The 56,078-nt window shown below is 70.3% G+C and carries 53 protein-coding genes, 2 tRNA genes and 1 pseudogene (2 of these 56 only partly in view); 22 read left to right on the top strand and 34 right to left on the bottom strand.

Annotated features, from left to right (window positions below):
- The 9 genes in view from ACH01S_RS17120 to ACH01S_RS17080 are tightly spaced (at most 56 nt apart) and all read right to left on the bottom strand, a layout consistent with a single transcriptional unit that may run on beyond the window.
- Nucleotides 1-857 carry the 5' portion of a tryptophan 2,3-dioxygenase family protein gene (locus ACH01S_RS17120; protein WP_218010287.1) on the bottom strand. It extends 355 nt beyond the left edge of the window, so the window shows 857 of its 1,212 coding nt (coding positions 1-857); the start codon lies at nucleotides 855-857; the stop codon falls past the left edge of the window.
- 36 nt (nucleotides 858-893) lie between these two features.
- Nucleotides 894-2,117 carry a beta-ketoacyl-[acyl-carrier-protein] synthase family protein gene (locus ACH01S_RS17115; RefSeq protein WP_067892285.1) on the bottom strand — a complete coding sequence of 408 codons (1,224 nt, stop codon included), beginning with the start codon at nucleotides 2,115-2,117 and terminating at the stop codon, nucleotides 894-896.
- A complete protein-coding gene (locus ACH01S_RS17110) occupies nucleotides 2,114-2,365 on the bottom strand; it encodes an acyl carrier protein (protein ID WP_067892283.1) in 252 nt (83 codons plus the stop codon). Before ACH01S_RS17110 ends, ACH01S_RS17115 begins: the two co-directional genes overlap by 4 nt.
- Before the next feature lie 56 nt (nucleotides 2,366-2,421).
- A complete protein-coding gene (locus tag ACH01S_RS17105) occupies nucleotides 2,422-3,438 on the bottom strand; it encodes a beta-ketoacyl-ACP synthase III (protein WP_067892280.1) in 1,017 nt (338 codons plus the stop codon).
- Complete coding sequence (locus ACH01S_RS17100) at nucleotides 3,438-4,754, bottom strand: preATP grasp domain-containing protein (protein ID WP_067892278.1); 1,317 nt, start codon at nucleotides 4,752-4,754, stop codon at nucleotides 3,438-3,440. The genes ACH01S_RS17105 and ACH01S_RS17100 overlap by 1 nt, the downstream gene beginning before the upstream one ends.
- Nucleotides 4,751-6,079, bottom strand: coding sequence for an aminotransferase family protein (locus ACH01S_RS17095; RefSeq protein WP_083980782.1), 1,329 nt, complete (start codon nucleotides 6,077-6,079; stop codon nucleotides 4,751-4,753). Before ACH01S_RS17095 ends, ACH01S_RS17100 begins: the two co-directional genes overlap by 4 nt.
- Nucleotides 6,076-6,504 (bottom strand): thioesterase family protein, encoded by a 429-nt coding sequence (locus ACH01S_RS17090; protein WP_067892276.1) that lies wholly within the window; start codon nucleotides 6,502-6,504, stop codon nucleotides 6,076-6,078. The genes ACH01S_RS17095 and ACH01S_RS17090 overlap by 4 nt, the downstream gene beginning before the upstream one ends.
- Nucleotides 6,501-7,673, bottom strand: a complete 1,173-nt coding sequence (locus ACH01S_RS17085) for an acyl-CoA dehydrogenase family protein (RefSeq protein WP_067892274.1) — start codon at nucleotides 7,671-7,673, stop codon at nucleotides 6,501-6,503. The genes ACH01S_RS17090 and ACH01S_RS17085 overlap by 4 nt, the downstream gene beginning before the upstream one ends.
- 27 nt (nucleotides 7,674-7,700) lie before the next feature.
- Complete coding sequence (locus ACH01S_RS17080; protein WP_169809284.1) at nucleotides 7,701-8,900, bottom strand: 3-oxoacyl-ACP synthase III family protein; 1,200 nt, start codon at nucleotides 8,898-8,900, stop codon at nucleotides 7,701-7,703.
- 128 nt (nucleotides 8,901-9,028) lie between these two features.
- Between ACH01S_RS17080 and ACH01S_RS17075 the strand changes: the two genes are divergently transcribed.
- The gene (locus ACH01S_RS17075) at nucleotides 9,029-10,249 is read left to right on the top strand and encodes a cytochrome P450 (RefSeq protein WP_067892270.1); all 1,221 of its coding nucleotides are present in this window, start codon (nucleotides 9,029-9,031) and stop codon (nucleotides 10,247-10,249) included.
- Between the two features lie 188 nt (nucleotides 10,250-10,437).
- Nucleotides 10,438-11,070, top strand: coding sequence for a TetR/AcrR family transcriptional regulator (locus tag ACH01S_RS17070; protein ID WP_067892268.1), 633 nt, complete (start codon nucleotides 10,438-10,440; stop codon nucleotides 11,068-11,070).
- Nucleotides 11,071-11,083: 13 nt separating this feature from the next.
- Here ACH01S_RS17070 and ACH01S_RS17065 read toward each other — a convergent pair whose 3' ends face one another.
- Nucleotides 11,084-15,046, bottom strand: coding sequence for a type I polyketide synthase (locus tag ACH01S_RS17065; RefSeq protein WP_067892266.1), 3,963 nt, complete (start codon nucleotides 15,044-15,046; stop codon nucleotides 11,084-11,086).
- Between the two features lie 295 nt (nucleotides 15,047-15,341).
- Between ACH01S_RS17065 and ACH01S_RS17060 the strand changes: the two genes are divergently transcribed.
- Nucleotides 15,342-15,986 (top strand): LmbU family transcriptional regulator, encoded by a 645-nt coding sequence (locus tag ACH01S_RS17060; protein WP_083980780.1) that lies wholly within the window; start codon nucleotides 15,342-15,344, stop codon nucleotides 15,984-15,986.
- A gap of 130 nt (nucleotides 15,987-16,116) precedes the next feature.
- Here the strand turns inward: ACH01S_RS17060 and ACH01S_RS17055 are convergent, their stop codons facing one another.
- From ACH01S_RS17055 to ACH01S_RS17040, 4 genes are read right to left on the bottom strand one after another with little or no spacing between them, the layout of a single operon-like run.
- Complete coding sequence (locus tag ACH01S_RS17055) at nucleotides 16,117-16,962, bottom strand: tryptophan 2,3-dioxygenase (protein ID WP_083980779.1); 846 nt, start codon at nucleotides 16,960-16,962, stop codon at nucleotides 16,117-16,119.
- A gap of 46 nt (nucleotides 16,963-17,008) precedes the next feature.
- Nucleotides 17,009-17,803, bottom strand: a complete 795-nt coding sequence (locus tag ACH01S_RS17050; RefSeq protein WP_067892261.1) for an ABC transporter permease — start codon at nucleotides 17,801-17,803, stop codon at nucleotides 17,009-17,011.
- 29 nt (nucleotides 17,804-17,832) lie between these two features.
- A complete protein-coding gene (locus ACH01S_RS17045; RefSeq protein WP_067892259.1) occupies nucleotides 17,833-18,600 on the bottom strand; it encodes an ABC transporter permease in 768 nt (255 codons plus the stop codon).
- A complete protein-coding gene (locus ACH01S_RS17040) occupies nucleotides 18,597-19,508 on the bottom strand; it encodes an ABC transporter ATP-binding protein (RefSeq protein ID WP_246236605.1) in 912 nt (303 codons plus the stop codon). The genes ACH01S_RS17045 and ACH01S_RS17040 overlap by 4 nt, the downstream gene beginning before the upstream one ends.
- Nucleotides 19,509-19,772: 264 nt before the next feature.
- Here ACH01S_RS17040 and ACH01S_RS17035 point away from each other — a divergent pair, with 264 nt between their 5' ends.
- On the top strand, nucleotides 19,773-20,702 hold the full coding sequence (locus ACH01S_RS17035; RefSeq protein WP_067892255.1) for an ATP-grasp domain-containing protein: 930 nt from the start codon (nucleotides 19,773-19,775) through the stop codon (nucleotides 20,700-20,702).
- 214 nt (nucleotides 20,703-20,916) lie between these two features.
- On the opposite strand, the gene ACH01S_RS17030 is transcribed toward ACH01S_RS17035, so the two are convergent.
- Complete coding sequence (locus tag ACH01S_RS17030; protein ID WP_067892253.1) at nucleotides 20,917-21,918, bottom strand: hypothetical protein; 1,002 nt, start codon at nucleotides 21,916-21,918, stop codon at nucleotides 20,917-20,919.
- Nucleotides 21,919-22,104: 186 nt separating this feature from the next.
- Between ACH01S_RS17030 and ACH01S_RS17025 the strand changes: the two genes are divergently transcribed.
- Complete coding sequence (locus tag ACH01S_RS17025; protein WP_067892251.1) at nucleotides 22,105-23,064, top strand: winged helix-turn-helix domain-containing protein; 960 nt, start codon at nucleotides 22,105-22,107, stop codon at nucleotides 23,062-23,064.
- A 275-nt stretch (nucleotides 23,065-23,339) separates the two neighbouring features.
- Nucleotides 23,340-25,688, top strand: coding sequence for a hypothetical protein (locus tag ACH01S_RS17020; protein WP_067892249.1), 2,349 nt, complete (start codon nucleotides 23,340-23,342; stop codon nucleotides 25,686-25,688).
- Nucleotides 25,689-26,009: 321 nt separating this feature from the next.
- Here the strand turns inward: ACH01S_RS17020 and ACH01S_RS17015 are convergent.
- The 4 genes from ACH01S_RS17015 to nagA form a co-directional block, all read right to left on the bottom strand.
- Nucleotides 26,010-26,083, bottom strand: a tRNA-Ala gene (locus tag ACH01S_RS17015).
- Between the two features lie 47 nt (nucleotides 26,084-26,130).
- Nucleotides 26,131-26,706 carry a divisome protein SepX/GlpR gene (gene sepX / locus ACH01S_RS17010; protein WP_067892247.1) on the bottom strand — a complete coding sequence of 192 codons (576 nt, stop codon included), beginning with the start codon at nucleotides 26,704-26,706 and terminating at the stop codon, nucleotides 26,131-26,133.
- 215 nt (nucleotides 26,707-26,921) lie between these two features.
- Nucleotides 26,922-27,542, bottom strand: a complete 621-nt coding sequence (locus tag ACH01S_RS17005; RefSeq protein WP_067892245.1) for a GNAT family N-acetyltransferase — start codon at nucleotides 27,540-27,542, stop codon at nucleotides 26,922-26,924.
- 52 nt (nucleotides 27,543-27,594) lie between these two features.
- On the bottom strand, nucleotides 27,595-28,734 hold the full coding sequence (nagA, locus tag ACH01S_RS17000; RefSeq protein WP_067892243.1) for an N-acetylglucosamine-6-phosphate deacetylase: 1,140 nt from the start codon (nucleotides 28,732-28,734) through the stop codon (nucleotides 27,595-27,597).
- A gap of 222 nt (nucleotides 28,735-28,956) precedes the next feature.
- On the opposite strand from nagA, the gene ACH01S_RS16995 reads away from it, so the two are divergent.
- The gene (locus ACH01S_RS16995) at nucleotides 28,957-29,742 is read left to right on the top strand and encodes a DeoR/GlpR family DNA-binding transcription regulator (RefSeq protein ID WP_067892241.1); all 786 of its coding nucleotides are present in this window, start codon (nucleotides 28,957-28,959) and stop codon (nucleotides 29,740-29,742) included.
- Nucleotides 29,743-30,075: 333 nt separating this feature from the next.
- On the opposite strand, the gene ACH01S_RS16990 is transcribed toward ACH01S_RS16995, so the two are convergent.
- The 4 genes from ACH01S_RS16990 to galU are packed head-to-tail and all read right to left on the bottom strand — an operon-like array spanning nucleotide 30,076 to nucleotide 33,263.
- A complete protein-coding gene (locus tag ACH01S_RS16990; protein WP_067892239.1) occupies nucleotides 30,076-30,576 on the bottom strand; it encodes a MogA/MoaB family molybdenum cofactor biosynthesis protein in 501 nt (166 codons plus the stop codon).
- Between the two features lie 31 nt (nucleotides 30,577-30,607).
- Nucleotides 30,608-31,090, bottom strand: coding sequence for a cyclic pyranopterin monophosphate synthase MoaC (gene moaC / locus ACH01S_RS16985; RefSeq protein WP_067892237.1), 483 nt, complete (start codon nucleotides 31,088-31,090; stop codon nucleotides 30,608-30,610).
- A complete protein-coding gene (gene glp / locus ACH01S_RS16980; RefSeq protein ID WP_067892235.1) occupies nucleotides 31,087-32,295 on the bottom strand; it encodes a molybdotransferase-like divisome protein Glp in 1,209 nt (402 codons plus the stop codon). The genes moaC and glp overlap by 4 nt, the downstream gene beginning before the upstream one ends.
- 50 nt (nucleotides 32,296-32,345) lie before the next feature.
- On the bottom strand, nucleotides 32,346-33,263 hold the full coding sequence (gene galU / locus ACH01S_RS16975; RefSeq protein ID WP_174564886.1) for a UTP--glucose-1-phosphate uridylyltransferase GalU: 918 nt from the start codon (nucleotides 33,261-33,263) through the stop codon (nucleotides 32,346-32,348).
- Nucleotides 33,264-33,296: 33 nt separating this feature from the next.
- Here galU and ACH01S_RS16970 point away from each other — a divergent pair, with 33 nt between their 5' ends.
- The 4 genes and pseudogenes from ACH01S_RS16970 to ACH01S_RS46650 form a co-directional block, all read left to right on the top strand.
- The gene (locus tag ACH01S_RS16970; protein WP_083980778.1) at nucleotides 33,297-33,878 is read left to right on the top strand and encodes a 5-formyltetrahydrofolate cyclo-ligase; all 582 of its coding nucleotides are present in this window, start codon (nucleotides 33,297-33,299) and stop codon (nucleotides 33,876-33,878) included.
- A gap of 182 nt (nucleotides 33,879-34,060) precedes the next feature.
- Complete coding sequence (locus ACH01S_RS16965; protein ID WP_067892231.1) at nucleotides 34,061-35,050, top strand: NAD(P)-dependent oxidoreductase; 990 nt, start codon at nucleotides 34,061-34,063, stop codon at nucleotides 35,048-35,050.
- Between the two features lie 103 nt (nucleotides 35,051-35,153).
- Complete coding sequence (locus tag ACH01S_RS16960) at nucleotides 35,154-36,638, top strand: potassium/proton antiporter (RefSeq protein ID WP_067892229.1); 1,485 nt, start codon at nucleotides 35,154-35,156, stop codon at nucleotides 36,636-36,638.
- Between the two features lie 106 nt (nucleotides 36,639-36,744).
- A pseudogene (locus tag ACH01S_RS46650) lies at nucleotides 36,745-36,930 on the top strand (FmdB family zinc ribbon protein); the annotation flags it as partial.
- A gap of 14 nt (nucleotides 36,931-36,944) precedes the next feature.
- Here ACH01S_RS46650 and ACH01S_RS46645 read toward each other — a convergent pair.
- Complete coding sequence (locus ACH01S_RS46645; protein ID WP_067892227.1) at nucleotides 36,945-37,145, bottom strand: hypothetical protein; 201 nt, start codon at nucleotides 37,143-37,145, stop codon at nucleotides 36,945-36,947.
- 505 nt (nucleotides 37,146-37,650) lie between these two features.
- Here ACH01S_RS46645 and ACH01S_RS16950 point away from each other — a divergent pair.
- The 4 genes from ACH01S_RS16950 (at nucleotide 37,651) to ACH01S_RS16935 (ending at nucleotide 41,940) form a co-directional block, all read left to right on the top strand.
- Nucleotides 37,651-39,813, top strand: coding sequence for an MMPL family transporter (locus ACH01S_RS16950; protein WP_083980776.1), 2,163 nt, complete (start codon nucleotides 37,651-37,653; stop codon nucleotides 39,811-39,813).
- Between the two features lie 155 nt (nucleotides 39,814-39,968).
- Nucleotides 39,969-40,796, top strand: a complete 828-nt coding sequence (locus ACH01S_RS16945) for an S-methyl-5'-thioadenosine phosphorylase (protein ID WP_067892225.1) — start codon at nucleotides 39,969-39,971, stop codon at nucleotides 40,794-40,796.
- A complete protein-coding gene (locus ACH01S_RS16940; RefSeq protein ID WP_246236603.1) occupies nucleotides 40,793-41,410 on the top strand; it encodes an SAF domain-containing protein in 618 nt (205 codons plus the stop codon). The genes ACH01S_RS16945 and ACH01S_RS16940 overlap by 4 nt, the downstream gene beginning before the upstream one ends.
- Before the next feature lie 116 nt (nucleotides 41,411-41,526).
- Complete coding sequence (locus tag ACH01S_RS16935) at nucleotides 41,527-41,940, top strand: MscL family protein (RefSeq protein ID WP_067892223.1); 414 nt, start codon at nucleotides 41,527-41,529, stop codon at nucleotides 41,938-41,940.
- Between the two features lie 298 nt (nucleotides 41,941-42,238).
- Here ACH01S_RS16935 and ACH01S_RS46785 read toward each other — a convergent pair whose 3' ends face one another.
- On the bottom strand, nucleotides 42,239-42,451 hold the full coding sequence (locus tag ACH01S_RS46785) for a hypothetical protein (protein WP_218010286.1): 213 nt from the start codon (nucleotides 42,449-42,451) through the stop codon (nucleotides 42,239-42,241).
- A gap of 254 nt (nucleotides 42,452-42,705) precedes the next feature.
- A complete protein-coding gene (locus tag ACH01S_RS16925; RefSeq protein ID WP_067892222.1) occupies nucleotides 42,706-43,272 on the bottom strand; it encodes a TetR/AcrR family transcriptional regulator in 567 nt (188 codons plus the stop codon).
- A gap of 115 nt (nucleotides 43,273-43,387) precedes the next feature.
- Here ACH01S_RS16925 and ACH01S_RS16920 point away from each other — a divergent pair, with 115 nt between their 5' ends.
- Nucleotides 43,388-44,296 carry an NmrA family NAD(P)-binding protein gene (locus ACH01S_RS16920; protein ID WP_246236602.1) on the top strand — a complete coding sequence of 303 codons (909 nt, stop codon included), beginning with the start codon at nucleotides 43,388-43,390 and terminating at the stop codon, nucleotides 44,294-44,296.
- Between the two features lie 594 nt (nucleotides 44,297-44,890).
- Here the strand turns inward: ACH01S_RS16920 and ACH01S_RS16915 are convergent.
- Nucleotides 44,891-45,916, bottom strand: a complete 1,026-nt coding sequence (locus tag ACH01S_RS16915) for a D-alanyl-D-alanine carboxypeptidase family protein (RefSeq protein WP_083980775.1) — start codon at nucleotides 45,914-45,916, stop codon at nucleotides 44,891-44,893.
- 82 nt (nucleotides 45,917-45,998) lie between these two features.
- Nucleotides 45,999-46,448 carry a hypothetical protein gene (locus tag ACH01S_RS16910; protein ID WP_067892218.1) on the bottom strand — a complete coding sequence of 150 codons (450 nt, stop codon included), beginning with the start codon at nucleotides 46,446-46,448 and terminating at the stop codon, nucleotides 45,999-46,001.
- Nucleotides 46,449-46,581: 133 nt separating this feature from the next.
- On the opposite strand from ACH01S_RS16910, the gene ACH01S_RS16905 reads away from it, so the two are divergent.
- Together ACH01S_RS16905 and ACH01S_RS43580 are read left to right on the top strand one after the other, a co-directional pair.
- A tRNA-Arg gene (locus ACH01S_RS16905) sits at nucleotides 46,582-46,654 on the top strand.
- Nucleotides 46,625-46,795: a hypothetical protein gene (locus ACH01S_RS43580; protein ID WP_157406290.1), complete on the top strand. Its 171-nt coding sequence runs from the start codon at nucleotides 46,625-46,627 to the stop codon at nucleotides 46,793-46,795. Before ACH01S_RS16905 ends, ACH01S_RS43580 begins: the two co-directional genes overlap by 30 nt.
- A 609-nt stretch (nucleotides 46,796-47,404) precedes the next feature.
- On the opposite strand, the gene ACH01S_RS16900 is transcribed toward ACH01S_RS43580, so the two are convergent.
- On the bottom strand, nucleotides 47,405-48,985 hold the full coding sequence (locus ACH01S_RS16900; protein WP_169809283.1) for a sulfatase family protein: 1,581 nt from the start codon (nucleotides 48,983-48,985) through the stop codon (nucleotides 47,405-47,407).
- A gap of 726 nt (nucleotides 48,986-49,711) precedes the next feature.
- Here ACH01S_RS16900 and ACH01S_RS46780 point away from each other — a divergent pair.
- The 3 genes from ACH01S_RS46780 to ACH01S_RS45370 all read left to right on the top strand — a co-directional run bounded on the left by ACH01S_RS46780 (nucleotide 49,712) and on the right by ACH01S_RS45370 (nucleotide 51,019).
- Nucleotides 49,712-50,266, top strand: coding sequence for an NAD(P)-binding domain-containing protein (locus ACH01S_RS46780; RefSeq protein WP_083980773.1), 555 nt, complete (start codon nucleotides 49,712-49,714; stop codon nucleotides 50,264-50,266).
- Nucleotides 50,267-50,364: 98 nt separating this feature from the next.
- Nucleotides 50,365-50,631 (top strand): hypothetical protein, encoded by a 267-nt coding sequence (locus ACH01S_RS16895; RefSeq protein WP_067892214.1) that lies wholly within the window; start codon nucleotides 50,365-50,367, stop codon nucleotides 50,629-50,631.
- Nucleotides 50,609-51,019 (top strand): hypothetical protein, encoded by a 411-nt coding sequence (locus tag ACH01S_RS45370; RefSeq protein WP_218010285.1) that lies wholly within the window; start codon nucleotides 50,609-50,611, stop codon nucleotides 51,017-51,019. Before ACH01S_RS16895 ends, ACH01S_RS45370 begins: the two co-directional genes overlap by 23 nt.
- Before the next feature lie 251 nt (nucleotides 51,020-51,270).
- Here ACH01S_RS45370 and ACH01S_RS16885 read toward each other — a convergent pair whose 3' ends face one another.
- From ACH01S_RS16885 to ACH01S_RS42275, 5 genes are all read right to left on the bottom strand, one after another.
- Nucleotides 51,271-51,561 (bottom strand): hypothetical protein, encoded by a 291-nt coding sequence (locus ACH01S_RS16885; protein WP_067892207.1) that lies wholly within the window; start codon nucleotides 51,559-51,561, stop codon nucleotides 51,271-51,273.
- Nucleotides 51,558-52,139: an RNA polymerase sigma factor gene (locus ACH01S_RS16880; protein ID WP_067892205.1), complete on the bottom strand. Its 582-nt coding sequence runs from the start codon at nucleotides 52,137-52,139 to the stop codon at nucleotides 51,558-51,560. The genes ACH01S_RS16885 and ACH01S_RS16880 overlap by 4 nt, the downstream gene beginning before the upstream one ends.
- 207 nt (nucleotides 52,140-52,346) lie before the next feature.
- Entirely contained in the window at nucleotides 52,347-52,544 is a 198-nt protein-coding gene (locus ACH01S_RS43570) for a hypothetical protein (RefSeq protein WP_148344302.1), read from the bottom strand.
- An 851-nt stretch (nucleotides 52,545-53,395) separates the two neighbouring features.
- Nucleotides 53,396-53,701, bottom strand: coding sequence for a hypothetical protein (locus tag ACH01S_RS16870; protein WP_067892201.1), 306 nt, complete (start codon nucleotides 53,699-53,701; stop codon nucleotides 53,396-53,398).
- Nucleotides 53,702-54,013: 312 nt separating this feature from the next.
- The gene (locus ACH01S_RS42275; RefSeq protein ID WP_169809282.1) at nucleotides 54,014-54,427 is read right to left on the bottom strand and encodes an RICIN domain-containing protein; all 414 of its coding nucleotides are present in this window, start codon (nucleotides 54,425-54,427) and stop codon (nucleotides 54,014-54,016) included.
- Nucleotides 54,428-54,743: 316 nt separating this feature from the next.
- Between ACH01S_RS42275 and ACH01S_RS16860 the strand changes: the two genes are divergently transcribed.
- Nucleotides 54,744-56,078, top strand: the 5' portion of a protein-coding gene (locus ACH01S_RS16860) for a VWA domain-containing protein (protein WP_148344301.1). It continues 102 nt past the right edge of the window; the window shows 1,335 of its 1,437 coding nt (coding positions 1-1,335); it begins with the start codon at nucleotides 54,744-54,746; its stop codon lies off the right edge, out of view.

The raw sequence follows: 56,078 nt of genomic DNA, 5'->3' as shown, positions 1-56,078 counted from the left end.
GCGCCCTCGGTGAACGTGCGGAAGTCGCGGAACGCCTCGACCTGCATGGTGGCGAGCAAGGAGAACAGCGGCGCCGATTCGGCGAGGGCCCGCCTGGCCCCGCTCAGCCGGTCCACCGCGGTGCGGTGGTCGTCCCCGGCCAACGCCTCGGCCGCGTCGCGCAATTCAATGGAAAGAAGGGAGAAGGTCGTCTCGAATGTCTGGAGAACTCGGATGAAAAGGTGTTCGTCGTGCGAGACGTACACCGGCAGGAAGGACAGTCGCATGACGCGGCGGTCCTCGGCCGTGGCGTCGGCGGCGACGATCGAGCACAGCCGCCGCGCCGTCTGGAGGGACGCGGCCCGGGTGTCCTGCGGGAGCGCGGCGTCCGGCCGGACGCGGCCGAGGGCGGGCCGGGCGACGCGCAGGCCGTGCCGGCACCGCAGCAGGACGGTGTCGCGGCCCGGCCGCATCTCGGGCAGCAGGTCGCTGGTCCCGTCCAGGGCGTCGAGCTCGAACCCGAGCGTCTCGGCCAGCAGTTGGACGGTCAGGCGGTCGCGGCGGGCGCGGGTCCGCTCGGCCGGCTCCGGCGCGTCGTCGAGCCTCGGGACGGGCAGCACGCCGAGCGCGATGTAGGTGCCGTAGTCATAGCGCCCGTCCCACTTGTCGAGGGCGGTGTCCAGGAAACGGCGGAGGAGCCGGGTGCCGGGGCACTCGGAGTCCGCCGCCACCGGGAGGCTCTCCCTGGCCCGTCCCAGGTCCTTGAGCAGGTCATGGTCGACGAAATGCTTGCCGACCCGGAGGAACTCCGCCATCACTTGGTCGTACGGAAAGTGGTCCGGATCCGGTTTGTCCAGCCAGTCGGTCAGCTCTCTCACGACCGGTGACCTCACTTTCATGAACGGCGGCGCCTTTCAGGCGGCGGCGAAGACGAGCACGGCGTTTTGACCGCCGAAGCCGAAGGAGTTGCTCACCGCGACGTCGACCCGTCCGTTCCGGGCGTCGCCCGCGATGACGTCGAGCTCGACCTCGGGGTCGAGGCGGTCGAGGTTCGCGGTCGGGGGCATCACCCCCCGGTCGATCACGAGGGCGCACAGGGCCGCCTCGATCGCGCCGGCGGCTCCGAGCGCGTGCCCGGTCACCCCCTTGGTCGAGCTGACCGGCGGGGCCGGTCCGAGGAGCTTCGCGACGGCCCTGGCCTCCGTGATGTCGTTCAGCGGGGTGGAGGTGCCGTGCGCGTTGACGTAGCCCACGTCCGAAGGGCACGCGCCGGCCATCTCCAGCGCCTCGCGGAGCGCGCTGATGGCTCCGGTTCCGGCGGGATCCGGCGCCGTCATGTGCTGGGCGTCGGCCGACGCGCCGTGCCCGGCGAGGCTCGCCTTGATCGGGGCCCGGCGCGCTCGCGCGTCCGGTTCGCGTTCCAGGACGAGGATGCCGCTGCCCTCGGCGATGACGAAGCCGTCGCGGTCCCGGTCGAAGGGCCGCGAGGCGGCCTCGGGCCGCGCCACCCGTCGGGACAGGGCCCCCATCCGGGCGAACCCCGCGACGGTCAGGGGTGTGACGCTCGCGTCGGTTCCGCCCGTTATCACCACGTCGCACCTGCCGGTGCGGATCAGCTCGGCCGCCGTGCCGATCGCGGTCGCGCCGGAGGCGCAGGCGGTGGCCGTGACGAGGTTCGGCCCGGTGACCCCGAAGTCCATGGCGAGGTGCCCGGCGACCATGTTGTGCATGAGCAGCGGGATGAGCAGCGGCGAGACGCCGTGCGCGCCGCGCCCGACCAGGCGGCGGCACTGCTGCTCCCAGGTCGAGACGCCGCCGAGCGCGGTGCCGACGACCACGCCCACGCGTGTCGGGGGGTAGTCCGACAGGTCGATCTTCGCGTCGGCCACGGCTTCGCGCGCCGCGACGATGGCCAGTTGGACGAACCGGTCATGGGTCAGCGTGCTGCGCGCGTCCACCAGCCGCGTGGGGTCGAAGTCCGGCACGGTGCAGGAGATGTCCACCGGGAGGCCGGCCAGGCCGGGATCGCGGGCCGCGGTCGGCGACCCGGCGCACACCCGGCGCCAGGTCGCCTCGGTCCCGATCCCGGCGGCGCTGACGATGCCGACGCCGGTGATGCTGACTCCGGTCGCGGTCATGAGATCAGACCGGCGGCCGCCCGCCGCCCCTCGACGAGGTCGACGATGGACTCCAGGGTGTCTTCGGGGGTGAAGGTCTGCTCTTCGATGGTGATCCCGAACTGCTCTCCCAGGACGAGTTCGAGTTCGACGATGAACAGCGAGTCGAACTCGAACTCCTCCAGCGTGGTGTCCGGGGCGATCTTCGACCGGTCCACCTTGAAGCGGGTGGCGAGGACGTCGGCGAGGGTGTCGAACGTTGCGGACATGGCGAAGCCTTCCTTCGATGAGATGTGGACCATGTGTGCTGTGCGCCCGAAAGTCGCTAGGAACGGCTGAGGTTCGGCCAGGTCAGGAATGCGGAACCCCAGGTCAGCCCCCCTCCGAACGCGGTGAGCAGGACCCGGTCGCCGGGCGCGAGCGATCCGCTGGAGTACGCGTGGTCGAGAGCGAGGGGGATGGAGGCCGCGGCCGTGTTCCCGACCTCGTCGATGTTGTGGACGGTGCGCTCCTCCGGGACGCCGAGCGTGTCGGCGAGGACGCGCAGGATGCGCCGGTTGGCCTGGTGGCCGACCAGCCGGTCGAGCTGCCCGGCCGTCAGGCCGACCCGGTCCAGGACCGTGCGCGCCGAACCGGCCATGTGGTGGACGGCGCGGCGGAACACCTCCCGTCCCGACATCGAGAAGTAGTGGTCGGCCGGCTCGGGGGTCCTGCGGGACAGCCGCGCCTCCGCGCCGCCCGCGCGGACGGTGATGAGGTCCCGGCCGGCGCCGTCGCTGCCGAGGTCGAACGGGCCGAGCGCGCCCGGCTCCGCGCGGTCGCCGGCGCGCAGCACCACGGCCCCGGCCCCGTCGCCGAAGATCACCGCGTTGGCGCGGTCGGCCGGGTCGACGATGGCGGAGTAGGTCTCCGCGCCGATGACCAGGACGCGTTCCGCGATGCCCGCGGCGATCAGGCCGGAGGCGGTGGCGAGGGCGTACAGGAAGCCGGAGCACACCGCCGACACGTCGTAGGCGGCCACGGTCCCGAGGCCGAGCTTGGCCGCGACGGTCGGCGCCGTCGCCGGGCAGGGCCGGTCGGGTGTCGTGGTGGCCAGCAGCAGCGCGTCCACCGAGTCGACGTCGGCGCACTTGAGCGCCTTGGCGGCCGCCTCGGCCGCGAGATCGGAGGTGGCGGTGTCCGGGTGGGCGAAGTGGCGCCGGGCGATGCCGGTACGGGACCTGATCCACTCGTCCGAGGTGTCCAGCCGGGTGGCCAGTTCGTCGTTGGACACGGTCCGGGGCGGCAGGTAGCTGCCGATCCCCATCAGGACCGCGGCCCTGCCCGGGGTGCGGTCGTCCATCAGAACAACCTCTTCAGGGCCGCTTCGATCTCGGTGACCGCCGCGAGGTCCGGCCCCACCACGCAGTACTCGACGGCGTTGGACTGCGCGGTGTGGTCGCAGGTGATCACGACGCCGCGGGACGTCCCGGGGTCGAACTCCAGCCCCGACCGCCGGAGCCGCGCGAACGCCTCGGGGAACGAGGAGACCTGCCAGTCGTTGTTGCTGACGAAGACGGCGCGCCGCGCATAGTCCGCTCCGACCGCTCGCAGCCCGAGCCAGTGCAGGTGGGTCGTGCCGCCGAGGCGGCCGTTGTACTCGGTGAACCAGACCCGGCCGGCGGAGTCGACGACCCCGTCGACGTTGATCAGGCCCCGGTAGCCGAGGGCGCGCACCGACGCGCACAGCCGCGTCGTCGCCTCCCGGAACTCGGCGCGCTGCCCCTCGGTCGTCCGCTCGCCGGGCAGGACGACGCCGTCGAACACGGGGGTCATGCGCATCTCCCCGACGTGGCGGACCGTCACCCCGCGTTCACCGATCTCGACCTCCGCGCCGATGGGCACGCTGTCCGGGAGGTAGTGCTCCAGCACGACCTTGTTCCGCGACGCGTTCGAGTAGACCGTCCAGCGCTCGTCCAGGTGGCGGGAGATCGCCTCGGGACCGTCGAGCACGGTGAGCGCGGTGGCCCCGATCTGCGCGACGCCGGGGGCGGGCGCGAGGATCTCGTTTCCGTGCCCGCCCTGGTGGAAGTCCTCTTTCACGATGACCGGGCGGCCGAGCTCGAACTGCTCGCGCACGAACGCCTCGGCCGCCTCCCGCGCGTGGGTCGCGAGGCCCTCGGCCGTGGCCACGCCCGCGCCGGCCGCGAGCGCGCGGAACACGCTCTTGCTGTTGAGCAGGTCGCTGCCGCCGGCCTTGAGGAAGGCGGTGTCCGGAGCCGAGGTGTCGATCCCGAGCTCCGCGCAGATGCCGACCACCGTCTGGTCGAACACATAGGGCAGGACCCGGTCGATGTCGTGCTCGCGCGCCGTCTTCGCCAGCAGCTCCCTGAAGCCGGGCTCGGTCAGCCGGTCCCGGGTGAGGACGTCGGTGCCGAACGCGCCGGGCGGCGGCACGAGGACGGTGACGGAGTCGTCCGGGATGCCCTTGAACGCCGCCAGGTAGGACAGGAACGCGGAGGCGGGGGGCTGCGGCAGGACGACGACGTCCCCCGGCTCGGCGAGCCACATCAGGCGCAGCGAGATGTTGCCGCCGATCTTCCGCTCCAGCGGATCGAAGGGGGCGAGGTCGCCCACCAGGTAGTCGTTGAAGGAGTTGCCGATCACCAAGGTGCTCATCGCGGGCTCCTGCGGGCGGTGCCGATCCGGGTGGCGCCGAGCTCGTCCGCCACCAGCCGCACGGCCCGGTCCAGCCGCGCGAGGAGGGTGTCGAGTTCGCCTTCGGTCAGGGTCAGCGGCGGGGAGACCAGCACGGACTGGAACCGGGCGTCCACACCGGCCGGGTACAGCTGCAGGCCGCAGCGCATCGCGGCCTCGCACAGCCGCAGGTTCAGGGGGCCGTCGGCGAAGGCGGCCGGATCCTGCACCAGTGGGAGGCCCTGGATCAGGCCCCGGCCGCGTGGCTCGCCCACGAACTCCCAGTCGGCCGCGAGTTCGGCCAGCCCGGCGGCGAGCAGCTCCCCGGTCCGGCGTGCGCGGTCGAGGAGACCGTGCTCGCGCACGTACCGCAGGACGGCCAGCGCGGTCGCGGCGGACAGGGGGTTGCCGCTCATGGTGTGGCCGACGGCCACGTCGGAGGCCGAGCGCCCGGGCAGCACGGCACGGCCGACGAGGCAGGCGCCGATGGGCGCGTAGCCCGCGCCGAGCCCCTTCCCCGTGATCACGAGGTCGGGCCGCGCGCCGGAGCGGGAATGGGCGAACCAGTCCCCCGTCCTGCCGAAACCCGTCATGACCTCGTCCACGACGAGCAGGGCCCCCGTCCGGTCGCACAGCTCCCGGAGCCCGCGCAGCGTCTCGTCGGGGATGACGGCGGCTCCGCTGGCGGCGCAGCCGACCGGTTCGACCACGACCGCGGCGATCCGGTCGGATCCGACCTCCGCGAACGCCGCCTCCCAGTCCGCCGGGTCGGGCACGAGAGCGTCGCGGGCCCGAGCGCGCACGGCGCCCACGCTGACCGGGCTGGCGTGCAGGGCCGTGAGGTTCCGCTGGCGGGGCGGGTGCCCGGAGATCGAGAGGGCTCCCGCGGTCATGCCGTGATAGCTGGGGAACTGCGCGAGGACGACGGTGCGGTCCGCGGCGCCTCGCAGAGCATGGTGGTTGAGGAGCAGCCGCAGGGCCGCCTCCGTGGCCTCCGACCCGGAGTTCGTGTAGACGACCTCGCGGAACAGGTGGCCGGTCACCTCATGGACGGCCTCGGTGAGCTGGACGGCCGGACGGTTCACGAACTGGTTGCGGTGGGCGAAGCAGACCCGGCGCGCCTGGTCGGCCATGGCCGCGAGGACCTCGGGCACGCCGTGCCCGATGTTCACGCAGACCGTCCCGGAACTGGCGTCGAGGTAGTCGCGCCCTTCCGTGTCGTATATCCAGCACCCTTCGGCCCTGTCGACCACCGGCCTTCCGCTGCCGAGGTCCGCCGCCCGCGCCGTGGCGAGAGTGGTGGTCATCCGCTGGCCTCCATCCTGGCGGGGACGTCGTTCGCGGGCCGGGCGCCGACCGGGCGGTCGGCCATCCGGGCCTTGAACGCGTCCACGTCGATCACGGCGCGTTCGTGAGTGCCGGAGCACACGGTCTGCCCGGACTCGTCCAGGAGCCGGAACGCGAACTCCATCCGGCGCGCGAAACCGGGGGCGTCGACCTGGTACTCGACCGTGCGCCCCACCCGGACCGGAGCGCGGTGGTGCAGGGTGATCGCGACGCCGACCGTCATCTGCCCCTCCGCGATCCGGGGCTTCATCGCCGCGTCGCACAACTGCTCGACGTGGCCGAGGATCGCCGGTGTGGACAGGACGTCCAGCCCGGTGTTCCCCCACCGCTCGGCCGACTCCTCGGCCGTGACCGTCCTGCGGTTCCTGAGCGTGCCGGCGGTCACCGTGCCACCTCCCGGCCCCGCCGGTGGCCCGCGAGCAACTGGTGGAAGATGTTCTTCTTCTGCATCTCGTCGGTGCCGCCCGCGATGCGGAAGGCGGCGGCGTCGCGCAGCGCGCGCTCGATCCCGAAGTCGCGGTCGCAGCCCATGTGGCCGAAGAGCTGGACGAGCTCCTGGCTGCTCTCGACGATCCCCTGGGCGGAGGTGAGCTTGGCGCAGGACGCCAGCAGGCCCGCGCGCGGATCCTCGCCCTCCAGGGCCAGCAGGGTCGCGTAGGACAGCGCGCGGGCGCTCTCCGCGGCGACCTGCATCCGCACGATCTTGTCCTGGACGTACTGGTATTCGGCGATCGGAGCGCCGAACGCCTCGCGGGTGGTCGCCCGCTCAAGGGCCGTCGGCACGAACGACGCGATGTGGGCCGCCGCGATGACGCCGAAACTGAGCCGGTCGAGCGCGAGGCACCAGTAGAGGATGTCGAGTCCGTCGCCCACCTCGCCGAGGAGGGCGTCCGGCGCGACGCGGGCGCCGTCGAGCGTGATCGGTCCGAGCGGACTGGTCCGCAGACCCACCAGGTCCTCGTGGTCGCCTTGGACGACCCCGGCCTGCCCCCGCTCGACGAGGAAGAGGCTGATGTCGCGGTTCCCCGCGTCGGCAACGCGCCCCACGATGAGGGCGATGTCCGCTACCGGGGCGTTGGTGATGTGGCACTTGTGTCCGCTGAGTTCGTATCCACCGCCGGGCAGCGGCCTGGCCGTCGTGCGGATGCCGGTGACGTGCGACCCCCCGCCCGGTTCGGTGCAGGCCGTCGCGCCGACCTCCCCCGCCAGCAGCCTGGGCACCCACTTCTCCTGCTGCCGCTCGGTCCCGTACCGCAGCAGCAGCTGGATGAGGGCGCCGTGCGCGCCCACGGAGACCACGAAGCCGGGGTCGGCCGCGCCGCGCGCCAGTCCCTCCAGGGCGGCCGCGTACTCGCTCAGCCCGCCTCCGTCGCCACCGAGTTCCTTGGGGACGGCGACGTGCCAGAAACCCTCAGCCGCGAGCCTCCTCCACAAGCCGAGGTCGAAAGACGACGCGCGGTCGCGCTCGGAACTGCCCGGCGCGACGGCGGCCCGTCCGAATTCGCGGAACTTCGCGCTGAGTGCGCGTTGTTGTTCGTTCCACGCCAGGTCCATTCTTGCCTCCTTGTAGAAGGATTCAGGTCAGGCCCACCTGAGCAGCGACCATCCCCAGGTCATTCCGGCGCCGAAAGACACCATGAGGATCGTGTCGCCGCGGCGCAGCCGTCCTTCGCGGGCGGCGGCGGCGAGGCCGATCGGTATCGAGGCGGAGGCCGTGTTTCCCACCACGTCTCCGGTCATGACCAACTGCCGGGGCGTGAATCCGGCCGCCGTCGCGCATTCCTGGATCAGCCGCGGATTCGCCTGATGGCAGACCAGATGGTCTATCCGCTCCACGGAAATGCCGTGCTGCGCCACCACTTCCTTGATCATCATCGGGAACTGGGTACGCACCACCTCGGCCACCCGGTGCCCTCTCATGCTCGCGAAATGAGCGCCCTCCTCGATCTGCTCCACGGAAATCGGCAACTGCGGACCGCCGACCGCGATATCGCCGAGGGAGCCGTCCGTGTTCAGCCGCGTATGGAGGAGCCCGCAGTCGTCGTCGACCCGGCCCAGGACCACGGCGCCCGCGCCGTCGCCGAAGATCGCGTACGTCTGCCGGTCCGCCGGATTGAGCAGCCGGGAGTAGGTGTCGCTGCCCACGACGACCGCGTACCGGCGCTGGTCGTCGGCCGCCAGGAGCGAGCCGGCGACCGCGAGGCCGTACAGGAAGCCCGCGCAGGCCGCGTTGACGTCGAAGGACAGCGCCCCTCCGGCCCCGGTCAGCTCCTGGACGCGGGTCGCGACGGGAGGGATCGGGCGGTCCGGCGTCGAGGTCGCCACGATGACGGTGTCCACGTCCGCCGCGGTCAGGCCCGCCGCCTCCACCGCGGCCATCGTCGCCCCGGCGGCGAGCGCCGCGGTCCCTTCCCCGGCGCCCGCGAAACGGCGTTCCCGAATACCGGTCCGCGTCTGGATCCAGCGCCGCTCGACTCCGAGCACGTCGGCCACATCCGCGTTGGACATCACCCGGGAGGGCAGCCGGGAGCCGGTTCCGACGATCCCGATCCGGTCCATTCTCGGCTTTGTCAACAGAGCCTCCTCTTCGTCCGCCAGCAATGGCCGGTGGCCGCGTACGGGAAAGCGGCGATCGATATCCCGAAGACCTCGGCCCTCTCGGCGTGCTGCGAGACTAGGAGCGAAGAATCGGCAAAGGCAATGAAAGGAGGACGGGGCGAGTTCGAGCGCCGCGTCCCCCGTCTCGCCGGCGAGATGCATTGGCGAGGGAGCGCTCGCCATCGCTTGATTCATTAATGGCCAGCTCCATACGCTGCCGTTCAGCGGATGCTCCGGCCGGTCACCCGGCCGGTGCGGCTCCCGCCACCCTTTCCGAGTTTCCGAAGTGCCGTTACTTGAGGAGTTTCCAGATGGCCGTACGCGAGGTCGACCTGTTCGACCTGGAATTCTGGGGAGCGCCGCAGCGCGAGCGCGAGGAACTGTTCGCGCGGCTCCGCGCGGAGGAACTGCCGGTCTTCTGCCCGACGCCGGACGGCCACGGCTGCTACGCGCTGACCCGCTACGACGACGTCCTGGCGGCGAGCCGCAACACCGCGGTGTTCAGCTCGGAGCCGATCGCGACCAGCCCGGACGACCCGCCGCCGGACGTGATGGAGTTCGCGGGGTCGATCATCAGCCTGGACGCGCCGCGGCACACCCGGCTGCGGCGGATCGTCAGCCGCGCGTTCACGCCGCGGCTGATCGGGCAGATGGCCGACGACATCGCGGCGATCGCCCGTGAGCTCGTCGGGGACCTCGCCCTCAAGGGACCGGGCGACTTCGTCGCCGACGTAGCGGCTCCGATGCCCATGCGGGTGATGTTCCGGATGCTCGGCATCCCGGACTCGATGCAGGCGGAGATGACCGCCGTCACGGACATGGTGCTCGGGGCGGGCGACCCGAACTACGTGAGCCCCACCGGGGAGGACCGCAGCACCACGCTCATCAAGAAGTACCGGAAACTGCACGAGCTCATGGGCGAGCTGGTGAAGGAGCGGCGGCAGCGCCCGGGCGACGACCTCGTCACGAAACTGATCAGCGCCAACGTCGACGGGGAGTCCCTGACCGCCGAGGAGCTCGGGAAGTTCTTCACGCTGCTCATCGTCGCGGGCAGCGAGACGGCGCGGAACACCATCGCGCACACCCTCGACCTGCTCACCGAGCACCCCGCGCAGCGTGCGCTGCTGCTCTCCGACCTGCCGGCCCGGCTGCCCGGCGCGATCGAGGAGGTGGTCAGGTTCGCGACGCCGACGACCTGGATGCGCCGCACCCTCACCTCGGACTTCGAGCTCGCGGGGCACACGTACCGGGCGGGCGACCGCGTCATCCTGTTCTACAATTCGGCGAACCGGGACGAGCGCGCTTTCACCGATCCCGCGGTCTTCGACATCACCCGCGATCCCAATCCGCACGTCGCGTTCGGCGCTCCCGGGCCGCACTTCTGCCTCGGCGCGAATCTCGCGCGGCACCAAATCGCGGTGCTGTTCCGGGAGTTGTTCGCCAGGCTGCCCCAGATCCGGGCGGCCGGCCCGGGCGAACGGCACCGCTCAAGTTTTGTCAATGGTTTCAAGAGCCTGCCGTGTGAATTCTGACGCCGCGGCGGTTCCCGCGCCGCCGGGTGCCCGGCCACGGCCCCGCGATGGCGCGGGACGTCCGGGACCGGCCCGGCCGGGCTATGCCACCAGCCCATGTATTGACCGAGAGCTATGAATAAACTGTAGTACAGTTCCTACTCCGGTGGCTGCCCGTCGCGGGGCGCACATGGCGTAAGGAGTGATCTATGAGTGCACGAGATGCCGTGAATCCTCGGCCCGCTCCCGCCGGGCGTCGCGAACGCAACAAGGAGCGGGCCCGAGAAAGGTTCTACACGGCGGCCATCACCCTGTTCGCCGAGCAGGGCTATGACAAGACGACGGTGGATGACATCGCCGAACGGGCCGACTTCGCCCGTGGCACGTTCTTCAACTACTTCCAGCACAAGGAAGACGTCATCGCCGAGTGGGTGGAGCGTAGGAGGAAACGGTTGAAGGAGGGCCTGGAAGCCAATCCGCACCCCGAAAACGCCTACGTCGTGGCACGGCTGCGCAGCAGCCTGTCGCTGCTGGCCGAGGTCAACACCGACGAGGCGGAGATCGCGCCCGCGCTCGTGACGGCCTGGGTGAAGACCGGTCGGCCGATCACCGAGGAACCGCACACGGCCGAGATGTTCGCCGAGATCGTCGAGCAGGGCCGCCGGCAGGGCGAGATCGACCCCGACGTCGATCCGCAGCAGGTCGGCGGCATCCTGCTCGACTGCTATCTCGGGGTGCTGTTCCGGTGGGTGCAGCACGGCGCGGCCAAGGTCGACCTCGACCGCGAACTCCAGGACGTCCTGAAGATCATCACGCCGGGCATCCTCGCACGGAAGAGCTGAGCGCACGGCCATCTCAGGCGGCCGGGGTGCTCTCGGCGAGGCACATCCGCGCGAACGACTCCGCGAGATCCCGCACGCTGTCCCCGGACAGCAGCGGCGCCGTACCGACGTTCACCCCGTTGAACTCCCGGGCGAGGCGCCGGTTGAGGTCGACGGCCATGAGCGAGTCCATGCCCAGATCGCGCAGCCGCCTACGGCCGTCGATCATGGTCGCCGGGATGCCGAGGACGGACGCGGCGTGCGTCAGGAACGCCTTCCGCAGCGAGTCCAGCTGCCGCACCGGAGCCGTTTCCGGAGTGCGCGGAGTACGCGGAGTGTGCGGAGTGCGCGGCGTGGGTGGAGCCGCCCGGAGCGGCCGGATCTCCGCTACCGCGGGCTCCCACGGCGCGGGACGCGCGTGCCGAACGTCCCCGGCGACGGTCTTCCCGAGCCGCTGGGCGAGATGCCGCGCGCGCCCGACCGCGCTGGACAGGGAGTCCATCACCGGCTTCCGGGAGGCACCACCGCGCAGCAGCGTGATGCCGACGAACTCCGCCAGGACCCGCCCGTCCGGCGCGAGGAGGAACACGTCCGCCCGCATCCGGTCGCTTCGCCGCTCCGGCATCACGCGGGCCAGCGCCCACACGTCCCGGGCCTCGTCGTGGAGCGTTATCCGGTCGAACGACGTCGGTACGCATGGCCTGCCGTCCGGCAGCGCGGCGTAGATCAGCTGCAGCCCGAACTCCAGGGCCGACGCCCTGGGCAGATCGTCGGGCAGGGTCATCCACGCGACGGCTTCACCGTCCCGCCTCCACACCCGTCCGGCGGGCGCCTGCTCCGCCTCCACGCCGTGCGACGCCGTCACCGCTCTGAACTCGTCCGCCGAGAGGCTGTCGGCGCAGCGGCCGAGGACGCTGTTGAGCAGCACGTGAGCATCCCTTTCGGAAGGTTCCACCACAGGACGCAGATCGCCGCTCATGCAGAGCGACGTCCGCTCGCGACCGTCGCCGAGCGCCTCGACGGTGACGCCGCGGGACTCGCCCGCGGTGGGCGGACCGACCGTGACGCGCAGCGTGGCGGGCCCGCCGTCCCCCGCCTCGATCGGGCGATCGCCCAGCCGCACGTCCTTCAGTTCGAAGGTGCCCCCGCCCGAGACGGAGCGGGCGGTCTCCAGCGCGGCCGTGAAGTAGCGCGTCGGCGGCACCACCCTGACGCCGTGCCACCGGAGCCCGCCGAGCCGGCCCTCCCGGTCTTCGGCGGCCAGCTCGATGTCACGGCTCTGCGCGCCCGGCGCGACCGCCGCCGGAGCGGACTCGCGGCGGTAGGGCTGGGCGTCCCAGGCGTAGGTCGGCAGCGGCGTGTACGGCTCCCGCCCCGGGTGGTGCCGGACCCAGTCGACCTCGCCGCCGTGCGCGAAGATCGCGCCGAGCGAGCGGGCCATCGCCCACCGCTCGTCGCCGTCCCGCGTCAGCGTCGGCACGACCGTCTCCGGGAATCCGGCGTCGGCCAGGGTCTCCTTCATGGCGGCCGTGAGGATCGGATGCGGGCTGATCTCCACGAACACGGCCCGGGAAGCGCCGGCCCTGCGGACGGCGTCGGTGAACCGGACGGGGCAGCGCAGGTTGTCGACCCAGTACTCGGGGCCGAGCTCGTCCGCCGAGAGCGGAGCGCACCGCACGGTGGAGAGGAGTTCCGTCCCGCTCGGGGACGCCTGCACGTCTCGCAGCGCTTCCAGCAGGTCACCGCGCAATGCGTCCATCAGAGGGGAGTGGGAGGCGACGTTGGCCCGCACCCGCCGCGCGAGGACGCCCTCCTCCTCGCACTCGCGCGCGAAGGCGGTCAGGCTCGGCGTGTCCCCGGCCAGCACCGTCATGCTGGGCGAGTTGAGGGCGGCGACGTGCAGCGACCCCCCGTGCCGGGCGGCCCTGGCCCGCGCGTCGTCGGCGGACAGGCCGACCAGCAGCAGCCCGCCGCGTCCGGCGAGCCGCGACATCAGGCCGCTGCGCCGGCAGATCACCGCGGCCGAGTCGGCCAGCGGCAGCATCCCGGCGGCGTACGCGGCGGCCGCCTCGCCCATGCTGTGCCCGATGCACACGTCGGGGGCGACGCCCAGCTCCCGCCACACCGCCGTGAGCGCGACCTCCATCGCCCACAGGATCGGCTGGACGACCTCCACATCGTCCGGGAGCTCCTCGTCGGCGGTGAGCCGTTCGATGACGGACCAGCCGAGCTCCTGGACGACCGTCTCGTCACAGGCGGCCAGCGCCTTCTGGAACGCCGGGGACTCGTCGAGCAGCTGACGTCCCATGCCGAGCCACTGGCTGCCCTGGCCGGGGAAGACGAAGACGGTGCGGGCGGGCCCGTCGAAGCCGGGGCTCCCGAAGCCGCCGTCCGGCGTCTCCGTCCCCTCGGCGAGCGACCTCAGCGTGGCCGCGACCTCGTCGTGCGTCCTCCCCACTGCCCACGCGCGATAGGGATGGTGGTCGCGGTGCAGGGCCGCGGACCTGCAGATGGCGCGCAGGGGGTAATCCCTACCGCGCCCGCCCGGACTGAGGTACTCCGCGTACACCCCGGCCAGCATCCGGAGGGCCTTGGGGGAACGCGCCGACAGCACGAGCACCTGCGGCTCGTCGCCGTCAGGACCCTCGGAACGGGACGGGACGTCGGCGGCCGACGGGGCGGGCCCCGCTCCCTCCACGATCACGTGGACGTTGGTGCCGGAGATCCCGAACGAGCTCACCCCGAGGACGGGCTCCTCGCCGCCCGCGGGAAGCGGGGTGTTCTCGCGGACGAGCCGAACGGGCTGGGAGCCCTCGCTCAGCAGCGCGTTCGGCGTCGAGACGTGCAGCGAGGCGGGCAGCAGCCGATGCCGTCCGGCCAGCACCACCTTGATCAGCCCGGCGATCCCGGCGGCGGCCTCGGTGTGCCCGATGTTCGTCTTCACCGAGCCGACCGGCAGCGGCCGATCGGCGGGCCGGTCCGTGCCGAGGGCCTCGGCGAGCGCGCGGAGCTCCACGCCGTCCCCGACCCGGGTGCCGGTGCCGTGCGCCTCGACGTAGTCCAGGCGCCGCGGCTCGACCCCCGCGTTGCGGCAGGCGTCGCGCAGCATCGACGTCTGGCCGTCGACCGCCGGGCGCAGCAGCAGGCCGCTGCCCCGCCCGTCGTTCACCACGGCGCTTCCCCGGATCACCGCGAGCACCGGGTGGTCGGCACGCGCGGCGTCGCTCAGCCGCTGCAACACCACGACCCCTATACCGTCGCTGCGCACGAACCCGTCCGCGGCGGCGTCGCCGAACTTGCAGCGGCTGTTCGCCGCGAGCATCTCACCGTGCGAGTAGGCGAGCCCGTCGGTCGCGGAGAAGAGCAGGTTCACCCCGGCGGCGATGGCCAGGTCGCACTCCCCCGAGAGCAGGCTCTGCCGCGCCATGTGCACGGCCATCAGCGACGACGAGCACGCCGTGTCCACCACCACGCTCGGACCGCGCAGGTCGAAGGCGTAGGAGACGCGTCCCGCGGTGACTCCGCGCAGGCGGCTGCCGGTGGTGTGCCGGATCTCGGGGCTGCGGGGATTCTGGGTGGTCTCCGCGTACTCCGCGGTGGCCTGCCCGACGAACACGCCCGTGGACGAGCCGGCGAGGGTGGACGGCCGGATGCCCGCCTCCTCCAGCGCCTCCCACACCACCTGGAGGAGGACGCGCTGCTGGGGATCGGTCTCCTGCGCCTCGACGGGCGAGATCCCGAAGAAGCCGGCGTCGAAGTGGAACGGGTCGTCGATGAAGCCGCCCTCACGGGAGACGGTCCTGCCTAAGGTGCCGGGCACCGGGTCGTAGAGGTCCTGGACCTCGTACCGGGTCGGCGGTACCGCGGTCACGGCGTCGACGTTGTCGACCAGCAGCCGCCAGTAGTCCTCGATCCCGTTGGCCTGGGGGAACCGGCAGCCCATGGCAACGACCGCGACCGGCTCCGAACCTGCTCCGCAGGCGCCGTCCTTCCGCATCTCCTGCTCCTTCGGCTCGTGTGCGGTGTCTCTGCTCGAGCGCTCAAGCCCGCTCCGCAAGTGCCCTCAATGATCTACTCCAGCACATCTTTGATCTAGAGTGCTGAAATTTCTGTCCGCATCCGGCCAGCACTGTTCGCCGCGATCCACTTGACGACCTGCGTCTTCGCCGGATCGGGCCTCGTAGCGCAAAGTTGGACTTAGATCCAAAAATAGATCACCGTAGACCACTGGTTCACGATTCATCTATGGTGATCCCAAGCGCAGAGGATCACCTGGCAGCGAGGTACGGCACATGGCTACAGCAGCGGTCCCGACACCATCACCGCGTCCGGTCGACCCCCGAGCCACGACGACTCCCACCAGCCTGTCCCTTCCCGGCGGGATGCCCATCGAGGAGTGGCGATCGATCGGCGAGCGCATCCACGCGATCTCCGAAGCCTCCACATGGTGGCTCGGCGACTGGCTCCTCTACGGTCAGAACCGGTACCCCAACCGCTACCGGCGCGCCGTCGAGGAGACCGGTCTCGACTACCAGACCCTGCGGAACTACGTCTGGGTGGCGCGCAAGTTCCCGCCCTCCCGCCGCCGCGCCAAGCTGAGCCTCCAGCACCACCTGGAGGTCGCCGCGCTGCCCGAGGAGGAGCAGGACGTCTGGCTCGGCCGCGCCGAACGGTTCGGGTGGTCCAAGACACTCCTGCGCCGCTACGTGAAGGCCAGCCGGGGCGAGCTCGCCGAGGGCGAGACCGGCGCGGTCCAGTCCAAGGTCACTCTCAACCTGAAGATCGCCCCCGACCGCTGCCGCGTGTGGCGCAGGGCCGCGATCGAGTCCGGCACCGACCTCATCGACTGGATCTCCAGCATCCTTGACAGCGCCAGCGGGCTCCAGCCCGCCCCGGCGGCTCAGCACCCCCAGGGTCAGGGCGCCTCTCACTCCTGACCCGGGCCCGCCTCCTGCTCGGGCCACCCGGTGACGACCGGCCGCGGCGTGGTCGCGGTCGTCACCGGCCCGAGCAGGAGACGGTGCCCCGCGGCGGGCGGTCGGCCCGCTGGGACGAGCGGCCTCCGCCCTAGAGCCGGGTGCGCGCCGACCACAGTTCGGGGAAGAAGCGGTGCTCGTTCACCGTGCGCAGCCACGCCGTTCCGCCCGTCCCGCCGGTCCCCGGCTTGCTGCCCAGGATCCGTTCGACCACGAGCAGATGGTTGGCCCGCCACAGCGAGAACTGGTACGCGAGCTCGACGAGGGCTTCGGCGAGCCGGTGGGCCTCGGGCCGGGCGGCCGGGGACTGGTAGACGGCCAGCCAGGCGTCCTCCACGCTCGGGTGGGGCTCGTACGGCGCCGTGACATCGCGGTCGAGCACGTCAGCGGGCAGGCTCATGCCTTCCCGACTCAGGTACCGCAATGCCTCGTCGTACAGGGTGGGTGACTGGAGTTCCTCGCGCAGCACCGGAAACCGCTCGAAATGCGGTGCCCATTCCTCGACCATCCGCGGGTTCTTCTCGCCGAGGCTGAACTCCAGGGCGCGGTACAGGTAGGACTGAGCCGCGGACGCTCCGCCGAGGACGCCGCGAAACTGGAGGAACTCGTCCGGCGTGATCGTCGTCATGGCGTCCCACGAGTCCACGAGGAGGCGCTGCGCCCGGACCCCGCGCCCGATGCACAGGCATGCCTCGGCCGCCCGATCCCGGCGCAGCGCCTCGCGGGCTTGGCCGACCTCCACGTGCAGCGCCCGGAAGAGCAGTTCCATGACATGGTTGATCAGCAGGAACGACAGCTCACGGGGAGAGTCGGTGACCGGCTGGGCCAGTTCGTGCAACTCGTCGATCCGCGCGTACGACACGTAAGCGGGCTTCTCGGGGCCTGAATCAGGGTGGAGTACGGGGCAGACGTCTGCGGAGGACTCGACGGTGGGCATGGTGGCTCCTTGGACGGGAGTCGTCGCCGGCACGCGGCGGTTCTTGTCAGGGTTGCAACATCCGCCGCATGCGCACGGCGGCGAGGGCGACGCTCACCGCCGTCAGGAGCGACAGGTAGAGCGCGTGGCCCGCGAGGGCCATCGCCGAACCGCCGCCGACGGCCAAGCCGCGGGTCAGCTCCACACCGTGGTAGAGCGGGAGCGCCTCGACGACGGCGCGGAGCGGGCCGGGGTAGTCGTCGACCGGAGCGAACGTGCCGGAGAAGAGGAAGAGCGCCAGTTGGGCGACGATCACCAGGTCGAGGTCCTGCCAGCCCCGCAGCAGCGTGGAGACGCACATGCCGAGGGCGGCGAACGCCAGCGCCACGAGGATCCCGGCGGGCAGCGTGACGGCCGCGCGCACCGGCGTCGTCACCGCCATCCCCGCCATGATCATGAGGAACACCGCCACATACGCGGCGCTGCGGGTGACCGCCCAGCCGAGCTCGCCGAGGACGATCTCCACCGGACGCACCGGAGTGGCCGACATCCCCTCGAAGGTCTTCTGGTAGCGGAGCTTGAAGAAGAAGTGGATCACCGTCTCGGCGATGGCGCCGGACATCGCGGCGCTCGCCAACACGCCAGGGGCGACGTACGTCAAATAGGGAACCTCGTGTCCGTCGACGGCCCATCGGCTGACCATGAGGGAGCCCACGCCCCCGCCGATCGCCAGCATGTACATGAGCGGTTCGAAAACGCCCGAGAGCACCGCGGCCCAGTACTGCGGCCCGGATCGGAGGGCACCGACGTTGCGGCCGGCGACGGCCGTCACCCGGCGGAGGGAAATGGCGGTCAGCGTCATGTCAGTCCTGAGGAGGAGCGCATCTTCGGTCAGTTCCTTCCGTCGTAGAGGCGGCGGTTGAGGACCTTCGCCGCGAGGAAGTACCCCAGGGCGCTCCACGCGGCGAGAACGGCGAGATGGGCCCAGACCGGCCATTCCGGGGCGTGTCCCAGCGCCGCCCCGCGGATCAGCTCCACCCCGTGCCACAGCGGGGAGGCGTAGACCACCGGCCGCACCCATCCCGGGGCATTGGCTATGGAGAAGAAGATGCCGGACAACAGCACCAACGGGATGGTGACGAAGCGCGAGACGGCGGGCATGTAGGTGTCGTCCTTGATGACGGAGGTCAACGCCGTCAGCGGCAGTGCCGTGGCCGCCGTCAGGGCCACCACGACCGGTGGCGCCGCCACGATCCACCAGGAGCGGATTCCGCCGAAAAGGCCGGCGATCACGAGGAAACCCACCGCGCCCGCCCCTACGCGCACGACGATGAACAGCAGCCGTCCGAGGACAATGGCGCGCACCCCCGCCGGGGTCGTCGCCATCGCGTCGATGACACGCGTGGTGTTGAGGTCGTTGAACAAGCGGAACGTGGACTCTTGCGCCGCCTGCTGGAAGGCGGTGGAGGCGAGCAGCGGCACCGCGATCCATGCCTTGTACGGGACGCCGTCCACCGAACCGATGCGGCCGCCCACCCCGACGCCCAGCGACAGCAAGAACAGCAGCGGCACGCAGAGGGAGGTCAGCGCCGTACTCGTCCAAACACGGCGGTGGATCAGGAGATGCCGTTCCAGGACGGCGAAGGATGGCGAGGTCATGCGTCCAGCCCTCGTCCCGTCAGCGTGAGGAACACGTCCTCCAGCCCCGAGCGCCGAACCAGGACGCTGGACGGGGCGAGTCCGCTGCGATGCACCTGCGCGGCCACCTCATCGCCGCGATCGGCGGGCAGGAGCAGACGGTCTGGGAGCACCTCGACGCGGCCCAGCCGGGCCAGCGCCTTGGCATGGTCGGTCAACTCGCCGTCCTCGAACCTCAGTTCGACCACTTCCGGCAGGGAATGGATTTTGATGAGCGTCTGCGGCGAGCCTTCGGCGATCACACGACCGGCGCGCATCATGACGAGGCGGTCGCACAACTGCTCGGCCTCGTCCATGTAGTGCGTGGTGAGGACGAGTGTGATGCCGCGCCGTTTCAACTGGTGCAGCCGCTCCCACACCAGGTGCCGCGCCTGGGGGTCGAGTCCGGTGGTGGGCTCGTCCAGCAGGACTATCTCGGGGTCGTTGATGAGCGCGCGGGCAATGGTGAGCCGGCGCTTCATGCCGCCCGAGAGGGTGCCGATCCGGCCCTTCGCCACCTCCGCCAGCTCGAAGAACTCCAAGAGCTCCGCCGCCCGCCGCCTGCCCTCGGCGCGGGACAGGCCGAAGTAGCGGCCGTACGTGGTGAGGTTCTCCTGGACGGTCAGATCGGGATCCAGGTTGTCGAACTGCGGGCAGACTCCGAGCCGTCCCCGGATGCGCGGACCGTCCCTGACGGGATCCATTCCGAGGACGCGCAGAGTGCCCGCCGTCGACCGTGAGACGCAGCCGATCATTCGCATGGTGGACGTCTTGCCCGCGCCGTTCGAGCCGAGCAGTCCGAAGACCTCACCGGCGCATATATCGAAATCAATGCCCTTGACTGCGGTGAAGTCCTCATATTTCTTGACGAGTCCCGTAGCGGAGATCACCGGATCATCCTTCACCCGCACGCACCACCTTTCCCGTCGCTGATGGCAGCGCCCAGACCGGCCATGTACACAGATCCGGAACTTACCGGCGGAGCGACTCGCAGGTCAACCAAGCGGCAAACAACAGCAATGGCGACTTCCTGGAAACTCACCCGTCTCGCCGGCGAGATGCCCGCGTCCGCATTGACACGGACTCCGGATGCTGTGATGTTCAACTTTCCCCATTAATTCCAGCAATCAGTCGAAACCTCCCGGAGGGAACACATGAAGCTCGGAGTGCTGGGCTGGAGCGCCCGGGAAGCCGAATCCATCGGCATCGCGGACGCGGCGCGCGATCGGGGCCACGACGTTCTTCTGTTCGAACTCGCGGACATCGGCTGCCTGGACGGCCCGACGGGAATCAAGCCCACCATCGCCGGTGTGGACGCCCGGGAAATCGACGTCGTCGTGTCCCGCGCGCACGTGGGCCGCGACAACTGGCGGGACGCGGTCGAGCGGCTGCTGCTGCTCTCCAGCGTGCCAGGACTGGTGGTGCTCGATCATCCGGTCGACCATGTGGCCGTCGTCAGCAAGCTCGCCATGCTGCAGAACCTGAGCCGCTCCGGAATTCCCATCCCACCGACCAGGCTGTGCGCTTCACTCACGGATCTGGAACAGGCGGCGAAGGAATGGGGAGCGGTGGTCGTCAAGCCGTCCGTCGGCCATCGCGGAATAGACGTCGAAAGGTTCTGCGAAGGCGTCGGGGAGGCGGCCAAGCCGCGCCTGGAGGAACTCCTGACGAGATACGGAAGCCTTCTCTGCCAGCCCTATCTACCCCACCAGGGCGACTGGCGCATTCACGTGATCGACGGACAGGCCACAATGTGCGTTCGCCTGCAAACCGACGGGACCGATCTGTGGAAGCCCCTGACCGGATTTGAATCAGGTAAGAACATCCTCGCCCCGCTGGAAGTCACCACCGCCGGCGAGGACATCGTCGAACTCGCCGTACGCGCGGCACAGGCGGTGGGCCTGAGCATGGCGGGCATCGATATCATCCACCACGAGGGCAAGCCCGTGGTCATCGAGGCGAACTCCTGCCCTGCCTGGGGATTCCTCGACCCGCCCCTCCAGCGCGTTCGCAACACCGAAGTGGTGGAACTAGCAGAACGCCGACTCGCCGCCCTCCCCCAGACAGAAAGAAACGCCCGGTAACCGCCGCCCCGCTGCGTCAGGGCCCGTGCGAGGCGCCGACCGACTCGCTCACCGCGCTCCGGCTCGCGGAGGCTGGCGGTCGCGAGCCCTCCACAGGCCCGAGGGATGTGGCGGTGCCGTCCCCGAGTGCGGGCGGCGTCATCGGGGTCGGGCTGGCCTTTATGGTTCTCGGCCCTCGCCCGGCGTGTGCCGGTGGAGGGCCGAGGGTTAGGGGTTAGCAGCTGGTGGTGTGGCAGGCGACCGCGTCGCGGGCTCCGGGGCCCCAGGCTAGTTCGAGGTCGCTGTTGCCGATGCTTGCCGATGGGGGGCTGTGGACGACGCCGATCTCCTCGATCGTCTCCTGCGGCGGGAGGGAGAGGTGGGAGTTGTTGTCGATCCAGGAGAGCCCCCAGTGGGCGGTGTCATGAATGACGGCGGTGTAGCCGGAGCAGATGTTGTTGGTTTCGCTGTAGGTGAGGGATGTGTTGCTGAACCCTAGCTGGCCGCTCCAGGTCGCCTGTTTGCAGCCGGTCCCTCCGGGCGCGGGGGTGTAGTTGACGACGGTGTTGCCCGCTCCGTACCACATGAGGATGTACAGGCTGCTGGGGAAGAGGATGGCGGGCGGGTTCTCGGTGGCGATGAGGTCGTCTCCGACGTACCAGTCGCTGCCGTTGGTCTGGAGCAGGTTGCGGGTGAAACATCCCCAGACCGCCCTGACGTCACGGGGGCTGGACGGCTGGAGGCAGCCGGACTGGTAGTAGGTGCCGGACATGGAGTAGGCGGCGGCGCCTCCGGTGGTCCGGTGCTTGCTCAGCTTGGCGTCCGCTTCGGCTCTGGGGATGCCCGCGTTGAGGGCGTCGGTGTAGGTGGAGCGGCCGGCGGACTGGTAGGCGCGGACGAGCTTGGACGCCGAGCCCGGCGTCTTGCTCGTCTTGGGGAAGGTCACCGTCATGGATCCGTACCGGCCATGGCTGGACTTCCCGGAGCGCAGGTGCACGGTGACTCCGGCCGTCCCGGCGTAGGTGAAGCCGGTGCCGTTGTCGGAGGTCCAGCGTGACGTGATCGACCCGTCTCCGTTGCGGTGCTCGGACACAAGCCGCAACCCCTGCACGGAGCCCTTGGCCGCCATGACCTTGACGGCCTTGGAGGAGGCGAGAAGGTGCTCGGCCGCCGTCGCGGACGGGGCGGCCGATGCCGGAGCGGCCAGACCGCCGAGCAGGGCCAGGCCTACCGTCATTGCCGCGCCCGCGGTGATACCGCGGGATGGGCGGGACTGTTTGATGCGCATGCGTCTCCTTTTTGTCAGCGGGGAGCGAGCAAGCGCTCCCGTGCCGCTGGGCGAGTGAGAAGGATCGTGGCTTTGCGCACCGGTCCGTTAGAAGATGTTTCGAGGAATTCAAATCACGGCTGGGGGGCAGGGTCGGTGATTCGTGTCGAGTTGGATGCCGGTGGGGTGGCCGGGATCCGTTTCGTGGTGTCGCCGTTGAAGGCGGCGCAGGAAGTGGCATTCAAGTTCGGCCGCTACCCGTACCTGCTGCCCCAGGCGTGGCGGCACCGTGCCGCCGCGGCGCTGGCCGAGCCGGGCCTGCCGCTGCTGAACGCGCTGGTCGCGCAGGCGGCGACCGGTTATTTCCCGGACTTCGTCAATCCCGTACCGGTCTGCTTCGAGGAAGACGTGGACGACCAGCTGCACAGGGTCGCCACCACACCCGCCGACCGGATCGGCTACGAGGCCGCGATCATCTTCGAAGGCCATCCATGGTGCCTGAATGGCAATGTCAGCCGTGCGCCGGTGATGGCGCGGGCGGCCCAGAGCGGCGAGTCGCGGCTGGCGCAGAGCCTGGCCGAGGAGTTGAAGGTCTTTTGGACGAGGGCGCTCGCCGCGCAATGGCCTCGGATCAGGGAACAGATCCACGCCGACATCGCGCTGCGCGGAGCGCAGACCGCTCGCGACGGCCTCGCCACCATGGTCACCGGACTGGCGCCGTCGCTCCGCTGGCGCGGCGGCGGCCTCGACCTCGCCGTCACGGCCGACGGCGGAGAAACCAGGGCCGACGGGCTGTTACTGACCCCGGCACTGTTCAGGGGAACGGTCACCTTCGCGATCGACCCGCCCGACGCCGTCCATCCCCGACTCCCGATGATCACTTATCCCATCGCCGACACCGCTCCGGCCAAGGCCCACACCCGGCCACCGCGTCTTGGCGCCACCAGGGCCCAACTGCTCCAAGAGCTCACCGCTCCCGCCTCGACAACGGAACTGGCGAAACGACTGAACCTGTCACCGGGAACCGTGTCCTACCACCTCCAAGCCCTTCACCGTGACGGAATGATCCAGCGGGCACGCCAGGCCCAAAGGGTCCTCTACCAGCGGATCATCTAAAGGACTGGCGGCCTTTCGAGCCCCGGCCCTGCCTCCGCCTTGTTAAGGCTCTGGATTCCCTAAGGCAGGGTGTGTACAGGTCGCGATGACGGCGAGCGCGGCTCCCCCATGGCCGAACATGGCCGAACATGGCCGAACGGCCGGTTGTGCGGGCGGCGAAGCGATATTGCGCAGGGGACGTCCGTAGCGTGCAGGGTGTGGGAAGTGATCCTCCGGTGGAGCCGCCCGACCCGCCTGTTTCCAGGTCTGGGGCTGAAACTGGGGTTCACCAGCAGGTGACCGCCGCACGCGATGCTTATATCGCGGGCCGGGACCAGTACATCATCAACGTCGGCGGGCAGAGCGAGGCGTCCTCATCGGCACCGCTGGGTCGGCTGATCGGTGAGCTGGGCGAGCAGGACGCGCTGGCATTGGAGGTCCACCAAGCGTTCGCCGCGGACACGGCGAGCACGTCCGGACATGTGCCCGTGCTGCCGGTGTACCTGCCCCGGCCCGAGTTCGACGACCGGTTGCGCGCCGCCGTCGCGGGCGCGGCGCGCGGCAGCCGCCTGGTGATGGTGGTCGGAGACTCCTCGACGGGCAAGACGCGGGCGTGCTGGGAGGCGATCCGCGCCGAGCTGCCGAACTGGCGGGTCTGGCATCCGCTCACCCCGGGGCGGCCGCTCGCGCTGGCCGAGGCGATCCGCGCCGGACGGGTCACCCCGCGGACGGTGATCTGGCTGAACGAGGCCCAGTTCTACCTCCAACCCGCAGGCGGGGAACTGGTCGCGGCCGAACTGCAGGCGCTCCTGGCCGACCCGGCACGCGCGCCGGTGCTGGTTCTGGGATCGATGTGGCCCAACTTCCGGCGCACCCTGACTCGCGTCCCCGAGGACGAGGCGGATCCGGATCCGCACCGTGCCGCGCGAGCGCTGCTCGACCGGGCCGACTACATCACCGCGCCGCCCGTCTTCACCGCCGCGCAGCTCACCAGCCTGGCCGCCGTCATCTCCACCGACCCGCGCCTGCGCGCCGCGGCCACGCAGGCCCGCGGCGGCCGGATCACCCAGGAACTGGCCGGCGCCCCCGAACTGCTGCGCCGCTACGAGCAGGCAGGCCCGGCCGCGCGGGCGGTGCTGTGGGTCGCGATGGACGCCCGCCGCCTGGATCACGGCCCGCTGCTACCCGAGCCGCTCCTGCGGGAGGCCGCTCCCGGCTACCTGGACGACCACGAATGGGACCAGATCGGCGGCACCGCCTGGTTCCGCGCCGCACTGGAGGAGCTCACCGCACAGCACGTCCGCCTGCCCGGCCCGCTGGTCCAGCACCGTCCCCGCCCCGGGGAACCGGCCCCGGCCGTGCCGTTGTACCGGCTGGCCGACTACCTCGAACAACACGCCCGCACCGAACGCGCCCGCCTCTGCCCGCCCGCGTCGTTCTGGACTGCGGCAGCCCACCACGTCCACACCCCCAACGACCTCGTCGCCCTCGCGGACCAGGCAGAGCGCAGAGGCCGCTACCGCCACGCCGCGCACCTCTACGAGCAGGCCACCGACACCGGCCACCCCGACGCATTCGAGCGCCTGGCCCGGCTGAGGGAGAACGCCGGTGATCGGACGAGTACCGAGCGGCTGGCCCGCCAGGCCCTCGACGCCGGGAACACCGACGCGCTGGTGGCCTTGGCCCGGTCCCGGGAAAAGGCCCTTGACTGGCAAGGCGCCGAGCCGCTCTACCAGCGGGCCGCCGACGCCGGGAACCCCCACGCGCTGGTGGCCCTGGCCGAGCGGCGGGAGAGCGCCGGTGATCGCGCGGCTGCCAAGCGGCTCTACCGCCAGGCCGCCGACGCCGGAAACCCCGAGGCGCTGGAGTCTCTGGCCCGGCAGCGCGAGCGGGCCGGTGACCCGCAGGGCGCCGAGCGACTGGCCTACCGGGCCGCCGACGCCGGGAACACCGACGCGCTGGTGCACCTGGCCCGGCGGCGGGAGAAGAAGGGCGACCGGCGGGGTGCCGAGCGGCTCGCCCACCAGGCCGCCGACGCCGGACACTTCGACGTACTGGCACGCCTGGCCGGGCAGCGAGAGAAGAAGGGCGATCACCGTGGTGCCGAGCGTCTCTACCGGCACGCCGCCGACGCCGGGCACACCACCGCGCTGGAGCACCTGGCCTTGCTGCGGAAGAAGAAGGGTGACCGGCAGGGTGCCGAGCGGCTCTTCCGGCAGGCCGCCGACGCCGGGAACACCGACGCGCTGGTAGCCCTGGCCAACCTGCGGTATGAGGCCGGTGACGGCAAGGATGGCGAGCGGCTCTACCAGCAGGCGGCCGACGCCGGGAACCCCCACGCGCTGACGGTCCTGCTCTGGGCGCGGGAGAACGCCGGGGATCACGAGGACGCCGAGCGGCTCGCCCGGCAGGCCGCCGACGCCGGATACCCCTTCTTGCTGGTGTCCCTGGCCAGTCGGTGGGAGTGGACCGGTGACCCGGAGGGCGCCGAGCGGCTCCTGCGGCAGGGCGCCGACGCCGGAGACGGCTACGCGCTGACGGGCCTGGTCCGGCTCCGCGAGGAGGCCGGTGACGTCGCGGGCGCTGACCTGCTCCGCCGCTTCGGCCTGACCGCCGCCGGAGCCGTCGAGGAACCCTGGACCTAACACCGAGTTCAGGCACCACGACCAACCGAGACCGCGCTTGGCCATGACGCTGTTCGCCCCGAAGCTCTCACACGAGCGCCTAGGCCACGAGATGGGCGGGATGGGGCCACGCCTACCGATCGCGTGCGTCAGGGGCTGTGCGAGGCGCTGGCGGCCCGGTGGCTGGCCGCGCTCGACGCCCACCTGGAGTTGTCCGACGGGTCGCCGTCCTGAACGAGCAACCCCGCACTGCGAAGGCGACCGAGGACGATCCCACGGACTTCCCCCAGCAGATGGCCGTGGACCTATGAGAAAGGCCCGGAAACCGGGCCTGACCTTGGGTGGAGCTGAGGGGATTTGAACCCCTGACCCCCTCGATGCGAACGAGGTGCGCTACCGGACTGCGCTACAGCCCCGAGGACTCCGTAAGGTTAGCAAACATCGAGGGGTGGTCGCGCATCGGTTATTCGCCTACGGCGCGGCGGTCGTCGGCGTACTGGTCGAAGACGTCGTCGGGGGCGACGAGTTCGATCACCTCGGCGGCCTCCGGGGCCTCGGCGGGCTCCGCGGACTCGGTGGCGCGGGCGCGGGCCTGCGCGCGGGCCAGGGCCGCCGCGCGGGCGTCGCGGGCGGCCTGGCGGCGGGCCGCGTCCATGCCGACGGCGACGCGGAGCAGGGTCAGGTGGCCGGCGAACAGGACGGTCGGCGGCGCGATGACCCACCACGGGGCGAGGCCGGACGCGACGACGGCCCCGGCGGTGACGACCAGGGCCGCGAGGCCGGTGGTGCGGCGGCGGCGCCGGGCGATGACGGCGGCGCGGGTCGTCCGGCGGCGGGGGCGCGGTTCGGGGACGGCTTCGGGAGCGGCCTCCGGAGTGATCTCGGGCTCGGCCTCCTCCGCGTCCTCCTCCTCGTCGTCGGCGCGTTTGTGGAGGAGCCGGGTGATGCCGGTGTTCTCGGTGTCGCGGCGCAGCCACATGGGTACGAGGACGACGGCCCACACGGCGACGATGGCGAGGTAAAGGACCGCGCTGCTCATCGGCTCCACCGCCCCGGGGCACGCTCGACGGGCGGGCCGACTTTCGGCGCGCGAGCGTGCAATGGGAGCAGGGCCACGCCCCGCACGGTACGAGGGCCTGTCAGAGGTTGACGAGCATAAGGGGCGGTGTGTCGCGAGATCGAGCTCGCCGTTACTCTCCGTTTGCCGTGCCTTCTCAGTCGCAGGATTCTTACGGACGGAAAGTCAGCGCCGACTCAAGTGTGCCGGGGAAATGCCTGTTTACGCTCGGCGAGCCAGCGTGCGCGCAGGCCACCGGGGACGTCCTCGACGGTGAGGGCGTAGCAGATGTGGTCCCGCCACGCTCCGTCGATGTGCAGATGGCGGCGCCGAATTCCCTCTTCCCGGAATCCGAGCTTTTCGACGACGCGGCGGCTCGCGGTGTTCTCCGGACGGATATTCGCCTCCAGCCGGTGCAGTCCGACGGTGAAGAAACAGTGGTCGACGGCGAGCGCGACGGCGGTGGGAATGACGCCGCGTCCGGCGACCTGCTTGTCCACCCAGTAGCCGATCTGCGCGGACCGGGCCGAGCCCCACACGACGGCGCCGATGGTGAGCTGTCCGGCGAACCGGTCGTCGTAGGTCACGACCCAGGGGAGGGCGAGGCCCTGCCGGGCCTCGCGGCGCATGGTGTGGACCATGCTGAGGTAGGGGCCGAGCCCGCTGCGGAACAGCGGCGTCTCGGGGTTGGTGGGCTCCCAGGGACGGAGCCAGTCGGCGTTCCGTACGCGCAGTTCACGCCATACCGCGGCGTCGCGGTGCCGGAGCGGCCGCAGGCCCACGGGACCCTCGGCCAGGGTGACCGGCCATCCCCGCAATCGTTCCACGCTTCCATGATTCCCTGGTCGGACGTCCGGACGCCATCGATTGTCACCGAGAATTCGGGCACTCGACGCGGCGGCCGCGTTTCATGGCCCATATGACGCGGAGGTCGTCGTCCAGGACGGCGAGGTCGGCGTCCTTGCCGGGCTCCAGCGACCCGGTCCGCGAGTCGAGGCCCAGCGCGCGCGCCGGGGTGAGCGACGCGGACTCGGCGGCTTCGTGCACGGCCAGCCCCGCGTCGGCGACGGCGGCGCGGAACGCGTCGGCCATGGTGATGGTGCTGCCCGCGATGGACGTCCCGCCGACGAGCGTGGCGCGGCCGTCGCGGACCTCGACGTCCATCACGCCAAGCCGGTACTCGCCGTCGCCCATCCCGGCGGCGGCCATCGCGTCGGTGATCAGCGCGACGCGGGACGGTCCCGCCGCCGCGAACGCCAGCCGCGCGACCGCGGGCTCGACGTGCACCCCGTCGTTGATCAGCTCGACGGTGACGCGGGGGTCGGTGAGCGCGGCGACGGCCGGTCCGCCCTCGCGGTGGTGCGGCGGGCGCATCGCGTTGAACAGGTGCGTCGCGACGCGGGCGCCGAGGTCGAACGCGGCCCGGGACGTCTCGCCGGTGGCCTCGGTGTGGCCGACGGCGGCGATCACGCCGGCGTCCACCGCGTCCCGGACGAGGTCGAGCGCGCCCGGCAGCTCCGGCGCGATCGTGATCATGCGGACGTGCCCGCGGCCGAGGCGGACCAGCTCGCGGAACTCGGCGCGGTCGGGCAGGCGCAGCAGGGCGGGATCGTGGGCGCCGCAGCGTGCGCGGGCGAGGTAGGGGCCTTCCAGGTGGATGCCCGCGATGAGGCCCTCCGCGGCGAGGTCGGCGAGGCTCGCGACGGCGGCGGCCAGTTCTTCGGGCGAGCCGGTGACGAGGCTCGCCATGGTGGTCGTCGTCCCGTGGCACAGGTGGAACGCGGCGGCGCGGCGGGCCTCGTCGTGCCGTCCGAGCTGGTAGGACGCGCCCGCCCCGCCGTGGACGTGCATGTCGACGAACCCGGGCACGACGTAGCGGCCGCCGACGTCGATCACTTCGCCGTCGGCCGCCGCCGTTCCGGAGTCGGCGATCTTGCCGTCCGCGATGTGCAGGTCGCCGTCGCGGACGCCGCCGGGGAGCACGATCCGCGCGCCAGCGAGAACGGTCATCGGACGTCCTGCGACGCTGCGGAGGGAGCGTCCTGGGGGGCGGCGCGGCGATCGGTCAGCATCGAACCTCCCTGTTGATCGTTGTTGATTGTTTCATGGCATGAATGTGCATTAAAGGCCATGGGTGCGCATGGCTAGAATCCCGATGATGCAGCTCTTCCCCGCTCATTCCCGCTCTTTGTCGCTTTCCCCGCACGTCCGTCCCCAGGAGAGGAGGCCGGTGTGACCCGGCACGAACGCTGGAACTCGCTGCTGGAACTCCTCTCGGACGCCGGCCGGCTGACCGTCGAGGAGGCGTCCGCGCGGATGAACGTGTCCGCCGCGACGATCCGCCGCGACTTCGACCAGTTGGCTCAGCAGCAGATGCTGACCCGTACCCGCGGCGGGGCCGTCGCGCAGAGCGTCAGCTACGACCTGCCGCTGCGGTACAAGGCGGCGCGGCACGCGACGGAGAAGCAGCGGATCGCGGCCGCGACGGCGGAACTCGCGAAACCCGGCTCGATCATCGGACTGAACGGCGGGACGACGACGTCGGAGGTGGCGCGGGTCCTCGCGACGCGCGCCGACCTGCACGCGGAGGGGGCCGCCCCGGCGATCACGATCGTGACGAACGCGCTGAACATCGGGAACGAGCTGGCCGTCCGGCCGCATGTGAAGATCGTCCTGACCGGCGGGGTGCCGCGGCCGCAGTCGTACGAGCTGACCGGTCCATTGGCCACCGGGATCTTCGACCACGTGACGCTCGACGTCGCGATCCTCGGCGTGAACGGGGTGGACGCCCGGCACGGCGCGACCTGCCACAACGAGGGCGAGGCGGACGTGAACCGGCGGATGGCCGAGCGCGCCGACCAGGTCGTGGTGGTCGCGGACGGCTCCAAGGTGGGGCACCGCGCGTTCGCCCGCATCTGCGACGTCACGGAGATCGACATCCTGGTGACGGACGCGAAGGTCTCCGAGGACGAGATCGCGGCCTTCACCGAGGCGGGCGTCCACGTGATCCAGGCTTAGGGCGACGGCGGAGCCATAGCCGACGCCGGTCTAGGCGGAGGCCAGCACTCGCTTAGCCGTAGCCGACAGTCATCCAGCCTCAGCCGATGCTCGTCGCCGTAGCCAGTGCTCGCAAGCGCAGCCGCCGCTCGTCCAAGCGCAGGCGGCACTCGTCCAGCCATGCCTGTGCCCGCCTAGCCACGGCCGACGCTCGCCAGGGCGCTAGCCGGTGCTCGTTCAGGCGTTAGCCAATGCACCTCGGGCACCGCCAGGCGTTCGCCAATCGAGCCAGCGCCCGTCCAGGCGGCTAACGGTCATCCACACTCGCCCCTGGGCATGTTCAGGCTGGTGACCTCAGCCTGAGGGACGGGGGTGGTCGCCGCCTTTGATCTGGTCTACGGCGTGGGACAGGACGCGGCCCAGTACCGCCATCCCGTCGCGGACGCCGCCCGTCGATCCCGGCAGGTTCACGATGAGCGTGCCGCCCGCCACCCCGGCGACCCCGCGCGACAGGATCGCCGTGGGCACCACGTCGCGCCCCTCCAGCCGGACGGCCTCCGCGATGCCCGGGATCTCCCATTCGAGCACCCGGCGGGTCATCTCGGGCGTCTGATCGGTCGGGGTGAGCCCCGTCCCGCCGGACGTGACGACGACGTCGTACCCGGCGGCGACCGCGTCCCGCAGGACCTCCGCGACCGGCTCACCATCCGGGACGACGACCGGCCCGTCCACCTGGCAGCCGAGGTCCTCCAGCATCTCGACCAGCACCGGCCCCGACTTGTCGGCGTAGACCCCTGCGGCGGCCCGGTTCGACACGGTGACCGCCATCGCCCTGATCACCGCAACCCCACCCATCGACACACCACCACCGAAACCGACACCGGGCTCACCGTCGCCACGTCCCGGTCTTGCCGCCGGTCTTCTCCTCGACCCGGACGTCCGTGATCACGGCGGCCGGGTCGACCGCCTTGACCATGTCGACCAGCGCGAGCGCCGCGACGCTCACCGAGGTCAGCGCCTCCATCTCCACTCCCGTCCGGTCCGCGGTACGCGCCACGGCGGTGATCGAAACCCCGCCATCGCGAACCTCCAGGTCGACCGTGACGCCGTGCAGGGCGATCGGATGGCACAGCGGGACGAGGTCCGGCACCCGCTTGGCCCCCATGATTCCTGCGATCCGCGCGACGGACAGGGCGTCCCCCTTGGGAATGTCACCCGCACGCAGCAGCGCGACGCATTCGGACGACAGCCGAACGAACCCGGAAGCCGTCGCCGTCCTGGACGACACGTCCTTCCCGGACACGTCGACCATCCGCGCCGCGCCCGCGTCGTCCAGATGGGTGAATTCGGAAGAACCCTCGGCACTCACGACGGCAATCTCATCACGTCGACGTGCGACCCTGCCGGGAGGGCCTCCACATCCTCTGGCAATTCGATGAGCGCGTTCGCCGTCGCCAGGGACCCGAGCTGGTGCGAGCCCTGCACACCCGCCGCGGTGACGGTGTAGAAGCCCCGATTGAACGACAGCCTGCCGCGTAGGAAATGACGCAACCCCGCAGGCGATTTGACGTCCTCCCCCAGAACAGCGCTCACCTTCGCCCCCGAGTCAGGGGGCAACCCCTGCATGGCCCTCAGCGCAGGACGCACGAAAACCTGGAACGACACGTACGCGCTCACCGGATTACCGGGAAGGGTGAAAACCGGTGTGCCTTCCAGCAAGCCGAACCCTTGCGGCTTACCGGGACGCATCCGCACCTTGTGAAAATTCACCGTCCCGGTACCCGCGAGCACTTCCTTGACCACGTCCCTGGTGCCCATCGAGACCCCGCCCGTGGTGACGATGGCGTCGGCCCGGACGAGCTGGTCCTCCAGCATCTCCATGACCTTGCCGGGCTCGTCCTCGACGGTCGCCTGCCGGTACCCCACTCCCCCGGCCTCGACGACGGCCGCGGTGAGCATGTAGGCGTTGGACTCCCAGATCTGCCCGGGAGCAAGCCCCTCACCCGGTTCGCGCAGCTCGTCCCCGGTCGCGACGACCACGACGCGCGGCTTCGGCCGGACGGTCACCCGGGGCCGTCCCACCGCGGCGATCATGCCGAGCTGCGCCGCGCCGAGCCGCGTGCCCGCGGCCACGACGACCTGGCCCGCGGTCACGTCCTCGCCCGCCCGGCGGATGTAGTTGCCGGGCGGCGCGGCCCGCGAGATCCGGACGGTGGCGTTGCCGCCGTCCGTCCACTCGACCGGGACGACCGCGTCGGCCCCGGCGGGCAGCGGCGCGCCCGTCATGATCCGGGCGGACAGCCCGGGACGGATCGCCGCCACGCCCGTGTCACCGGCGACGATGTCGCCGACGACGGGCAGCGATACCGGCGCGGACTCGGTCGCGGCGGCGATGTCGGCCGCGACGACCGCGTAGCCGTCCATCGCCGAGTTGTCGAACGGCGGCAGCGGCACCGGGGCCGTCACGGGCTCGGCGAGCACCGCCCCCTGGGCCTCCAGCAGCGCGAGGTCGAGCGGCGGCAGGACCGCCACGCTGCCGAGGATGTCCGCCAGGTGCTCGCCGACCGTACGCATGCCCGCCGCTCCCGCCGTTCCCGTCCCGCCAGTCCGGCCCGTCCCGTTCGTCACGACTCCCCGGAGGCGTCCTGGTCGCGGACGAACTCGCGCAGCCAGGGCATGAACTCCGGCGCCAGGTCGGGACGCTCCGCCGCGAACTGGACGACCGTCCGCAGGTACTCCAGCTTGTTCCCGGTGTCGTAGCGGCGCCCGCGGAACTTCACGCCGTACACGCCGCCGCCCTGGTCGGCGGGCATGTCGGCGAGGGTGCGCAGCGCGTCGGTCAACTGGATCTCGCCGCCGCGCCCGGGCGGGGTCTTCTCCAAGACGTCGAACACCGCGGGGTCGCAGACGTACCGGCCGATGATGATCCAGTTGCTCGGCGCCTCCTCCATGGACGGCTTCTCCACGAGGTCGGAGATGCGGACGACGTCGTCCTCGTCCGTCGGCTCGATGGCCGCGCACCCGTACGCCGAGACCTGGTCAGGCTCGACCTCCATCAGCGCGATCACGCTGCCGCCGAACTGGTCGCGCACCTCGATCATGCGCCGCAGCAGCTTGTCCCGGGCGTCGATCATGTCGTCGCCGAGCAGCACCGCGAACGGCTCGCGGCCGACGTGCTGGCGCGCGCAGTGCACCGCGTGCCCGAGCCCGCGCGGCTCGCCCTGCCGCACGTAGTGCATGATCGCAAGGTCGCTGGACTCGTGGACGGCGTCGAGCCGCTCCGCGTCGCCCTTGGCGCGCAGCGCCTCCTCAAGCTCGTAGGCTCGGTCGAAGTGGTCCTCGATGGACCGCTTGCTCCGGCCGGTGACCATGAGGACGTCGCTCAGCCCGGCGTCGACCGCCTCCTCCACGACGTACTGGATCGCCGGTTTGTCGACGATGGGCAGCATTTCCTTGGGGGTCGCCTTGGTGGCGGGCAAGAATCGGGTACCGAGACCGGCCGCCGGGACGACCGCCTTGAGCACAGGTGTGATGTCGGCCATGTAGAGACCCTAACCACCCACGAGGACGCCAGCGTGCAGGACATCCTTCCAAAGACCGACCTCCGAGCCGCCGTGCTGGGCAAACGCGCCGCGATGCCGCCGGAGGCCCGCGCCGAGGCCGGACGATCGATCCGGGACGCGCTGCTGTCCCTGCCGGAGATGGAGATGGCGGGGACGGTCGCCGCCTACGTCTCGGTGGGCACCGAGCCCGACACGCGCGGGCTGCTGTTCGCGCTGTGGAAGCGCGGCACGTACGTGATCCTCCCCCGCCTCCTCCCGGACGGCGACCTCGACTGGGCGTCCTACGAGGGGCCCGACTCGCTCGTCCCGGGGCCGCGCGGGTGCCTGGAGCCGTCCGAGCCGCCGCGCGGCGTCGGAGCCGTGGCCAGCGCGGACGTCGTCCTCGCCCCGGCGCTCGCCGCCGACCGGACGGGCCTGCGCCTCGGCCGCGGCGGCGGCTCCTACGACCGGGCGCTCGCGCGGGTCGGCCCGGCGATCCTGACGGTGGCGCTGCTGTACGACGGGGAGATCGTCCCGGCGCTGCGGGCGGAGCCGCACGACCGGCGCGTCCGGGCGGCCGTGACGCCGTCGGACGGCCTCGTCCGGCTCGGCTGACCGCCCCACCCGGCCGAAGGTCCGGCCTCCCGGTCGGGGGTTCGGCCTCCCGGCCGGGGGTTCGGCTTCCCGCCGACCGTTCGGGCTGTTCGGTTCGCCTTTTCGGACGGCCCATAGGGTGAGGGGCAAGATCGCGGCTCGGGGGACGCGGTGCGGCGGAGGTCGGAACGGGAGGTTCGAAAATGACGGCGCCGTGGCGGATCCTTTCCCTGCCCCCGATCGACGAGGACCTCGTCCGGGGCCTGTTCGCGCCGCTCGGCGGCGCCGCGGAGGTCGCGTTCCCGGCGGCGCGCGACCGCGCCGCCCTGCTCGCCGCGCTGCCCGCGGCGGACATCGTGATCGCCGACTTCACCGGACGGCTCGCGCTGGACGCCGAGGCCGTCGCCGCCGCGTCGCGGGTGGCGTTCGTCCAGATGCCCGCCGTCGGGACCGACAGCATCGACGTCGCCGCCCTGACGGCCGCCGGGGTCCCCGTGGCGAACGCCGCCGGGTTCAACGCGCGGGGCGTCGCCGAATGGGCGGTGGGCGCCGCGTTCTCTCTGTGCAGGAACCTCGCCTGGGGCGACCGTGCGGTCCGTGCGGGCGGGTGGCCGCAAATGGAGATGACCGCAAGGACACCGCGCGAAATCCACACGCAGCGGGTCGGCATCGTGGGTTTCGGGGCGATCGGCTCTGAGGCGGCACGGCTCTTCACCGCGCTCGGCTGCACGGTGTCCTACTGGACGAGGCGGAAGCGCCCCGACGCACCGGCGACATACCGCGACCTGGACGACCTCATGGCGACGTCCGACATCCTCGTCATCGCCCTGCCCCGCACGGACGACACCAAGGGCCTGATCGGTCCGGAACGCCTCGCCCTCATGCCGGACAACGCGCTGCTAGTGAACGTGGCCCGTGGCGGTATCGCGCCTGACGACGCCGTCCTCGACGCACTGAATTCGGGACGCCTCGCTGGCGCGGCCCTAGACGTGTTCGACCAGGAACCCCTTCCGGTGGAGCATCCGCTGCGCTCGAACGAGAACGTCCTGCTGTCGCCGCACACGGCGGGCGGATCCGTCCAGTCCCAACTGAACCTGGTGGCCTTGGTGCGGGACAACGTGACCGCGGCCGTCGAGGGCCGGGACGTCCGCCATATCGTGAACGGGATGAAGCCGCAGGTCAGACGGCGATAACCAGCGTTCCCGACATGCCGACCATCAACCGAAAATACGCGATCGGCCGGTGAATCTGTAGGATTCCTCAACGATCAACTTTGACGACCTCGAAGGGTGGGATGTGCATCTCGACCTCTGGCTACTCCTCGGGGCCACGCTCGTACTCTGCGCCATCGTCGCGGTCAGGCTCTCGCACCAGGCGGGCCTCCCGACCCTGCTGGCGTACATGGGCCTCGGCCTCCTCATCGGCGAGTCCGGCCCCCTCCACATCAACTTCGACGACGTCGAGCTGGCCGAGACGCTCGGCCTCGCCGCGCTCGTCCTGATCCTCGCCGAGGGCGGCCTCACCACGAGCTGGCGGCACGTCCGCCCGGCCGTCCCCGCGGCGATCAGCGTGTCCATCATCGGCACGCTGGTCAGCATCGTCGTGGTCGGCCTCGCCGCCATGTGGCTCGTCGGCCTGGACTGGCGGCCCGCGTTCCTGCTCGCCGCCGTGCTCGCCCCGACCGACGCGGCCGCCGTGTTCTCGGTGCTGCGGCGGCTGCCGCTGCCGTCCCGGCTGTCCGGGCTGCTGGAGGCCGAGTCCGGCTTCAACGACGCGCCCGTCGTGATCATCGTGGTGACGCTCAGCACGCACACCGGCGTCCCGAACCTCGCCGAGCTGCTCGGCGTCATGGTGTACGAGCTGGCCGCGGGCGCGGTCATCGGCATCGTCGTCGGCTGGCTCGGGGCCCAGGCGCTGCGCCGCGTCGCGCTGCCCGCGTCCGGCCTCTACCCCATCGCGGTGCTGTCCCTGTCGATCGGGTCGTACGGGGCGGCGACCCTGCTGCACGCCAGCGGGTTCCTCGCCGTGTACGTCAGCGCGGTCGTGCTCGGCAACGCGCGGCTTCCCCACCGTCCGGCCACGCGCGGCTTCGCCGAGGGCGTCGGGTGGCTCGCCCAGATCGGGCTGTTCGTGATGCTGGGGCTGCTGGCCTCGCCCAGCGAACTGCCCCAGCAGATCGTCCCCGCGCTGGTGGTCGGGTTCGTGCTGCTGCTGATCGCGCGTCCGGTGTCGGTCGTGGTCTCCACGGTCGGGTTCAAGATGTCGTGGGGGGAGAAGCTCTTCGCGTCCTGGGCCGGGTTGCGGGGCGCGGTCCCGATCGTCCTCGCCACCATCCCGATGGTGCAGGACGTGCAGAGCGCCGACCGCATGTTCGCGATCGTCTTCAACATCGTCGTGGTGTTCACCCTGTTGCAGGGGCCCACGCTGCCCCTGGCGGCGAAATGGTGCCGGTTGGAGAGCGACGAGCAGACCCGCGAACTGGACGTCGAAGCCGCTCCCCTGGAGGAACTGCACGCCGATCTACTGGAAGTGCGTATACCGGCGGACTCCATGCTGAGCGGAGTGGAGATATTCGAGCTGCGGCTACCTCCCGGTGCGTCTGTCACCCTCGTCGTCCGGGACGGGACGAGTTTCGTCCCCGAACCCACGACGCCCCTCCAGGCGGGTGACACTCTGCTGGTCGTCACCACCGACGCCGTACGGGACTCCACCGAACGGCGCCTGCGCGCGGTGAGCCGCAGGGGAAAGCTGGCCGGCTGGTTCGGCGAGCAGGGCACGTGACCGTTCCGGCCGCCCGCCTGGCGACGGGCCCGATGACCCGTTCGGGAACAGGCCGGGGGCGAATCCTGTTCCAAGGATCGGTACCATTAGCAGTCGTTCAGAGTGAGTGCCAGCCCGCGGATCCGGCAGGCTGAGTCAACGAGGAGGAACCGTGCCGACGTATCAGTACGTTTGCACCGAGTGCGGCGAGCCTCTGGAGGTCGTGCAGAAGTTCAGCGACGACGCGCTGACCGAGTGCCCGGCCTGCGACGGCAAGCTCCGCAAGGTCTTCTCGGCGGCGGGGATCATCTTCAAGGGTTCGGGCTTCTACCGTACGGACAGCCGCTCGGGCTCCGGCAAGTCCTCGACCACGAGCGCCTCGTCGAACGGCTCGTCGTCGAACGGTGAGTCGGCCAAGTCGGACTCGTCCTCGAAGTCGTCCGACTCGACCTCTTCGTCGTCTTCGTCTTCGTCGGGCTCGTCTTCGTCTGGGAGCGACTCGTCGTCGTCCAGCAAGTCGTCCGGCAAGTCGTCGTCCGAGAAGGTCGCCTGACCCTTCAGACCCCGGCACCACCTAGCCGGAGGGTTCGTCCCGGACGTCCGTCCACGTCCGTCCGGGGATGTGATCCTCCGGCCTTAGGCATATCCGTAGGTTCTCCTTTCGCATAGCCGCAGGCCCCCTTTGGCCTTCGCGGCTGTTCTTTCGCGGCGCGCCCGTCCTTGTGGGGGGCGCGCCTTCTACATCTCAAGGGGTAGCCGCGCCGCCCTCCCTGCCCCAGAGGACGTAGCGCGGATCGCGCCCCACGCCCGACGCGCGGGCGGGCGCCCCTCGCGACCATAGAGGGACCTTGAGGAGACGGGGACCGGCGAGTCTCCCGGTTGACAGTTAACTCTCCTTTAGAGAGACTCTTGAACAGAGAAACTCGGACGGGCGCCGTCGAGATCTCGCGATACTACTTGACATGTCTCGATTGGAGAGACATCCTACCCAGGACGCGACATATCTCGATTGCCCGCGCACAGGAGAGGAAACATGAGCGGACACAGCCCGGCTCCCCCCAGGTCGGAGGCCCCGAGGCCGGAGGCCACGAGGTCGGCGGCCCACCGCCTGGCCGGACTCATCGCCGGACGGCGCACCAAATGGGCCGTCCTGGCCGTCTGGGTCGTCCTGCTGGTCGCCCTCGGCCCGCTCGCCGGCAAGCTCGGCGACGTCGAGAAGAACGACGCGGCGTCCTGGCTCCCCGAGGGGGCCGAATCGACCCAGGTCGTGGAACTCGAAGAACAGTTCCGCAAGGACGAGACCATGCTCGCGGTCGTCGTCTACGAACGCTCCGGCGGAATCACCGCGCAGGACCGCGCGAAGGCCGCGTCGGACGTCCCCGCCCTGCAGAAGCTCCCGGGCGCGCAGAAGGCGCAGGGGCCGTTCCCGTCCAAGGACGGCAAGGCCCTGCAGACCCTCGTGCCCCTCACCGATGAGGACATCACCGGCGCCGTCGACCAGGCGCGCGACCTCGCCCAGCGCGGGCCGCCCGGACTGACCGCGCACGTCACCGGCCCCGCCGGCGGCGGCGCCGACCAGTTCGAGGTCTTCCAGAGCCTGGACGGCTTCCTGCTCCTCGCCGCCGGGGCGGTCGTCATCGTCCTCTTGCTCATCATCTACCGCAGCCCTGGGCTCTGGTTCGTTCCCGTACTGAGCGCGGTCTTCGCGCTAGGGCTCGCCCAGTCGCTGGTGTATCTGCTCGCCAAGTACGGCGACCTCACCGTGAACGGACAGAGCGCCGGAATCCTCACCGTCCTCGTGTTCGGCGTCGCCACCGACTACGCGCTGCTGCTCGTCGCCCGGTACCGGGAGGAGCTCCACCGGCACGAGGACCGGCACGAGGCCATGGCGTACGCGCTGCACCGCGCGGCCCCCGCCATCATCGCGTCGGCCGCCACCGTCGCCATCGGCCTGCTGTGCCTGCTGCTGGCGGAGATGAACTCCACCGCCGGTATGGGTCCGGTCGCCGCGGCCGGTGTTCTCACCGCCCTCGCCGCCATGACGACCCTCCTCCCCGCACTTCTCGTCATCTTCGGCCGGTGGCTGTTCTGGCCACTGATCCCCCGCTATGACGCCAAGTACCTCCGGCCGGAGGCGTATGAGGCAGAGCACGGCGTGTGGAGCCGGATCGCCGGTCTCGTCGCGAGGCGCCCGCGCGCGCTCTGGGCCCTCACCATGCTCGGCCTGATCGCCCTCACCCTCGGCCTGGGCTCGCTCAAGGCCGACGGGCTGTCGAACGCGGGGCAGTTCACCGGACGTCCCGACTCGATCAAGGGCGAGGAGGTCGTCGCCCGGCACTTCGCCGCGGGCTCCGGCTCCCCGGCGGTGATCATCGCCAAGGCCGGGGCGTCCGACCGGGTCGCCGAGACCGTTCGGGGGACGGCCGGAGTCGCCGAGGTCGGCCCGCCCGCCGCCGCGAACGGCCTGGTCAAGTACGAGGCGACGCTGAAGTACCCGGCCGACAGCGACGCGGCGCGCGGCACGATCGACCGGCTGCGGGACGGGGTGCACCGCGTCCCGTCCGCCGACGCCAAGGTCGGCGGCATGACCGCGACCGCCCTCGACATCAAGCGGGCCTCCGCCCGCGACAACAAGGTGATCATCCCGATCGTGCTGGGCGTGGTGTTCCTGATCCTCATCGCGCTGCTGCGCGCCGTCGTCGCGCCGCTGCTGATGATGGGCACCGTGGTGCTGTCGTTCCTCGCCTCGCTCGGCGCCTGCGCCCTCATCTTCCAGCACGGGTTCGGATTCGAGGGGACCGACTCCGGTTTCCCCTTGCTCGCGTTCATCTTCCTGGTCGCGCTCGGGGTCGACTACAACATCTTCCTGATGCACCGGGTCCGGGAGGAGTCGCAGGCCCTCGGGACCCGGCGCGGCATCCAGCGCGGCCTCACCGTCACCGGCGGCGTGATCACCTCGGCCGGGCTGGTGCTCGCGGCGACGTTCGCGTCGATGGTCACGCTGCCGCTGGTGTTCATGGTCGAGATGGGCTTCGCGGTCGCGTTCGGCGTCCTGCTGGACACCCTGGTCGTCCGGTCGCTGCTGCTCCCGGCCCTGTCATACGACATCGGCCGCCGCATCTGGACGCCGGGACGCCTCGCCAAGGAAACCCCGGCCGACGACGACCGGCAGAAGGTGCTCGACCCGGTCGGCTGACGCCTGCCTCCTCCGGCGTCCGGCCTGATGGCAGAGGGTTCCAGACGGGCTTGGGGCCCGGCGCGGGCGACCGCGCCGGGCCCCTTCTCCGTGAGTTATCCACAATCGGCGGACGGTCTCCCGGGGGCCCGTCGGCGGTGGCTAGTGTCGGCGACATGTCCACTCAGCCTTCCGGTTCCGAGCCCGCCGCCGAGATCGGGGTCATCGGCGGCTCCGGGTTCTACTCCTTCCTCGACGACATCGAGGAGGTGCGGGTCCAGACCCCCTACGGCCCGCCGAGCGACCCCGTCGCGATCGGCGAACTGGCGGGGCGGCGGGTCGCCTTCGTCCCCCGGCACGGCCGCGACCACCGGTTCCCCCCGCACAAGATCCCCTACCGCGCCAACCTGTGGGCGCTGCGCTCGCTCGGCGTCCGGCAGGTGCTGGCGCCGAGCGCGGTCGGCTCCCTCACCCCCGACCTCGGGCCCGGCACGCTCGCCGTCCCCGACCAGCTCGCCGACCGCACGGCCGGACGCGAGCAGACCTACTACGAGGCGGGCGGCGCCGTCCACGTCTCCTTCTCCGACCCGTACTGCCCGGCGGGCCGCCGCACCGCCGTGTCCGCCGCGCGGGCGTCCGACTGGGACGCGGTCGACGGCGGCACCCTCGTCGTCATCGAGGGGCCGCGCTTCTCGACCCGCGCCGAGTCCCAGTGGTTCGCCTCCCAGGGCTGGACGCTGATCGGGATGACCGGCCACCCCGAGGCCGTCCTCGCCCGCGAACTGGCCCTCTGCTACACGCCGCTGTGCCTCGTCACCGACCTCGACGCCGGAATCGAGGAGGGCGAGGGCGTCACCATGGACGAGGTGCTGCGCGTGTTCGGCGAGAACGTCGGCCGCCTCCGCGCCGTCGTGGCCGACATCGTCAAGGCGCTGCCCGCCGAGCGCGACTGCCCCTGCCCGAACGTCCTGGACGGCATGAAGCTCCCCCTGGAGCTGCCGTGAACGTCCTGTTAGCCCGCCTGCGACGACCGCTGGCGGCGCTGTTCGCCGCGGTCGCCGCGGGGCTCGCGCTGCTGGCCGTGCGGCCCGGGCCGCCGCCGTCCGTCGGGGTCCTCGCCGCCGCGCGCGACCTGCGCGGCGGGGCCACGCTCACCGTCTCCGACCTGCGGCGGGTGCGGCTGCCGCCGGGGGCCGTCCCGTCCGGCGCCCTCCGCTCCGGCGCCGCCGGGCGCGTCCTCGCCGGGCCGATGCGGCGCGGCGAGCCCCTCACCGACGCGCGCCTGGTCGGCGACGGGCTGCTGCGCGGCTACGGCCCCGGCACGGTCGCCACGCCGGTCCGGATCGCCGACGCCGGGGCCGTTCGGCTCGTGCGTCCGGGCGACCGCATCGACGTCCTCGCCGCTCCGTCCCCGTCCACCGCCCTGGACGCGGCGCCCGCCGCCTCTCCCGGCGGGGCCCGGTTGGTGATCTCCTCGGTGCCGGTCGTGGCCGTCCCGCGCCGGACCGCCACCGATGATCACGATGGGGCACTGGTGGTCGTGGCGACCGACCGGGCCCAGGCGGTGGCCCTCGCCGGTGCCGCCGCCCCGCTGACCTTGACGATCACCGGCCACTGACACCCCGGCCGCCGCGCCGCTGATTTGGCGAACCTCAGCGGCTTTCATTACGATCCGTAGCCGTCCCTGTGCGGCCGGAACCGGGACGCACACCCCCGACACCCCTGGAGCCCGTCATGAGCGGATTCAAGAAGTTCCTCATCCGCGGAAACCTCGTCGAACTCGCGGTCGCGTTCGTCGTCGGAGCCGCCTTCGCCGGACTCGTGAAGGACTTCGCGAACTCCTTCATCACCCCCCTCATCGCGCTGATCGGCGGCAAGCCCGACTACACGGGCCTCGCCGTGACGATCGAAGGCACCAAGTTCCCGTACGGGGTCTTCCTGACGTCCGCGATCGCGTTCTTCATCACGGCCGCGATCGTGTACTTCCTGGTCGTCCTGCCGACCACCAAGCTGATCGAGCGGATGGACCGGGGCAAGGAGGCCACCGAGCGCGACTGCCCGGAATGCCTCAGCGAGATCCCCATCAAGGCCACCCGCTGCCGCCACTGCACCGCCGAGGTGTCCCCCGTCACCGAACCCGCCCACTGACAAACCACACCGCACCAGCCCGAAAGCCCAGCCCCCGCCAAGCCACCTCCATCCCCCTGCCCGGCCCCGGCGGGGCCTGACCCCCATTGCCCTAGCCACGCCGCCCGCCTCCGGCAGCGGGCCGCACAGGACACGGCAACACACGAACCCCGCCCGTGCACGACCTCGCCGCCCCCGCCCCCAGACTCGATGCCGTGCCGAAGTCCGCGTAGCCGGGCGCGAAGACGGCCATGCAGGACATCTACAACGCCGAGGACAAGCAGCACGCCTAGGAGGCTTTCAAGACGTTCGCGCAGCTCTACGGGGCAAGTTCCCCAAAGCGGTGAAGAAGATCACCGATGATGAAGCCGAACTGGCGGCGTTCTTCGACTTCCCCGCCGAGTACTGCCTCCACCTGCGGACCACGAACCCGATCGAGGCGACCTTCACCGCCGTGCGCCTGGCGCACCAGGGTTGCCCGCGGCGCGCGCTCTCGTGCCGCCGCGGCTCCGGCGATGGTCTTCGCACTCATCGAGTCCGCCCGGCAGCGGTGGCGGGCCGTGAACTCACCCCGCCTCGTCGCCCTCGTCCGCGCCGGAGTCCGCTTCGGACGCGGCCACCTCGTCGAACGATCCGACGAGCACGTCGCCTAGCCTGCCGCCGACGGAGCCGGTCAGGTCCTGTCCGGTAGACCATGGCCGATGGATGCTCCGAACGAACGGGTCGCTTCAATGGGCGCCATGAAGGGGACGGGCCCGTTCTCGGCTCTGCCGGTCGTGTGCGTGTTCAGCTCTGCGGGCTCAGTCCCGCCACCGCCAGCCGGAACAGCCGGTCCGCCTGGGCGGTGGGGTCGGGGTGGTGCTCGGTGGCCAGGACGATGCCGACGACCAGCATGATCAGGTCTGCGACCGAGACGCCTTCCGCCACCGCGCCATCGCGCACGGCGCGGCGCAGCATAGGGCCCGCCGCCTCTTCCAATGCCGCCGAGCAGCTGTTCTCGTGCACCGGCTCGGTCCCGGCGCCGTCGTAGGCCAGCGCGGCCGCCAGCCCCCGGACCGAGACGCAGTAGGCGACAACGTCGCTCAGCCAGTCCAGCAACGCGTTCCGGCTGTCGCCCCTGCCGGTCAGGTCCTGGGCGCGTACGCACAGGGCCTCGATCCGTTTCCGGGAGACCGCCTCCAACAGTGCGCGGCGAGTGGGGAAGTGCCGACGCACGGTCGCCGAGCCGACCCCCGCGGTGCGCGCGATCTGTTCCAGGGAGGCGCTGGCTCCCTTGACGGCGACCTCCTCCTCGGCCACGGCGAGGATGCGCGCGTAGTTGCGCCGGGCGTCGGCGCGCTGGCGGTCCGGCACGGCGTCACCTCCAGTATTGCTAAGTGGCGGGCCCCGCCATATCGTATCGTAGGCGAAATGGCGGGCCCCGCCGTTTACGGACGAGTAGCCGAGGAGCACCATGTCCACAGATTCCATGCCCGTCCTGGTCACCGGCGCCACCGGCAGGCAGGGCGGGGCCACCGCCCGCGCCCTGCTCGCGGCGGGCGTCCCCGTCCGCGCACTGGTGCGCGACCCGGCCACCGACCCGGCCAAGGCCGTCGAGGCACTCGGCGCCGAACTGGTCACCGGCGATCTCCACGACCGCGGTTCGGTGATCCGGGCCGCCGAGGGCGCTCGTGCCGTCTTCTCCGTGCAAATGCCCGGTATGACCGCGGACGGCTTCGATTTCGAAGGGGAGGTGGCCCAGGGCGTCAACCTCATTGAGGGCGCGAAGGCCGCCGGGGTACCGCAGTTCGTGCACACCTCCGTCACCGGCGCCGGCCAGCACACCCAAACTCCCGGCTGGGCCGAAGGCCGCTGGGCTTCGATGGAACCCACCCTGGGCGCCAAGACCGCGATCCAAGACCGGGTCCGCGCGGCCGGCTTCCCCCACTGGACGCTTCTCAAGCCGGGCTTCTTCATGGAGAACTTCCTCCCGTCCATGGCGTTCCTGTTCCCGCGCGGCATCGAAGGCGGCCTGGTGAGCGTCCTGAACCCCGAAACCCGGCTGTCCCTGGTCGCGGTGGACGACATCGGCAGGGCGGCCGCCGCGGCCATCGCCGCGCCGAGACGATTCGACGGGGTCGAACTGGAACTGGCAAGCGACTACCTGTCCATGACGGAGATCGCCGAGGTCCTCTCCCGCGCTCTAGGCACGCACCTGGCCGCACCGGACATGACCGAACAGGAGGCCCTCGCCGCCGGAATGCCAGCGATGGGCGCCTCGCACGAGTGGCTGAACGTGGCCGGCCAGCCGGGCCGCCCCCAGTACGCCAGAGACCTCGGCATCCCACTCACCAGCTTCGAGGAATGGGCGCAGGAGCACATGCGAGCCAACGCCTGACACGGCCCCGGGTCTCGTCCGGTACATCAGGAGGGCCGACCCCTCCCCGGCTACGACGCCACCCGCTCACCACGAACACAACGCCCCTGATTCCCACCCAAGTCGGCCACACAATTGTTCGCCCCCCAGACAGGACAATGCTGCGGAGCGCTGGCGATCTCCAGCCCGGGGATTCAGCCAGTCCCGCCTGGGGCGACCTCGCCCGGGCGGGACGGTTCTGCGTATTAACAGGCTTGAGTGCATTTCGTCCGTTGAGCAGGCGTTGCGGCGCGCGCGAAGGCATCCACCTAGACACCAACGGCTCTGTTGTCGGCGGTCGGAGGGCCGTCGGCTTCGCCTCGGTGCTGGGTGAGGGCGGTGCGCTCGGTCGGCAGCGCACGCCGGGCTGGCACCCATGGGTGCCTTACGTCCTCACTAACTGCGGACGTGCGCTCGCGGCCGTCCTGGAAGCGCTCTGGGGCTGGGGCTCGAACACCACGTCCCCTTGAGGCCGCTGGGCCACTGTTAGAGACGGCGAGCCATATCGATCCGTGGTGGGCGACCTCGCTGTGGCCGTCATTGATCAGCGCGGCGTCGCTGAGACGGGGGGCGGGGTTACTCGTCGGTCCCGAACTCCCAGTGCCAGGGCTCGAACGGGTTGCTGTAAGCCCACGCCGGATGCACCCAGCCGTATTTCCCGGCGTTCGCCTCCATCCAGTTGAACTGAACGGAGCCCGAATTCTGCACGCCGCCGCACAGGTCGACGGCCTGGCCCTTGCCGTGGTTGCTCGTCCCGGGGACGGCCGCGAATCCCGGTCGTTGCGCGTAGATCTGATGCTGCTCCGACAGGTTCCGGTACGCGTCCCTGACGCACATCTGGCTTCCGAACCGGCGCTTATAGGCTTCGTTGAGCTTGTAGAAGGCCAATGCCGCGTCCGCCCGGAGCTTGAAGCCCTTCTGCGGCAGGACGCACAGATACTTGGCGGGAATGAGCCCGTTCGGGAATTTCTTCGCGTCCGCGGCGAGGTCCTTGTCGCATCCGAACTGCAGCCGTCTGAGGCTGCCCGCCGCGAGCTTGTCCAGCATCTTGTTGAGCTGCTGGGTCAATTCCGCCGACTTGTTCTTCAGCCCGTCCACGTCCTGCTGGAGGCGCGTCTGCTCGACCGCGTTGCGCGACTGCAGGTCCTGGGCGGTCGACGCGAGCCGCTTCCGCCTGTCCTGCAGTTCGTCGGCACGGTCCACAAGGGCCTGCTGGGACTGGGCGAGGAGCGTCACGTCCGCCGTCGAGCGCAGCGCCTCGCTCGGATCGCCGCCGCCGAAGATCGCCATCGACCCGGCGGCGCCGCTCTGCTGGTAGGAGCTGTTCGCCAGCCTGGCCAGCGGCTCGCGGATCCGGTTCAGCTCCGCCTCCGCCTCCGCGAGGTCCGCGAGCGTGCCCCGGAGCTTGACCTGGGAAGCGTTGAGGTCCTTCTTCCGGTCCTCCATCTTCTTCGTGGCCTTCTCCAGCTCGTCGCGCGCCTTGGTCGCCTCGCGGCGCAACGCGTCGAGGGTGTCGGCCCGGCCCTCGGCCACACAGAGCGGCGAGATCATCGTCATCACCAGGAAGACCGCTGTCAGCGCCGCCGACCGGGGATTCGGCACGGTGGTTTTCCTCCTGATGCCCGAATGCGGATCAGCGGCAGAACGCTACTACAGGTTCTCCGGTGACCCGTCCGTAACCGGTTCAGCGACCACGGTAACCGTTCCGCTCACACCACCGGTGCAGCCACCAGATGTCGTCCCAGCCGGGCGGACACGGCCTCCGCGTCCTGGTACCGGGCGGCTGCCGCGCCGGTTTCCGCTTCCGCGGCGTCGTCACCGGCACCGGCGCCCGCTTCGGCGCCTTCGTCGCCGCCTGCGGCTCCGCGTCGGGCGGCACGTACTCCCCGTACGTCGGCCCCTCCTCGGGCGTCGCCGGCGCCGTCGCCCGCTGCCCGGACGCCGCCGCCTCCGGCCGCTCCCGCGCCGGCTCGTCCCGCAACCCGAACGCGACGACCGAGGCCACGACGACCGGCACCACGAAGGCCCCGGCCACGATGCCGATCCGCCTGCCCCGGGACGAGCGCTCGCCGACCTCGTCCGCCTCGTCCGCGGCAGGCCGGTCCTTCGGCTGCCCTCGATGCCGACCCGTCACGGCACCGAAGCGTACCGACCCCGCCCCCACGGGGCCTAGAGCCCCCGGCCGCCCCATAAGAAGGAGCGCCCGGCACGCCCCGTCCCCTACCCTGTAGGTGCCGTCCGCTACGCTCTTGCCGCAGCGACGACACGCCTCCGTAGCTCAGGGGATAGAGCACCGCTCTCCTAAAGCGGGTGCCGCAGGTTCGAATCCTGCCGGAGGCGCCCACCAAGCAAGGCGCGATCGCGGGGTCTGGCGGCCCCGAGGCCGCGTTGGAGATCTGGCTGCGCGCCTACACCAGCCCCAACACCCGCGACGCCTACCGCCGCGACGTCCGCCGCCGGTTCGCCTGGTGCCGCGACTAAGGCATCGACATCGCCGACGCCCGCCGCGGCGACGTCGACGCCTACCGCGCCGAACTCGACGACGACCCGCCGCGCGCCGCCCGGACCCGGCGCCGCCGCCTGGCTGCGATCTCTTCGTTCTCCACCTACTGGCTCATCGAGGACGTCGTCCCACGCAACCCGGCCGCGCACGTCCGCCGCCCGCGCCAGCCCGGCGAGCCCAGCAGAATCGCCCTCGCCCGCCCCCAAGCCACCGACCTGATCGCCGCGGCTGACGCCGATGGGGATCCCCGGCTTCCGGGAGCCCCCGACAAGGCGCGGCATACCGTCAGACCCCGCTCAGCAGGTCAGCCTTCACTCGCTGCATGCGACCTCTATGAGGTTGTGGCCGTCCGGGACTGGGTGTTCCAGATGCCTAGGACAGCGAGGTGTGGTTGATGCGACCTTGCCGTTGATGGTTCCTCAGGAGTGGCCGTCCCGCTGTCCGTGACGGCTCGGCCGCTGATTGAAATCTGGTCCGGGTTTTCTGCGAGTGGTCAAGCTTCGACCGTCGCGACCTACTCAAGCTTGGCCACGGTAGAGGGGACAGGGAGGTGTCCCTGTCCCCTCCGAATCGCCGACGAGGGCCCGCTACTGCGGAGGATTCTCCTCCGCGTCACGCAACGCCTGGCCGGACGCGTTCTTCATGCTGGCAACCCAGGCATCGAGCCGTTGCCTGAGCGTCGGGCTCGCGCTGCCGTAGGAGTTGTCGAGTTGGTTGGGGTCCACCGACAGGTCGTACAGCTCGTGCTCGCCCGTGTCGTAGGCGACGTAGTTCAACGGACCGTGCGTGCCGAGCGTGTTGGGTTTGGCTCTGAGTCCGGCGTAGACGGGGGCTCCCCCAGTGGCCAGCGCCTGCGCATCACCGGGGTCCTGAGGTTCCAACAGGTTGGTCTGGGTGTTCGCGTTCAGGGTGCTGGGCCCGGCGTGCTCGTTCAGCAAAGCCAGACGCCACCGCGACGGCGTGACTCCCTGCAGGAACGGCACGAGTGACCGGCCATCGACGAAGCTGGGCGGCGTCACCCCGGCCAGCGCGGCGAAGGTCGGCGCGAGATCGGTATTGAGCGTGAAGGCGTTGACGGTCGCTCCGGCCGGGACGCCCGGCCCGCGGATGACCAGCGGAACGTTGAGGTCTTCCTCGTAGGCCGTGTTCTTGCCGGAGTTCAACCGGTGCTGACCCTGGTGGAAACCGTTGTCGGAGGTGAAGACGATGTAGGTGTTGTCGAGCACGCCCTGTGCTCGCAGGGTGTCGATCGTGTCCTGGACAAGGTCGGTGACCGATCGAAGTGACTCCCTGCGCTTCTCGTACAGGGCGTCGATGTTGTCTATCTGTGTCTGGGTGAGCTTGGCCTTGTTCCGTATCCAGGCTGGCTTGTCGCTCACGTCGTCCTCATTGAACGAGGGAGTCCGTGGAGCCTTGGCGCCGGGGTAGATGCCCTCGTAGCGGGGCGGCGGAGTCGCCGGCCCGTGGGGGATGTAAGGAGCGACGTAGGTGAAGAAGGGTTTGTTCGGATAATTGGTGGTGGTGTTCTTGATGAAGGTGGTCAACTTGCGCGAGATCACGTCGACCCCGTAGTCCGACGGTGCGCTGCCGTAATGGACGGTAGTACCGCTGTCGTTGACGTCGTAGTTGTACTCGGAGTAGGGGCTTCCGCCGTTGGGGCTGAACCAACGGGTCCACCCGGGTGGGATGTACGTGCTGCTCGGCGCCCCGTTGGGGTAGCCGTTCAGGTACTTGCCGAATAGAGCGGTCCGGTACCCGGCGCTCTGGAGCCAGGTCGCGATCGTCGAATTCTCCAGCCCCTTGTTGTACACGGACTGGAATCCGCCACCGGTGCCCGGATCATTCGTGAAGATTCCGGTGTTGTGGGCGCACTGCCCTCGCAGCGTCGACGTTCGGGACGGGCAGCAGAGGGAAAGCTCGACGAACTGCTTGCCGAATGTGGTCCCCTGGCTGGTCAGGAGCGTCTGGAGCCCGGCGTCCTTGGCGAAGACGTCTTCGTTGAGATCGTCTGTCAGAATGAAGACGATGTTGGGTTGCGTTGTCGTCGCCGCCAACGCCGACGAGCCCTCGATCCTCAGACCCGCGTAGACGGCGCCCGCGAGCAGGACGAGCACCAGCAGGGTCACCGAGAGCGTCGATCTCCGGCGGCGTGCCATGTACGACTTCATGCCTACGCCCTTTCTTCCTGCGCTTTCTGGATCCATCGCCGTGTGTTCTCGCAGCGATTTCCTGGCGCGTCACCTCCCTTGTCGACCACGCAGCCCGCGGTTTCTTCACGTCTCTGTTTCCAGTCGGCGGACAAACGGGCGCTACTCGTGGCCACTGTGCCGATGTGACCTGGCTTCCGGCGCGTCCGGGCCGTGCAGTGCCTTGGGCGCCGCGAACAGCGACCGGGGCCTGCCTGACAGGCGCGAAAATCTCAAAAGATAAACGAGACAGGAGACGGAACGGCTCACCAAAGAGGGCTTGTCGCACGTCTACGATACTTAGGCAAGCCGCATGGAAGGTTTCTTGGAAACTGGAGTTCCGATGTGAGCGGTCTCCCAGGAAAAGGTGGCGGCGGCACGGCCGACCCATCGACGCTCAACGGACGCTCAACGGGAGCGCCGTCCCGCCGGTTAGGACGCGAGGAGTGAACAGAGCGCGCTCGCCTGCCGCTTGAAGTCGACGTGCAGGCGAGCGACCAGAAAATCGCCCGGAGTCATGAGCAAACGGTAATAAGCCATCTGTGATCGCGTCAATACCGCGAGATGTCCAATTGCCGCGTTAATGCTGACCACGCAACCGTAGACCAAGAGATTGTGCGACTTATGGGCATGTAAAGCTCGCGCAGAATACATCAATTCATTGGGCGCCCGGCGCCGGCGCGAGCCCTCGCGCGATCATAGGGACAAATCGAAGCCCACCAAAACAGTAGGAAAAGTCCGGTTACTTGTCAACCGCCGAACCGGCGTGGAAGGCCCGACTCCACTGCCCGTTGCGGCGAACCACCGGCCCGTGACCTCGCCTCCGACGCCACCACCGCGGCAACGGCCCGGCACAGCGCGCACACCGCGGGCATTGTCATCGTCTCCCTCGCCGACGACTACGCTGCCGAGGCCGTCCACCCCGGCCCCGACGGGCTCGCCGCCGGGCTCGCGCAGGACACGGTCGTGCTGGAAACCAGCACGCTGCGGCCCGCCACCCCACGCCGCCTGGTGGCCGCCCGGGGCGGCGCGCCGCTCACCGCCCCGGTCTCCGGCAACGTCCCCGCCGCCGAGCACAGCCAGCTGACCTTCATGATCGGCGGACACATCGAGGGCTTCCCTAATCGACGCAGGCTTCATTCCGCGATGCGGTATCGAGGCTGCAGCCCGTCCCTTCAGACGAACGCAGGAACGTACAACCTCCACCACGGCTCCCCCGCACGGTCCACCGGTCCGTGCCCGCCTGAACCGAAAGAGGGTTAAGGCGACACAGGCACGGCAAGGCCGACGCGCTCCGCAACGCCGCCACCGCCTACCTGGACCAGCACACCAAGTGGGCGGAACTACCCCCGGCACGCCTGGTGGAGGAGCTGCAGACCGCCCCGCGGATCGGACCGTGGACCGCCGGTGCCGCCGTCGCCGACTTCACCCATGACTGGACGCTCTCCCCGCACAGCGATCTGGCCGTCCGCACCTGGGCTCGCACCACGGCCCCCGACGTCGACTGGCCCACCACCGAACCCGAATTCGCCGAACCGTGGCGGGCGATGACCGGCCCGCAGCTCGGCGCGGCCACCTTATTCGTCCTGGCCTGGGGAGCCCGCCATGCAGAACACTCCATCCTTTGACCTGCTCCAAGAACACGACCACGCCCGCGCCGTGGACGCGGTGTTCGTCAACGCGCCACTGCGCGACTACGCCGCCCGTCCCCGCGTCAACGACTACACCCTGCCCACCCTCGGGATGGCCTACATCGCCACCGTCGCCGCCACCCGCGGCTTCAACGTCGCGGTCATGGACGCCGAAGCCCATGGCGTCCCGCTCGCCAACGTCGTCACCGCCCTCAACGACATCGCGGCCAGACTCGGACCGATCAGCCGCGCCGCCGCCCACAGACCATCGACCGGGCTCAGCCGCTCCACCCCGACCACACCCAACCCCAGCCGCAGTCCTCGGCTCGCCGTCCACGCCGCCGGGTCGAAGCACACCGAGCGCGGGTCCTCACCCAGTTGGTAGGGGCGCCGGCCCGCCCGGTGTTTTGGTTGCTGATCTTGACGACCTGCGGGTCTGGCTGCGTCAGCTCGGCATTATCCACGAATCGCTCGCCGCGACGTCGAGTCCTCCCGGCGGCCGCCCGACCTTACGATCCTTCTCAGTGAGAGTTCGGCTTACGAGAGGCCCCCGAATGTCACGCATAGCCGATGGTTGTTGTTGACCGCGCGGGGAAGAGCCTGGTGTCCGGTGCCACGGCTCTTGGTCGTTGTCGATCAGTGAGCCGGTCCCGGAACGAACTCGATTCTTGCGGGGACGCCGGTAATGTGTTGGCCCGCGTGGAAGTAAGGCCCCTGGATATCAAGGCGGCAAGGTAGCGGGGCAACGGCTTGGTCTTCGTCGCCAGCATCGACGCGGTCGAGGATCTCCCTCAGCCGTACTTCGAGGTAGCCGGGCGTGAACTGATCGGTGAGTTCCTTGATGCGCTCCAGCTGCTCGCCGAGGACCCGGGAAGCGGTCTGGTCGGGCTCAGGCTGTTCGTCGATGCCGGTGGGCGTATCGGTCACGTGGGTCCTGCCTCCCTTCTGGATACTGTGGGAACGGGAGCGGGAGCGACCTCCAGCGTGATCAGGTCGAGCCGGCCACGCAACCGGTCGCGCGCGAGCTGGAGGTTCTTGCGGACGGCCGCCCGAGTCTTACCGAGCAGTTCCGCGATCTCCGAGCAGGTCAGGCCGTCCAGAATGGTCCCGAAGACCACTCGTTGAGCTGGGGTCAGCTCCCTGAACAGAGTGTGGACCCATTGCTCGTCCTCCCAACTGCTTCTGGCAGGGTCCTGCACCGCCGGGGTGAACGCGCCCTTCTCGATCGCGATCTCCAGATGACGGCGGTCACGCACGCGGGTCCTGACGAAGTGGTTCTTGGCCGTCTGGCGCACCCACCGGCGAGGGTCATTGATCGTCGACCAACGCCGAAGAGCGGCCTCCATGGCTTGTTGAGTGGCGTCTTCCGCCTCGGCGCGGTCACCGCCGATAAGCGTGATCATTCCGACGACCTTGCTGTACTGATCGCGAAAGAATGTAATGAACTCGGTCTGTTCCGAGACACTGGTGCCCTGCGTCCCGTGGGTGGCGTGCGTGTCGCCCACTCCGGCTCCTTGTTGGATCTACTGAAATTCTGCACTGACTCGTTCATGGCCGGTTTCCTCCATTGATCCCCGTCATTCGCCCCGTCGTCTTCCCTCGTAAACGCCGTGGATCGGCCCGCTGTTCTCCAATGGGTAGAGACACGACGGCGCCGATGCGTGAACGGCAGACGCCAGTTTTCCCAAACGATCACCGGACCTGAGGGTCCGCTACCGTCTCCGCTCCAGGACCAGCAGCGTGATCAGCAGGGCGAAGATCCCGGAGATCACGGTCACCGGGATCGATCGGGTGGTGCCGTAAACCCCGGCGACCGCGATCAACACGCTGGTGAACACCGCTGACGGCCCCTCTCCGCCCGCCCGCGCGGGTTCGGAGTCGTCCGCAGTGTCACGGCGTTCACTGCTCATTAGGGCCTCCCGAAGAATCATTGAGTAGGTGGCCTGGGGGTTCTCTGCATAGAGCCCGATCGACGGCACCGTGTGAAGTCGCTGCGTCCACTGTGTGGTCTTGACGCAGGCTGACACGGGCAGCGCCGCCCTCGCCGAGCCCACCACTCGATGAAGATGGACTGGACGAGCAGGATGCGCCGGGTTGGAGGCGCACCAGGCCTTCGCTACGGGCACGGCGGGCGCGTCCGGGCCGAAGCCCGGAGCCGGTTCTGCCGGTGTACCTGCCCCAGCCGGGGTCCGGCGGTTGTTTGCGGCGGCCGTCGCAGGCGCTGCACAAGACAGCCGCATGGTGGTGATGGTCGAACTCCTCGACGGGCAAGACACGCGCGCGCTGGAAGGCGATCCGCGCCAGACTGCCGCACTGGCGAGTCTGGCACCCGCTCACGCCCGAGCGTCCGGCGGCGCTGGCCGACGCGGTCCGCGCCGGACGGGTCGCTTCGCAGACGGCGATCTAGCTGAACGAGGCCCAGTTCCACCTGCAGCCCACGGGCGGAGAACAGGTCGCGGCCGAACTGCAAGCGCTGCTTGCCGCCCCCAAGCGCGGCCCGGTACTGGTTCTGGGGTCGATGTGGCCCGACTTCCGGCGCACCTTGACCGAGGCCCACGGCCACCCCGACGAACCCGACCCGTACCGTGCCGCGCGGACCCTGCTCGACCAGGCGGAGCACGTCATCGCACCGCCCGGATTCACCGCCGCGCAACTCGCCGCCCACGCCGCGACCATCGCCACCGATTCCCGGCTGGAGGCCGCGCCAGCACCCGCGCACCGGGCGGCCGGATCACCCAGGAACTGGCTGGCGCCCCCCGAACTACTGCGCCGCTACCAGGAGACCACTCCGGCGGCTCGCGCGCTGCTGTGGACCGCGATGGACGCCCGCCGCCCGGGCCACAGCCCCTTTCGGCCCGAACCGCTCCTTGAGGCGGCCGCCCCCGGCTACCTGGATGACCACGACTGGGACCGGGTCGGCGGCGACGGCCGGTTTCCGGCCGCGCTGGACGAGCTGACCGCCTGGCACCGGCGGCTGCCCGGTCCACTGGTCGAGCACCACGCGCGCCCAGGCGAGCCGCACCCGCCCCGCCCGCTGTACCGGCTGGCCGACTACCGCGAACAGCACGCCCGCACCGAACGCTTCCTCCGCAGCCCCCGGCGTCCTTCTGGACCGCCGCCGCCCACCCCGCCCAGACCGCGCACGACCTTGCCGTGCTCGGCCACCGAGCGAGGGACCGAGGCCGTTACCGCCATGCCGCGCGCCTGTTCCAGCAGGCCGCCGACGCCGGAAATCCCAACGCGGTGCCCTACCTGGTGCAACTCTGGGAGCAGGGCGACGACACCGAAGGTGCCGATCGACTACGCCGCTTCGGCCTCACCGCCGCCGGAGAAATCGAAGCCCCTGGACCTAACCACCAAAGCCCGCCCCAAGCCCACGTCACGCGAGCTCCCACTGCTGGCTGAGGGCGCCTTCGCACTGGACGGTGACGACGGCGGTCCCGGCCCTGAGGTTCCCGACAAGGATGGTGAGGCAGGTGTTCTCGATCCCGTTCACCAGCGCGTTCCCGTTGAAGGTCCACTGCTGGCCGCGCGCGCCGTTGCAGTCGTAGAGGTTGATCGCGCCGCCGTTGCAGACGTGCCCACTCCGCAGGTCCAGGCACCTGTGTCCGGGAAGGTCGCTTCGGAGCATCCCGCCGTCCTGGGACCAGCGCTGATTCGCGCCACCGTGGCAGGGGAACAGGGTGACCAGCGCGCCGCGCGCGGCCTGATCAGAGGATGATCCTGCGCATCCTGCTTGCCCTCCTGCGATTGGTTCCCCATCCGTCCCTGAGCCGGGACTGCAACGACTCACGAATATCACTGTATGTATGCACACCACTACTCTGCATGAGGAGATAGCTTCGTCGCGCCCGCGTCGGTGGTCTCACCGGAGGAATCGGCGTCCTCCATGGCTCGGCCGCCGAGCGTCAGCCGCACCACCCTCCACGCCCCAGCCTCGGCCGCAGTTTCCTACCAGCACTGCTTAAAGTCCGTCCGCTGAAGGGATTTCATGCGGGCCGAAGAGGCCCCTTATCCTTTGGCGGCCGTCAATGTTAGGCAAGTCGATGGGCTGCGCTGTCCGGTTACGGCCAGCCATTCAATGCAAGATATCAAGCGAAGCCGGAAGGATGATCTCCTGCATCGTTAATGATGCGGATATGGTGCGCAGTGCAGTGGCTTGGGGCGGCCTCACAGCAGCCACAGCGCTTGGCGGGATGGTGCTCCTTTTCGCCGTAGTCGGGTTTGACGAAGCCGGCAAGTCCGCCAGCATGATCGGATTGACCACGGCAGTGGCCGGCCTCGGTGGCGCGGTGTACGGGGCGGCCGCCGCCCGGCGCGCATGGCGGCGCGTGTCCTTAGCCGACGCTCCGGCACAACGCGACTCTCCGCCATATGTGAAGCAACTGACCGTCCAGGTCACCAATGGCCGCGGAATTCTCATCGGCGACCATGGGCACCAGGAGAACTTTTTTCACATTGACGTGCCGGCCGTGCTGTGGGCCTCGCTGGTCACGCTGATCGCCTCTGTGCTGGCCGTGGGCGCGGGTTGGCTGTACTTCGACTGGTTCTCGCCGAGATTCGCCCCCAACTATCGAACCCAGTTCCTTGTGGACGGGGCGGACACCGCGGATTCGGCCGGGATCACCGCGGTGACGACATCGCTGCGCAAGGCGATCGGAAATTCCGGCGACCATGATGCGCTGTCCTTGCGGAGGTTCGGCGGTGAGTGCGGCACGTCCGGCAACACCGTCCGCCTAGCCGGCTTTGCCACCGGCAACCGACAAAAGATCACCGACGAGGCGGCTCGGATTCGCGCAGGCGGCAGGGCGACACTGGTACGCGGGATCGTGGAGGCGGTCGAGGATTTCTCCAAGCCGCTCGCCAGCAAGGCCCGACAGGTGAACAGGATCATCGTCGTGACCCGGCATGGCGCGGACGCCTGTGACAGCGATACCTCCTATGTCGAGAACGAGATCCGTAGCCGGATCAGAGCGGCTGGGCTGTCCCTGGAGTTCCGGCTGATCGGCTACCAGGTTCCCGCAGGGCAGCGTCAGATGCTCGACAGAATCGCGGCGGCGGCCAGAGCGCCACGGCCCACCTACGCGAAGAACGCGGACGAACTGCAGCGGACCCTGGAATGGCATGCCAACACCGAACCGGTCCTCAAGAGCGCCCAATCGATCGTCAACACTCTCAACACCACAGTGACCCAGGTGAACACAGCCGTGAAGGCGATCGTGGACGGGCACCTCGATCTCGCCGAAAGCACGCTTGGGCGGGCAAGAGAGTCGGTGGACGATACGGCCGCGCAATTCGGCGACCTAGCCGCCAGAGCGAAAGACACCCCTGCTCGCGACGTGCGAGACCGCGCCCTTCGGCTGCGCGAAAAACAACGGCGGGTGGTCGCAGCGGCCGAGGCTCTGCTCAAGGACGCGAAGGCAGGGGCGCCGACCGACCCACGG

The sequence above is a fragment of the Actinomadura chibensis NBRC 106107 genome (assembly GCF_001552135.1).
GTDB lineage: Bacteria > Actinomycetota > Actinomycetes > Streptosporangiales > Streptosporangiaceae > Spirillospora > Spirillospora chibensis.
Note: the sequence above shows the minus strand (reverse complement) of the source record. Positions and strands in the feature narration are given on the sequence as shown.

What these genes read in the sequence shown, in the direction of transcription:
- ACH01S_RS17080 (WP_169809284.1), bottom strand. Translation starts at nt 8,900, where the DNA reads ATGGCGAGCGCTCCCTCGCCAATGCATCTCGCCGGCGAGACGGGGGAC.
- ACH01S_RS17095 (WP_083980782.1), bottom strand. Translation starts at nt 6,079, where the DNA reads ATGACCACCACTCTCGCCACGGCGCGGGCGGCGGACCTCGGCAGCGGA.
- glp (WP_067892235.1), bottom strand. Translation starts at nt 32,295, where the DNA reads ATGCGTACGGTCGGCGAGCACCTGGCGGACATCCTCGGCAGCGTGGCG.
- sepX (WP_067892247.1), bottom strand. Translation starts at nt 26,706, where the DNA reads ATGAGCAGCGCGGTCCTTTACCTCGCCATCGTCGCCGTGTGGGCCGTC.
- ACH01S_RS17050 (WP_067892261.1), bottom strand. Translation starts at nt 17,803, where the DNA reads ATGACGCTGACCGCCATTTCCCTCCGCCGGGTGACGGCCGTCGCCGGC.
- ACH01S_RS17045 (WP_067892259.1), bottom strand. Translation starts at nt 18,600, where the DNA reads ATGACCTCGCCATCCTTCGCCGTCCTGGAACGGCATCTCCTGATCCAC.
- ACH01S_RS16900 (WP_169809283.1), bottom strand. Translation starts at nt 48,985, where the DNA reads ATGAAGTCGTACATGGCACGCCGCCGGAGATCGACGCTCTCGGTGACC.
- ACH01S_RS16935 (WP_067892223.1), top strand. Translation starts at nt 41,527, where the DNA reads ATGAGCGGATTCAAGAAGTTCCTCATCCGCGGAAACCTCGTCGAACTC.
- galU (WP_174564886.1), bottom strand. Translation starts at nt 33,263, where the DNA reads ATGGCCGACATCACACCTGTGCTCAAGGCGGTCGTCCCGGCGGCCGGT.
- ACH01S_RS17110 (WP_067892283.1), bottom strand. Translation starts at nt 2,365, where the DNA reads ATGTCCGCAACGTTCGACACCCTCGCCGACGTCCTCGCCACCCGCTTC.
- ACH01S_RS17065 (WP_067892266.1), bottom strand. Translation starts at nt 15,046, where the DNA reads ATGCGGAAGGACGGCGCCTGCGGAGCAGGTTCGGAGCCGGTCGCGGTC.
- ACH01S_RS17055 (WP_083980779.1), bottom strand. Translation starts at nt 16,962, where the DNA reads ATGCCCACCGTCGAGTCCTCCGCAGACGTCTGCCCCGTACTCCACCCT.
- ACH01S_RS46785 (WP_218010286.1), bottom strand. Translation starts at nt 42,451, where the DNA reads ATGAGTGCGAAGACCATCGCCGGAGCCGCGGCGGCACGAGAGCGCGCG.
- ACH01S_RS16920 (WP_246236602.1), top strand. Translation starts at nt 43,388, where the DNA reads ATGCCCGTCCTGGTCACCGGCGCCACCGGCAGGCAGGGCGGGGCCACC.
- ACH01S_RS45370 (WP_218010285.1), top strand. Translation starts at nt 50,609, where the DNA reads ATGCAGAACACTCCATCCTTTGACCTGCTCCAAGAACACGACCACGCC.
- nagA (WP_067892243.1), bottom strand. Translation starts at nt 28,734, where the DNA reads ATGACCGTTCTCGCTGGCGCGCGGATCGTGCTCCCCGGCGGCGTCCGC.
- ACH01S_RS17100 (WP_067892278.1), bottom strand. Translation starts at nt 4,754, where the DNA reads ATGAGCACCTTGGTGATCGGCAACTCCTTCAACGACTACCTGGTGGGC.
- ACH01S_RS17075 (WP_067892270.1), top strand. Translation starts at nt 9,029, where the DNA reads ATGGCCGTACGCGAGGTCGACCTGTTCGACCTGGAATTCTGGGGAGCG.
- ACH01S_RS16965 (WP_067892231.1), top strand. Translation starts at nt 34,061, where the DNA reads ATGACGGCGCCGTGGCGGATCCTTTCCCTGCCCCCGATCGACGAGGAC.
- ACH01S_RS17105 (WP_067892280.1), bottom strand. Translation starts at nt 3,438, where the DNA reads ATGGACGACCGCACCCCGGGCAGGGCCGCGGTCCTGATGGGGATCGGC.
- ACH01S_RS16950 (WP_083980776.1), top strand. Translation starts at nt 37,651, where the DNA reads ATGAGCGGACACAGCCCGGCTCCCCCCAGGTCGGAGGCCCCGAGGCCG.
- ACH01S_RS17060 (WP_083980780.1), top strand. Translation starts at nt 15,342, where the DNA reads ATGGCTACAGCAGCGGTCCCGACACCATCACCGCGTCCGGTCGACCCC.
- ACH01S_RS17030 (WP_067892253.1), bottom strand. Translation starts at nt 21,918, where the DNA reads ATGACGGTAGGCCTGGCCCTGCTCGGCGGTCTGGCCGCTCCGGCATCG.
- ACH01S_RS43570 (WP_148344302.1), bottom strand. Translation starts at nt 52,544, where the DNA reads ATGAGCAGTGAACGCCGTGACACTGCGGACGACTCCGAACCCGCGCGG.
- ACH01S_RS17035 (WP_067892255.1), top strand. Translation starts at nt 19,773, where the DNA reads ATGAAGCTCGGAGTGCTGGGCTGGAGCGCCCGGGAAGCCGAATCCATC.
- ACH01S_RS16990 (WP_067892239.1), bottom strand. Translation starts at nt 30,576, where the DNA reads ATGGGTGGGGTTGCGGTGATCAGGGCGATGGCGGTCACCGTGTCGAAC.
- ACH01S_RS17070 (WP_067892268.1), top strand. Translation starts at nt 10,438, where the DNA reads ATGAGTGCACGAGATGCCGTGAATCCTCGGCCCGCTCCCGCCGGGCGT.
- ACH01S_RS17085 (WP_067892274.1), bottom strand. Translation starts at nt 7,673, where the DNA reads ATGGACCTGGCGTGGAACGAACAACAACGCGCACTCAGCGCGAAGTTC.
- ACH01S_RS17115 (WP_067892285.1), bottom strand. Translation starts at nt 2,117, where the DNA reads ATGACCGCGACCGGAGTCAGCATCACCGGCGTCGGCATCGTCAGCGCC.
- ACH01S_RS16945 (WP_067892225.1), top strand. Translation starts at nt 39,969, where the DNA reads ATGTCCACTCAGCCTTCCGGTTCCGAGCCCGCCGCCGAGATCGGGGTC.